57 protein-coding genes, 3 tRNA genes and 1 pseudogene (2 of these 61 only partly in view) are annotated in these 54,459 nt (G+C 61.6%); 24 read left to right on the forward strand and 37 right to left on the reverse strand.

Annotation, left to right across the window (positions count from 1 at the left end; translation table 11 throughout):
* The 6 genes from ACFXS9_RS17490 to ACFXS9_RS17515 all read right to left on the reverse strand — a co-directional run.
* Positions 1-954 carry the 5' portion of an alpha/beta hydrolase family protein gene (locus ACFXS9_RS17490; RefSeq protein ID WP_392690647.1) on the reverse strand. 255 nt of this gene lie to the left of the window's left edge, so only the first 954 of its 1,209 coding nucleotides appear in the window; its start codon is at positions 952-954; its stop codon lies off the left edge, out of view.
* A 279-nt stretch (positions 955-1,233) separates the two neighbouring features.
* The gene (locus ACFXS9_RS17495) at positions 1,234-2,460 is read right to left on the reverse strand and encodes a CaiB/BaiF CoA transferase family protein (protein ID WP_392690649.1); all 1,227 of its coding nucleotides are present in this window, start codon (positions 2,458-2,460) and stop codon (positions 1,234-1,236) included.
* 277 nt (positions 2,461-2,737) lie between these two features.
* Positions 2,738-5,110: an ABC transporter substrate-binding protein gene (locus ACFXS9_RS17500; protein WP_392690651.1), complete on the reverse strand. Its 2,373-nt coding sequence runs from the start codon at positions 5,108-5,110 to the stop codon at positions 2,738-2,740.
* Positions 5,111-5,434: 324 nt separating this feature from the next.
* Positions 5,435-5,809 carry a YbaN family protein gene (locus tag ACFXS9_RS17505; RefSeq protein ID WP_392690653.1) on the reverse strand — a complete coding sequence of 125 codons (375 nt, stop codon included), beginning with the start codon at positions 5,807-5,809 and terminating at the stop codon, positions 5,435-5,437.
* A gap of 149 nt (positions 5,810-5,958) precedes the next feature.
* A tRNA-Gly gene (locus ACFXS9_RS17510) sits at positions 5,959-6,032 on the reverse strand.
* A gap of 316 nt (positions 6,033-6,348) precedes the next feature.
* Positions 6,349-6,546: a hypothetical protein gene (locus ACFXS9_RS17515; protein WP_392690655.1), complete on the reverse strand. Its 198-nt coding sequence runs from the start codon at positions 6,544-6,546 to the stop codon at positions 6,349-6,351.
* A gap of 190 nt (positions 6,547-6,736) precedes the next feature.
* Between ACFXS9_RS17515 and ACFXS9_RS17520 the strand changes: the two genes are divergently transcribed.
* Complete coding sequence (locus ACFXS9_RS17520) at positions 6,737-7,132, forward strand: YciI family protein (RefSeq protein ID WP_392690657.1); 396 nt, start codon at positions 6,737-6,739, stop codon at positions 7,130-7,132.
* Here ACFXS9_RS17520 and ACFXS9_RS17525 read toward each other — a convergent pair.
* Positions 7,129-7,341 (reverse strand): hypothetical protein, encoded by a 213-nt coding sequence (locus ACFXS9_RS17525; protein ID WP_392690659.1) that lies wholly within the window; start codon positions 7,339-7,341, stop codon positions 7,129-7,131. The genes ACFXS9_RS17520 and ACFXS9_RS17525 overlap by 4 nt on opposite strands.
* A 324-nt stretch (positions 7,342-7,665) precedes the next feature.
* Here ACFXS9_RS17525 and ACFXS9_RS17530 point away from each other — a divergent pair, with 324 nt between their 5' ends.
* A complete protein-coding gene (locus tag ACFXS9_RS17530) occupies positions 7,666-8,895 on the forward strand; it encodes an ABC transporter substrate-binding protein (protein ID WP_392690661.1) in 1,230 nt (409 codons plus the stop codon).
* A gap of 277 nt (positions 8,896-9,172) precedes the next feature.
* Positions 9,173-9,907 (forward strand): Crp/Fnr family transcriptional regulator, encoded by a 735-nt coding sequence (locus tag ACFXS9_RS17535; RefSeq protein ID WP_392690663.1) that lies wholly within the window; start codon positions 9,173-9,175, stop codon positions 9,905-9,907.
* A gap of 171 nt (positions 9,908-10,078) precedes the next feature.
* Here ACFXS9_RS17535 and ACFXS9_RS17540 read toward each other — a convergent pair.
* Positions 10,079-10,164: transfer RNA gene (locus tag ACFXS9_RS17540), tRNA-Tyr, on the reverse strand.
* A gap of 206 nt (positions 10,165-10,370) precedes the next feature.
* Here ACFXS9_RS17540 and rlmB point away from each other — a divergent pair.
* Positions 10,371-11,198 carry a 23S rRNA (guanosine(2251)-2'-O)-methyltransferase RlmB gene (gene rlmB / locus ACFXS9_RS17545; protein ID WP_392690665.1) on the forward strand — a complete coding sequence of 276 codons (828 nt, stop codon included), beginning with the start codon at positions 10,371-10,373 and terminating at the stop codon, positions 11,196-11,198.
* Between the two features lie 56 nt (positions 11,199-11,254).
* Here the strand turns inward: rlmB and ACFXS9_RS17550 are convergent, their stop codons facing one another.
* Positions 11,255-11,629, reverse strand: coding sequence for a hypothetical protein (locus ACFXS9_RS17550; RefSeq protein ID WP_392690667.1), 375 nt, complete (start codon positions 11,627-11,629; stop codon positions 11,255-11,257).
* Positions 11,630-11,668: 39 nt separating this feature from the next.
* Complete coding sequence (locus ACFXS9_RS17555; protein ID WP_392690669.1) at positions 11,669-12,115, reverse strand: hypothetical protein; 447 nt, start codon at positions 12,113-12,115, stop codon at positions 11,669-11,671.
* A 232-nt stretch (positions 12,116-12,347) separates the two neighbouring features.
* Between ACFXS9_RS17555 and ACFXS9_RS17560 the strand changes: the two genes are divergently transcribed.
* Positions 12,348-13,985, forward strand: coding sequence for an alkaline phosphatase family protein (locus ACFXS9_RS17560; RefSeq protein ID WP_392690671.1), 1,638 nt, complete (start codon positions 12,348-12,350; stop codon positions 13,983-13,985).
* 492 nt (positions 13,986-14,477) lie between these two features.
* Here ACFXS9_RS17560 and ACFXS9_RS17565 read toward each other — a convergent pair whose 3' ends face one another.
* Entirely contained in the window at positions 14,478-14,702 is a 225-nt protein-coding gene (locus ACFXS9_RS17565; RefSeq protein ID WP_028349101.1) for a hypothetical protein, read from the reverse strand.
* A gap of 139 nt (positions 14,703-14,841) precedes the next feature.
* Here ACFXS9_RS17565 and ACFXS9_RS17570 point away from each other — a divergent pair, with 139 nt between their 5' ends.
* On the forward strand, positions 14,842-15,726 hold the full coding sequence (locus tag ACFXS9_RS17570) for a hypothetical protein (RefSeq protein ID WP_392690673.1): 885 nt from the start codon (positions 14,842-14,844) through the stop codon (positions 15,724-15,726).
* Positions 15,727-15,873: 147 nt separating this feature from the next.
* The gene (locus ACFXS9_RS17575; RefSeq protein WP_392690675.1) at positions 15,874-16,806 is read left to right on the forward strand and encodes a LysM peptidoglycan-binding domain-containing protein; all 933 of its coding nucleotides are present in this window, start codon (positions 15,874-15,876) and stop codon (positions 16,804-16,806) included.
* A gap of 13 nt (positions 16,807-16,819) precedes the next feature.
* On the opposite strand, the gene ACFXS9_RS17580 is transcribed toward ACFXS9_RS17575, so the two are convergent.
* The 5 genes from ACFXS9_RS17580 to ACFXS9_RS17600 form a co-directional block, all read right to left on the reverse strand.
* The gene (locus tag ACFXS9_RS17580; RefSeq protein WP_392690677.1) at positions 16,820-17,446 is read right to left on the reverse strand and encodes a methyltransferase family protein; all 627 of its coding nucleotides are present in this window, start codon (positions 17,444-17,446) and stop codon (positions 16,820-16,822) included.
* 13 nt (positions 17,447-17,459) lie between these two features.
* Entirely contained in the window at positions 17,460-18,512 is a 1,053-nt protein-coding gene (locus ACFXS9_RS17585; protein ID WP_392690679.1) for an NAD-dependent epimerase/dehydratase family protein, read from the reverse strand.
* Between the two features lie 33 nt (positions 18,513-18,545).
* Positions 18,546-19,058 (reverse strand): DUF962 domain-containing protein, encoded by a 513-nt coding sequence (locus tag ACFXS9_RS17590; protein ID WP_392690681.1) that lies wholly within the window; start codon positions 19,056-19,058, stop codon positions 18,546-18,548.
* 335 nt (positions 19,059-19,393) lie between these two features.
* Entirely contained in the window at positions 19,394-20,029 is a 636-nt protein-coding gene (locus ACFXS9_RS17595; RefSeq protein ID WP_392690683.1) for an AraC family transcriptional regulator, read from the reverse strand.
* Positions 20,013-20,372 (reverse strand): cupin domain-containing protein, encoded by a 360-nt coding sequence (locus ACFXS9_RS17600; RefSeq protein WP_392690685.1) that lies wholly within the window; start codon positions 20,370-20,372, stop codon positions 20,013-20,015. Before ACFXS9_RS17600 ends, ACFXS9_RS17595 begins: the two co-directional genes overlap by 17 nt.
* Positions 20,373-20,525: 153 nt before the next feature.
* Here ACFXS9_RS17600 and ACFXS9_RS17605 point away from each other — a divergent pair, with 153 nt between their 5' ends.
* On the forward strand, positions 20,526-21,599 hold the full coding sequence (locus ACFXS9_RS17605) for a class I SAM-dependent methyltransferase (RefSeq protein WP_392690687.1): 1,074 nt from the start codon (positions 20,526-20,528) through the stop codon (positions 21,597-21,599).
* A gap of 251 nt (positions 21,600-21,850) precedes the next feature.
* On the opposite strand, the gene ACFXS9_RS17610 is transcribed toward ACFXS9_RS17605, so the two are convergent.
* The 5 genes from ACFXS9_RS17610 to ACFXS9_RS17630 all read right to left on the reverse strand — a co-directional run bounded on the left by ACFXS9_RS17610 (position 21,851) and on the right by ACFXS9_RS17630 (position 26,363).
* Positions 21,851-22,981: a CapA family protein gene (locus ACFXS9_RS17610; RefSeq protein ID WP_392690688.1), complete on the reverse strand. Its 1,131-nt coding sequence runs from the start codon at positions 22,979-22,981 to the stop codon at positions 21,851-21,853.
* Between the two features lie 10 nt (positions 22,982-22,991).
* Positions 22,992-24,011 (reverse strand): MBL fold metallo-hydrolase, encoded by a 1,020-nt coding sequence (locus tag ACFXS9_RS17615; protein WP_392690690.1) that lies wholly within the window; start codon positions 24,009-24,011, stop codon positions 22,992-22,994.
* A 227-nt stretch (positions 24,012-24,238) separates the two neighbouring features.
* Positions 24,239-25,207, reverse strand: coding sequence for a Bug family tripartite tricarboxylate transporter substrate binding protein (locus ACFXS9_RS17620; protein ID WP_392690692.1), 969 nt, complete (start codon positions 25,205-25,207; stop codon positions 24,239-24,241).
* A gap of 76 nt (positions 25,208-25,283) precedes the next feature.
* Entirely contained in the window at positions 25,284-25,979 is a 696-nt protein-coding gene (locus tag ACFXS9_RS17625) for an urease accessory protein (RefSeq protein ID WP_392690694.1), read from the reverse strand.
* 51 nt (positions 25,980-26,030) lie between these two features.
* Positions 26,031-26,363 carry a hypothetical protein gene (locus ACFXS9_RS17630; RefSeq protein WP_392690695.1) on the reverse strand — a complete coding sequence of 111 codons (333 nt, stop codon included), beginning with the start codon at positions 26,361-26,363 and terminating at the stop codon, positions 26,031-26,033.
* Between the two features lie 73 nt (positions 26,364-26,436).
* Between ACFXS9_RS17630 and ACFXS9_RS17635 the strand changes: the two genes are divergently transcribed.
* A tRNA-Thr gene (locus tag ACFXS9_RS17635) sits at positions 26,437-26,511 on the forward strand.
* Positions 26,512-26,668: 157 nt separating this feature from the next.
* On the opposite strand, the gene ACFXS9_RS17640 is transcribed toward ACFXS9_RS17635, so the two are convergent.
* The 3 genes from ACFXS9_RS17640 to ACFXS9_RS17650 all read right to left on the reverse strand — a co-directional run bounded on the left by ACFXS9_RS17640 (position 26,669) and on the right by ACFXS9_RS17650 (position 29,941).
* Complete coding sequence (locus ACFXS9_RS17640; protein WP_392690697.1) at positions 26,669-27,265, reverse strand: addiction module antidote protein; 597 nt, start codon at positions 27,263-27,265, stop codon at positions 26,669-26,671.
* 277 nt (positions 27,266-27,542) lie between these two features.
* Positions 27,543-28,292: a hypothetical protein gene (locus ACFXS9_RS17645; RefSeq protein WP_392690699.1), complete on the reverse strand. Its 750-nt coding sequence runs from the start codon at positions 28,290-28,292 to the stop codon at positions 27,543-27,545.
* Between the two features lie 116 nt (positions 28,293-28,408).
* Complete coding sequence (locus ACFXS9_RS17650; protein ID WP_392690701.1) at positions 28,409-29,941, reverse strand: porin; 1,533 nt, start codon at positions 29,939-29,941, stop codon at positions 28,409-28,411.
* Between the two features lie 385 nt (positions 29,942-30,326).
* Between ACFXS9_RS17650 and ACFXS9_RS17655 the strand changes: the two genes are divergently transcribed.
* Complete coding sequence (locus ACFXS9_RS17655; protein WP_392690703.1) at positions 30,327-30,857, forward strand: MarR family winged helix-turn-helix transcriptional regulator; 531 nt, start codon at positions 30,327-30,329, stop codon at positions 30,855-30,857.
* 20 nt (positions 30,858-30,877) lie between these two features.
* Here the strand turns inward: ACFXS9_RS17655 and ACFXS9_RS17660 are convergent, their stop codons facing one another.
* Positions 30,878-31,798, reverse strand: a complete 921-nt coding sequence (locus ACFXS9_RS17660; protein WP_392690704.1) for an alpha/beta hydrolase family protein — start codon at positions 31,796-31,798, stop codon at positions 30,878-30,880.
* Positions 31,799-31,800: 2 nt separating this feature from the next.
* On the reverse strand, positions 31,801-31,983 hold the full coding sequence (locus ACFXS9_RS17665; RefSeq protein ID WP_392690705.1) for a hypothetical protein: 183 nt from the start codon (positions 31,981-31,983) through the stop codon (positions 31,801-31,803).
* A gap of 461 nt (positions 31,984-32,444) precedes the next feature.
* On the opposite strand from ACFXS9_RS17665, the gene ACFXS9_RS17670 reads away from it, so the two are divergent.
* The 3 genes from ACFXS9_RS17670 (at position 32,445) to ACFXS9_RS17680 (ending at position 34,090) form a co-directional block, all read left to right on the forward strand.
* Positions 32,445-32,666 (forward strand): hypothetical protein, encoded by a 222-nt coding sequence (locus tag ACFXS9_RS17670; RefSeq protein ID WP_392690707.1) that lies wholly within the window; start codon positions 32,445-32,447, stop codon positions 32,664-32,666.
* Between the two features lie 195 nt (positions 32,667-32,861).
* Positions 32,862-33,290: a hypothetical protein gene (locus ACFXS9_RS17675; protein ID WP_392690708.1), complete on the forward strand. Its 429-nt coding sequence runs from the start codon at positions 32,862-32,864 to the stop codon at positions 33,288-33,290.
* Between the two features lie 545 nt (positions 33,291-33,835).
* On the forward strand, positions 33,836-34,090 hold the full coding sequence (locus ACFXS9_RS17680; RefSeq protein WP_334363432.1) for a hypothetical protein: 255 nt from the start codon (positions 33,836-33,838) through the stop codon (positions 34,088-34,090).
* Positions 34,091-34,176: 86 nt separating this feature from the next.
* Here the strand turns inward: ACFXS9_RS17680 and ACFXS9_RS17685 are convergent, their stop codons facing one another.
* From ACFXS9_RS17685 to ACFXS9_RS17705, 5 genes and pseudogenes are all read right to left on the reverse strand, one after another.
* Positions 34,177-34,416 carry a hypothetical protein gene (locus ACFXS9_RS17685; RefSeq protein ID WP_392690709.1) on the reverse strand — a complete coding sequence of 80 codons (240 nt, stop codon included), beginning with the start codon at positions 34,414-34,416 and terminating at the stop codon, positions 34,177-34,179.
* Positions 34,417-34,594: 178 nt separating this feature from the next.
* Positions 34,595-35,308 carry an outer membrane protein gene (locus tag ACFXS9_RS17690; RefSeq protein WP_392690711.1) on the reverse strand — a complete coding sequence of 238 codons (714 nt, stop codon included), beginning with the start codon at positions 35,306-35,308 and terminating at the stop codon, positions 34,595-34,597.
* A 319-nt stretch (positions 35,309-35,627) separates the two neighbouring features.
* A pseudogene (locus ACFXS9_RS17695) lies at positions 35,628-36,671 on the reverse strand (alpha/beta fold hydrolase).
* A gap of 119 nt (positions 36,672-36,790) precedes the next feature.
* Positions 36,791-37,186, reverse strand: a complete 396-nt coding sequence (locus tag ACFXS9_RS17700; protein WP_392690712.1) for a hypothetical protein — start codon at positions 37,184-37,186, stop codon at positions 36,791-36,793.
* Between the two features lie 230 nt (positions 37,187-37,416).
* Entirely contained in the window at positions 37,417-37,671 is a 255-nt protein-coding gene (locus ACFXS9_RS17705; protein ID WP_392690714.1) for a His-rich protein BRANT, read from the reverse strand.
* A 295-nt stretch (positions 37,672-37,966) separates the two neighbouring features.
* On the opposite strand from ACFXS9_RS17705, the gene ACFXS9_RS17710 reads away from it, so the two are divergent.
* On the forward strand, positions 37,967-38,503 hold the full coding sequence (locus ACFXS9_RS17710; RefSeq protein ID WP_392690715.1) for a tetratricopeptide repeat protein: 537 nt from the start codon (positions 37,967-37,969) through the stop codon (positions 38,501-38,503).
* 156 nt (positions 38,504-38,659) lie between these two features.
* Here ACFXS9_RS17710 and ACFXS9_RS17715 read toward each other — a convergent pair whose 3' ends face one another.
* Positions 38,660-40,210, reverse strand: a complete 1,551-nt coding sequence (locus ACFXS9_RS17715; RefSeq protein ID WP_392690717.1) for a S10 family peptidase — start codon at positions 40,208-40,210, stop codon at positions 38,660-38,662.
* A 292-nt stretch (positions 40,211-40,502) separates the two neighbouring features.
* Here ACFXS9_RS17715 and ACFXS9_RS17720 point away from each other — a divergent pair, with 292 nt between their 5' ends.
* The 6 genes from ACFXS9_RS17720 (at position 40,503) to ACFXS9_RS17745 (ending at position 45,482) form a co-directional block, all read left to right on the forward strand.
* A complete protein-coding gene (locus ACFXS9_RS17720; RefSeq protein ID WP_392690719.1) occupies positions 40,503-41,162 on the forward strand; it encodes a hypothetical protein in 660 nt (219 codons plus the stop codon).
* 52 nt (positions 41,163-41,214) lie between these two features.
* The gene (locus ACFXS9_RS17725; RefSeq protein ID WP_392690721.1) at positions 41,215-41,421 is read left to right on the forward strand and encodes a hypothetical protein; all 207 of its coding nucleotides are present in this window, start codon (positions 41,215-41,217) and stop codon (positions 41,419-41,421) included.
* Position 41,422: 1 nt separating this feature from the next.
* Positions 41,423-43,330, forward strand: a complete 1,908-nt coding sequence (locus tag ACFXS9_RS17730) for an adenylate/guanylate cyclase domain-containing protein (RefSeq protein ID WP_392690723.1) — start codon at positions 41,423-41,425, stop codon at positions 43,328-43,330.
* Between the two features lie 124 nt (positions 43,331-43,454).
* Positions 43,455-44,234 (forward strand): NAD kinase, encoded by a 780-nt coding sequence (locus ACFXS9_RS17735; protein WP_057843854.1) that lies wholly within the window; start codon positions 43,455-43,457, stop codon positions 44,232-44,234.
* Positions 44,235-44,336: 102 nt separating this feature from the next.
* Positions 44,337-44,882 carry a response regulator gene (locus ACFXS9_RS17740; protein WP_028349127.1) on the forward strand — a complete coding sequence of 182 codons (546 nt, stop codon included), beginning with the start codon at positions 44,337-44,339 and terminating at the stop codon, positions 44,880-44,882.
* A gap of 21 nt (positions 44,883-44,903) precedes the next feature.
* The gene (locus tag ACFXS9_RS17745; RefSeq protein ID WP_392690725.1) at positions 44,904-45,482 is read left to right on the forward strand and encodes an Hpt domain-containing protein; all 579 of its coding nucleotides are present in this window, start codon (positions 44,904-44,906) and stop codon (positions 45,480-45,482) included.
* A 162-nt stretch (positions 45,483-45,644) separates the two neighbouring features.
* On the opposite strand, the gene ACFXS9_RS17750 is transcribed toward ACFXS9_RS17745, so the two are convergent.
* On the reverse strand, positions 45,645-46,820 hold the full coding sequence (locus tag ACFXS9_RS17750; protein WP_392690726.1) for a DUF2336 domain-containing protein: 1,176 nt from the start codon (positions 46,818-46,820) through the stop codon (positions 45,645-45,647).
* A gap of 281 nt (positions 46,821-47,101) precedes the next feature.
* On the reverse strand, positions 47,102-48,121 hold the full coding sequence (locus tag ACFXS9_RS17755; RefSeq protein ID WP_392699833.1) for a transglycosylase SLT domain-containing protein: 1,020 nt from the start codon (positions 48,119-48,121) through the stop codon (positions 47,102-47,104).
* A 275-nt stretch (positions 48,122-48,396) separates the two neighbouring features.
* Between ACFXS9_RS17755 and mddA the strand changes: the two genes are divergently transcribed.
* The 3 genes from mddA (at position 48,397) to ACFXS9_RS17770 (ending at position 52,056) form a co-directional block, all read left to right on the forward strand.
* A complete protein-coding gene (gene mddA, locus ACFXS9_RS17760; RefSeq protein WP_392690728.1) occupies positions 48,397-49,182 on the forward strand; it encodes a methanethiol S-methyltransferase in 786 nt (261 codons plus the stop codon).
* 135 nt (positions 49,183-49,317) lie between these two features.
* A complete protein-coding gene (locus tag ACFXS9_RS17765) occupies positions 49,318-49,866 on the forward strand; it encodes a TetR/AcrR family transcriptional regulator (RefSeq protein WP_392690730.1) in 549 nt (182 codons plus the stop codon).
* 72 nt (positions 49,867-49,938) lie between these two features.
* On the forward strand, positions 49,939-52,056 hold the full coding sequence (locus ACFXS9_RS17770; protein ID WP_392690732.1) for an alpha/beta fold hydrolase: 2,118 nt from the start codon (positions 49,939-49,941) through the stop codon (positions 52,054-52,056).
* A gap of 21 nt (positions 52,057-52,077) precedes the next feature.
* Here the strand turns inward: ACFXS9_RS17770 and hisI are convergent, their stop codons facing one another.
* Together hisI and folE are read right to left on the reverse strand one after the other, a co-directional pair.
* Positions 52,078-52,506, reverse strand: coding sequence for a phosphoribosyl-AMP cyclohydrolase (gene hisI, locus ACFXS9_RS17775; RefSeq protein WP_392690734.1), 429 nt, complete (start codon positions 52,504-52,506; stop codon positions 52,078-52,080).
* A 31-nt stretch (positions 52,507-52,537) separates the two neighbouring features.
* The gene (gene folE, locus ACFXS9_RS17780; protein ID WP_334363448.1) at positions 52,538-53,260 is read right to left on the reverse strand and encodes a GTP cyclohydrolase I FolE; all 723 of its coding nucleotides are present in this window, start codon (positions 53,258-53,260) and stop codon (positions 52,538-52,540) included.
* 244 nt (positions 53,261-53,504) lie between these two features.
* Between folE and ACFXS9_RS17785 the strand changes: the two genes are divergently transcribed.
* Positions 53,505-53,954 (forward strand): iron-sulfur cluster assembly scaffold protein, encoded by a 450-nt coding sequence (locus tag ACFXS9_RS17785; RefSeq protein WP_028349133.1) that lies wholly within the window; start codon positions 53,505-53,507, stop codon positions 53,952-53,954.
* Between the two features lie 117 nt (positions 53,955-54,071).
* Here ACFXS9_RS17785 and ACFXS9_RS17790 read toward each other — a convergent pair whose 3' ends face one another.
* On the reverse strand, positions 54,072-54,459 hold the final stretch of the coding sequence (locus tag ACFXS9_RS17790; protein WP_392690736.1) for a hypothetical protein. 536 nt of this gene lie beyond the right edge of the window; only the last 388 of its 924 coding nucleotides appear in the window; its start codon lies off the right edge, out of view — the gene reads right to left on this strand; it ends in the stop codon at positions 54,072-54,074.

Below are 54,459 nucleotides of genomic sequence, written 5' to 3' on the forward strand. Positions count from 1 at the left end.
TGCCCAGCCGCCGACAAAATTGACGACGCCGGCAACTTGCTCTGGATGTAGCCCGGCATAGGCGATCGACAACACGCCGCCGCGCGATTGTCCACCGATCAGAATGGGTGTGGGGGCAACGTCTTGCCGTCGCCGCAGGGCTGATATCGCAGCATTGATATCGGCCAATGCGCGATCCGCGCCACGGAGCGACATGTCGACGTTGCAGGCGTAACCCTCGTCGTAGAGTCCGTCGGATTTGCCGCGGCCGCGACGCTGCGGAAAGGCCACGATCCATCCGCGGTCATTCAAAAAATTCGCCAGATCGCTGGAAAACCAGGTTTCGGTGGGCAGGATAACGCCTCCGCCCGTCGATCCATGATTGATCACGGTCAATGGAAACGGCCCCGCGCCTGTGGGGCGAAAGATCACCGCCTCGAGGCGGATGGGTTTGCCGTCTTCGATCAGATCGGTTTGCAGGAACTCGGACTTGCCGCGCGTCCATGCGACAACGGCATTCTCTCTGGTTAGAGACGCGAAGTCGGCTCTGTTCATGTCAGCACTGCTAATGATGTTGCCGCGCTTGAAGTGGGCCTTCAGACCGCCACTTTCGGCCATCTCGTAGGTTGCTGAGAATCCCTCACCCATTACATTGAGCATACGCGCAGAAACAGTCCCCTCAAAACGCCGCCACCTCCTCTGACGTCCGGCGCGGGAATCGTCGCCCAGCGCATAGACGACTCGTGCCGCGCCATCCTCGCTGACGGATTCAACGAGCAGGATATGCTTGAGCCTATCGCCCCAGAGGCCAGCCCAAACGTGTTTCCATGACTCGAATGCCCCGGCAGGCGTCGCCGCTGCAACAGTTGCGTCGGACGGAAGCGGGACGCCGTCGACGAGGAGATCAGCGGCGCTGACAGACTGCGACAGCGTCAAAAACGCCAGAAGCAGGAAGGACCGAAGCCTGCAGAACATGCCGGATTCTTGCAATCATAGAGCGAATATCCACCGGGGCATGATGGACGCTTGGCACATCGGTAGCAAGTGATCCATTGGCCATGGTCCGAGCTTCCAAGCGGCCTATATCACTGCGACATAGTCAATCCCGATATCGAAGAAGCTGTCATTCCGGGGCTCGCAAAGCGAGAGCCCGGAAATCCATCGCGCCGCTTGCTCGGAAGAGAAATGGATTCGGGTTCGCGCTTCGCGCGCCCCGGAATGACGGGGAAATCAGCCCCCGGATGACCAAGAAGATCAGACGATCTTCTTCTCCTTCAGCGCTTCCACCTTCGCCTCGTCGTAGCCGATCGTCGCCAGCACGTCCTTGGTATCCGCGCCGAGCAGCGGCGGGGCGCGATAGTCCTTCACCGGGGTGCCGGAGAACGTGATCGCGTTGCGGATCAGCGACAGGTCGGACTGCAGCGGATGGCTGACCTTGACCTGCATGCCGCGCGAGCGGACATGCGGATCGGAAAACACCTGCGAGAAATCGTTGATGGGCCCCGAGGGCACGCCGGCCTTCTCCAGCTCTTCCAGCCAGTAGCCGACCGGCTTCTTCAGGAACAGCCCGGCGAAGATCGCCATGATCTCCTTGCCGTGGACGACGCGGTCGTTGTTCTTGACGAAGCGCGGATCGGTGGCGAGTTCGGGCGCGCCGAGCACGGCGCAGGTGCGCTGGAATTGGCCGTCATTGCCGACCACCAGCATCAATTCCCCATCGGTGCATCGGAACACGCCGGCCGGCATGCCGCCATTGCCCCAGGTGCCGCGCCGCGGCGGGGTCTGGCCGTTGACGAGAAAGATCTGCGCGTAATGCGACAGCGCGGCGATCACGGTGTCGAACAGGCAGACGTCGACATGCTGCCCCTCCCCGCCATTGACCTTGCGGTGATAGAGCGCGGCAAGAATGCCGATCGATGAGTTCATGCCGGTCATGTAGTCGACGATCGAGGGGCCGACCTTCATCGGGCCGGCGCCGGGCTCGCCGTCGATATGGCCGGTGACGCTCATCAAGCCGCCCATTGCCTGCAGGATCGCGTCGTAACCGGCGCGCGGCGCGTAAGGGCCGGTCTGGCCGAAACCGGTCACCGAGCAATAGATGATGCCGGGATTGATCGCCTTGATCGATTCGTAATCGAGCCCGTAGCGCTTGAGATCGCCGACCTTGTAATTCTCCATCATCACATCGCAGCTCTTGGCGAGCTCGCGAATGATCTCCTGGCCCTCCGGGGCCGCTATATTGACGGTGAGGGATTTCTTGTTGCGGTTGGCGCAGAGGTAGAACGAGTTGTTGTTGTTCTGCTTGCCCTCGGGATCCCTGAGGTAAGGCGGGCCGAAGGCGCGCGCGTCGTCGCCGCCGCCGGGACGTTCGATCTTGATCACCTCGGCGCCGAGATCGGCGAGCATCTGCGCCGACAAGGGACCAGCGAGCACCCGCGTCAGGTCGAGAATTTTGATGCCCGATAGTGGCAGAGCCGACATGAACTTCCTCCGAAAATCTTGGCGTGGTGGCGCGGGAACAGGGTCCGGCGCTTTGATGCTTGCCGATACACTATTTTGTGCGACTGAGCCCTGCATTGTCGGCATGACACCATCCGTTCACCGCCCGCCGATGCGCAACGCAGCCGGAGCGACGACCCAAGGCTGGAGTTCTCGAAGGGAGCGTACGGCATACCAGGCGGCAACGGCGGGGCCCTGCCAAAAATAGAACGGCCCGCCGAGGCGGGCCGTTCCCATCGTCATACCTTGGTTTCCGCAACTACCTGTTCGCGCCGGCCTTGGCGCGGCTGGCACGCCACTCCAGGAATTCGCGATATAGCGGATCGCGCTCCTGTGGGGAAAATGCGGCGGCGGCTGGCGCGGCGACCGGCGCCGGCACGGCACCCGATGCTGCCGATACGGCCGCGCCCGGAGGCATGTTGCGGTCGAGCCATTCCTGTGCCGCCTTGAAGCGGGTCCAGCCGGACACCGTCGCCCGCGGCGCCATTTCCCTCCACTTCGGATGGAACGGCGGACGCTGCAACTGCGCGACCTTGTCGAACATCGTGTCCACCAGCAGCGACAGGCGGCGGTAGCGATCGCTGTTCGGTGCCCAGTTATACGACGCCAGCACCGCCTCTGCCGCAACCGTCTCGACGTAGCCGCCATCCGGCACAAGGCCCGGGTAGTCCGCCGAAGAAAGCTTGGAAGGCAGATATTCCTCCTGCAGCGTCTTGGCGTAATCGACCGGGACCAGATGCAGGTTGCGATCGTTGACCTGGTTCAGCCATTGCAACGGCTTGCCTTCGATCGCAACGATCGCGTCGACCTCACCCTTGCGCAGCATGTCCACCGCCAGTCGCGGCTCCTGGTAGATCAGGTGCGGCCTGATCCCGAGCCGCTCGAACACGTTGATCGCGGTCACGAAGGTCGAACTGTCGGGCAAATCGACCACCACGGTCTTGCCGTCGAGTTCCCGCATGTTGGTGATCGTCCTCGGCGCGAGGACGTGCATTTCCTCGTTGAACATCTTGGCCACGTAGACGAACTGGTTGCGGATGTCCTTGGCGAAGTCCTTGCGGTCGAGATAGGCGAGCGTGTCCTTGCGCACGATGCCGGCGTCGACGCCCCGCAGCAGCAGAATGTCCGCCACCGCCTGCACCGATCCGCGGCCCATGACCGGCAGGATCCGCAGCGCCGTGCCGTTGTCGAGCACGGAGGCGAGATCGGCGCCCACCTGAGCATAGGTGGAGCCGAACGAGCCCGTCATCAGGCTCACAGTGTTGGCGTTGAGCTGGTTGGCCAGATCGCGCTTGGTGGCGGTGCCGTACTTGAAGATCGTCTTGAACGAATCGCTGACCGCGCCCGGATCGATGCCGCTTCGCACCGGGCCGAAGTGCTGCCAATTGCCATTGGTAAAGCGCATCATCCGCATCTGCTCGATCGGCGCATGATCGGACGGGCTGGTGTTGATCAGGATGCCCTGCACCATCATGGGAAGCTGGACGCCCTTGATCGCGCGAGCCTGCTTCATGATGTTTTCGCGCGAGAGATCGTCGCCGCAGTTCTTGAGCACCTCGACCAGGGTCCTGCTGACCAGATAGCCGAGGACGGCCTGACCGTTGGTCTTGCTCACGCTCGGGACATAACGCTGCATGAAGGCGCTCCACTCGCGGAACGCCACGTCGCCGGCCGCCGCCGCGTCTTCGCCCTCCAGCCTGTATGCCGCCGACAAAAGGCCTTCCGCATTTTGCGGGCCCGCCGGCTGAATCACGGCCGAGTACGAATTGGCGATCGACGCTACGAAATGGGCCGGCCGCCAGCCGAGCTCGACGCTTCGCCGGATCGCCATGATGGCGAATTTCGGCGTGGTGAACTCAATGAAGACGTCGGCATTGGACGCCTTCAGCTTGGCCATCTGCGCATCGATATTGGTGTCGGTGACCTTGTAGGGAGCCTCGGCCACGATCGCGACCTTGCCGCCCAGGCCGTCCTTCAGGCCTTTCAGGTACTCCTTGCCCATGCCATCCTCCTGATAGAGGACGGCGATCCGGCTGCGGGGATGGTTCTCCAGGATATACTGCGCAAAAATTTGCGCTTCAGCCGTGTAGGTCGGCAGGAAGCCCATGGTCCAGGGAAATTCGCGCGGCTGGTCCCAGGCTGCTGCGCCCGACAAGGCAAAAAGCTGCGGGACTTTCTTTGAGTTCAAATAGGGCTGGATCGCCGCGTTGGTGTTCGTACCGATGGTCCCCAAGGTGAAGAGAACCTGGTCGTCCTCGACGAGCTTGCGGGTCATCTCCATGGTTTTGTTGGGGTCATAGGCGTCGTCATAGGTGATCATATTGACCTTGCGGCCATTGATGCCACCCTCGGCGTTGACCTTGTCCAGATAGGCCGAGATGACCTTGGCGATGACGCCGTAGGCGGAAGCCGGACCGGTATAGGGAGCGGTGTTGCCGATCCGGATTTCGTTGCTGCCCGGAGGCGCCGCGTACGTCTGATCGCTCATCATCGAGCCGGCCATCGCCGCCAACACCAGCGCCGCTGCCGCGTTGCGCCGAGGGATGATGTTGAGCCGGCGCATGGCGTCGCGGGCCGACGCCCAGGACAATTGTTCCATTCGCCAGCGAGTGATGCCGATCGTAGCTCCCATTACAGTCCCCCTGTGAGCCCATACTCTGCAAAATAATAAGCGCGTGATGCGAACGGGCACCGTTTCAACCCTACTCGCCGACATTGTGTCTCAATCGGATTGATTTTGTGGCGAGTCCAGGCGTTCCGTAAGGCATGGTTAGCGAGTGCGTATTTTCGCCCAAGAAATGCACGGAATTGCCGCTAACTCGCCACACGCGCAATCAGCGCGTGTCCGTGTAAGCCACAGATCTCTGCGGCGCATCACCTTGCGGACACGCTGTCAGGGACAATTTTGATTAAATTTTGACCGACGGAGGGATGAACGGAATCGAACCAGAACCCGCTAGATGCCGTTCCCATCGGCCATCGCCGGCCGCGAAACGACATAGATGGCACAGGCAAGGAACATGACCGCCACAGCTATGGCAAGCGGCAATGACGGGTTGACGCTGTACCAGAACACGAGAAACCCGATCGTCATTCCCACGCAAGCCATGGCCTTGGCCGACCGCGGGATGGCTCCGGTGGCGCGCCAATCCCGCAGCGGTTTGCCAAATGTCGGATGATCCAGCAACCATGCCTCGAACCGCGGCGACGAGCGCGCAAAACACGCCACTGCAACGATCAGGAAAACCATCCCCGGCATCAGCGGCATCACCAGGCCGATCACGCCGAGCGCAACCATCACCCAACCGAGGCTGAAGTAGATGATGCGCATCAGACCTGCCGCCCGTCTGTCTCTTCAAACAAAGACCGCTCGCTTCCCGTTCATGCCACGGCTTGCCTAGCCGTAGCTCGCGGCCACGAGCCCGCCTTCGCCCGCTGGGCTTCGGCGCGGCAGCCTTCCCTCGCTTTGCGAGCGAAGGCTGGAGCGGGTGAAGGGAATCGAACCCTCGTATTCAGCTTGGAAGGCTGCTGCTCTACCATTGAGCTACACCCGCGCTGGCGTTGACCTAACACGACGCGCAGGCGGCCTCAACCGCCCCGCCGACCCTGTCCGCATGTTCTGTGCGGACCTTCGACCAGGTCCGCACCCCTTAACAGGCGCCGATTCGCCGCTTATATTCGGATTTCCATCAACAACGAAAGGAGGTGATCCAGTGTCTTATACCAAGCGCTGTCACCTCGCTGGGATCGCCCGCTAGGCTTGTCTTTCGGCCTGGCATCGGGGCGCTCTCAGCCCTGGACCAGCGAGCACAACAGTTGGGGCGCGACGGGAGTTCTCCCGCCGCGCCTTTTTAATTGCTTAATTGCCGATCAAAAACCGCAGGGATTGACCAAGCGCGGCCGCCGGCCGCGGCGGTTTTCGACGATGCGCTCGCCGCCGTTGATGGCCGAACTGCCGTAATAGCGGTGATGGCCGGTGACATCGTGCCAGTCGCCGGCCTGCGACGATGATGGCGACCCGCAGCACCTGGCGGCATCGCAAATGATCGTGGCTGGCTTGCTTCGCATGACCGTCTCCGTGAAGGATGCGCGTTGGCTCGCGTTCTGCTCATCAGTCGTGGGCCTTCCACGGCACGTTCAAGAGGCAACGGATATATCGCGTTTCCGGACTGTTTCGTGGACCACCGTTTGTCGGGATCGGCTGCCGCGAAACGTCCTCGAAAGGCGCCCAGTCCGGTCCGCCATAAAGGAGAAAACGATGCTCTATGCCATGCTGGCCTATCACGTCGAAGCCGAGGTCACATCCTGGACCCCGGAGGAAGACGCAGCCCTGATGAGCGAACTGCTGGCGGTGCATGAGCGGCTCAACGCCAAGAAGGTGCTCGGGCCGGCGGCGCGGCTGGGCGGCACGGCGGAAGCCCGCACCTTGCGCGGACCGGGCGCGGGAATGGTCATCGACGGGCCGTTTGCCGAGACCAAGGAGCAGTTGCTCGGTCTATACGTGTTGAATTGCGCCAACGAGGAGGAAGCGATCGCGATTGCCCGCGACCTGCGGCGCGCCAATCCATCCGCCGTCTACGAAATCCGCCCGATCAGACTCTATCTTCCCGGCGAAGCGTTGCCGGAAACCACGCAAGATGGCGATCAAGGCTAAGGCTTCGAGACGACGAGTTTCCGGATCAAAAGCGCGGCGAGTTTCGCCGTGCCCAGGATCAGAAACGCAACGAATTTCAAAGTGTTCACGATCGCGGCGAAGACCAGCCGCACAGCATCGCTCACGGCATACTCAAGCAGATCGAGGAAATCGAGGACCACGATCAGTACGACGATCGCGATCAACAGCACTATCACCCATTCGAGCATGACGTTCTCTCCTGCCCGCTTGGTTGCGGCGGGAGGCCGGAGAGTTCATGGGGTGGATGGCCTCAAGGGAACAAAAGCGGATGCGTTGACACAACCGATCGGGAGCGTACGCTTGTCGCATCGCGTCTTGCGGGAACTTGCGCTAGCCTGCCACCAATTATCGCCGTTTTCGGTATGAGCCGGTCGGGACGTAGGTTCGTCCATTCTTGTCAAAGAAAATGACGATCACGGTGCCGTCAATCTCTCGGCGCTTGATCTAGATCAGGCTACGCGCCTCCCACGGGTCTCGAAATCTGGCTGCGTCTTTGTAACGGAGTTCATCCGATGCAAACCAGGGTCCGAACGCTGATTGCTCTTGTCCTGGTGCTTATCTTGGCGCTTACGTCATTGAGCGCGATCACCCAGCGAGTGCGCGACCCAGGCGTGAGCGACACTGAAATTCGCATCGGGAACGTTATGCCCTATAGCGGGAGCCTGGAGATCTTCGGAGCGATTGGAAGAGCCGAAGCGGCGTATTTTGAGATGATCAACGAACGCGGCGGGATCAACGGCCGCAAGGTGCGCTTTATCTCATATGATGACAAATCCGATCCGTCGACCGCGCTGGACCTTACGCGCAGTCTTATCGAGAAAGACGACGTCCTCTTGATGTTCGGTTCGTTCGGAACGCCGGGGAATTTTGCCGTTCGCACGTACTTGAACGAAAGGCAAGTTCCTCAACTCTTTGTCGCCTCCGGAGACGATCATCTGAGCGATCCATCGTTGTTTCCGTGGACGATGGGCTGGCAGCCTTCCATTCGGGAAGAGGGGCGCATCTACGCCAACTACATACAGGCGTTCTACCCCGGAAAAAGAATCGTTGCTCTCTGGCAGAACGATCATTTCGGTCGAGAACTGTTCAAGGGATTGGAAGACGGGCTCGGTGAAGTCGCCCGGATGATCAGGGTCGATATCGCCTACGATATCGCAGATGAGCATCTGGACACGCACGTATCGATCTTGAAGCGATCAGGAGCTGAAATTTTTGTGTTTGCAGGGGTGCCTGCAAACGCAGCGAAAGTCGTCCGGGTAGCGGCGGATCTCAATTGGCATCCGGTGTTCATCTTGAACCATATGGCTTCATCGATCGCGACGGCGCAGCCCGCCGGCCCGGAAAAAGCCTTGGGTGTCATTACAGCCACCTTCCTGAAGGATGCAAATGATCCGGCCTGGAAGGACGAACAAGCCACCAGGGACTGGCAGGCATTTGTTGAGAAATACAATCGGGCCGGAGGCAAAGACGACAGTGCCGCCGTCTTCGGCTATGCCGCCGCCGAGACATTGGCCCAGGTGCTCAAACAATGCGGCAACGACCTGTCCCGCGAGAACGTCATGAAGCAGGCAGCGGCCCTCCAAGACTACCAGGGCTCCATGTTGCTGCCGGGGATCAAAATCAGCACCGGACCCTGGAACTTTCGGCCGATCAAACACCTGCGACTGATTCAATTCGACGGCCGCACGTGGCAGCCGATTGGCGACGTGCTCGAAACGGCTTTCGCCAACGCCCAAAAGTAGGTGACGCACCTTTGAGCCGGCGGCTGGCTTGCTTCGCATGACCGTCTCCGCGGCTGGGCGGCACGGCGGAAGCCCGCTTGCCGGACACCTCAAGCGAACCCGGTCAGGGCTGACGCTTCACCATACTGCACTGCAGGAGCCCCAAAACAGGAAACAATAAATGACTCGCTATCGGGCCCACCGCCCCCCACATTGAGTGCATCACCGACACAAGCGCCCGTGGGCGTCGGTGACTGAGAGTGTTGTGCTCCCGCCTGCAAAGGATGAGGAGAGCACGATGCCTCACTCAAAAAATCGCATTCTGTCCCGAGCAAGCCCTGTCGATCTTGAAGACCTCCGGCCGCATCTTCGCGTTATCGAAATGCAACCCGGCAAGGTCGTTGCGGAGAGCCGCGCGCGCGTCAATCAGGCGTACTTCCCGCACGGCGGCATACTTTCCTGCGTTGTTGAACTGGAAGATGGCTGGACGATCGAAAGCGGCATGATCGGAAACGATGGTGTTTTCGGGGCTGCACAAGCGCTGGATAGCAAGGCGTCGCTGCATAAAGTGGTCGTCCAGGTATCCGGCCTTGCGAGCGTCATGGACGCCGAGCACCTCAAAGCCGTTGCCCTGTCTTCTCCTGACCTGCTCGCGCTGCTCATCAAGTACGAACAATTCTTCCTCGCCCAGGTGCAGCAGACGACTGCCTGCAACGCAGTTCACAGCGTCGAACAGCGGACGTGTAAATGGCTGGTCAGGATGTCCGATCTGGTGGGCACCGAACTGCCGGTGACACAGGAATTTTTGGCGCAGATGATGGGTGTGAGGCGAACCAGCGTAACCGGCGTTGCCAGCCAACTGCAAAAGGAGGGACTGATCTCGTACAGCAGGGGCAAGATAAGCATCCTGAATATGGATCTCCTGCAACGCCGCGCGTGCGAGTGCCACCGAACTGTTCGGGAGCTGTATGCTACGGAGTTCAATGACACCGAACGGCCAGCGCTTCCGGCCCGACACAGCGCCTGTCCTTGAATTTCGAGTCTTGGCATGCTGGCGGGCGGCTGGCGCGGCAGGGGCCGTAGTCGTCAGGGGTGTGGCTTGCCTAGCCGTAGCTCGCGGCCACAGCCCGCCTACGCCCTTCGGCACGGCGGCCTGCGCTACGATAGGGCTTGCCGAGCCGTAGCTCGCGGAACGAGCGAAGGCTGGTGGGGAAGGAAGGACTCGAACCTTCGAAGCCATACGGCGGCTGATTTACAGTCAGCTCCCTTTGCCACTCGGGACACTTCCCCGTCCGACAGCGTCACCAAACCGACCGCCCGAGTGGCGGAGGACCGGACCCAAGGATGACGCTGAGGCCGAAAGCCCGTTTCGAACCGGCTGCGACCGGCGCGTTTATGGGCGAAGCGGGATGGCAAAGTCAACCAACGCGGACCACCAAAAATAGGTTCGATCAGACCAAATTGCCATATTCGGGCCCCCGTGACACAAGCTCCCCATGAGCGATCGCGACCGAAAGCCGCCGTTCCGCCGCGGCGGCGGCAAACCCTTCGAAAAAGAGCGGAAATTCGCCCGTCCGCCCGGCCGGCGCGACCGGGAAACAAGCTCCGACGGGCCGGCGATTCTCTATGGCTGGCACACGGTCTCGGCTGCGCTAGCCAACCCGGAACGGCGGATCCGCAAGCTGTTCCTGACCGAAAATGCCGCCCGGCGGCTGGCGGACGAGAATATCGATACCCGCGTTGCCCCGGAAATCGTCCGGCCGAACGCGATCGACCAGCGGCTCGGACCGGACGCCGTGCACCAGGGGCTGCTGGCCGAGGTCGATCCCCTGCCCTCGCCCGATATCGACACGCTGCCGCAGAACGGCATCGTGCTGGTGCTCGACCAGATCACCGATCCGCACAATGTCGGCGCCATCATGCGGTCGGCGGCGGCCTTTGCGGTGAAAGCGATCGTCACCACCGCCCGCCACAGCCCGGAAGCAACCGGCGTGCTGGCGAAATCCGCCTCCGGCGCGCTGGAGCTGGTGCCGCTGGTCACCGTGCAAAATCTCGCCCGCGCGCTCACCGAACTAAACGACCGCGGGTTCTTGACGGTCGGGCTGGACAGCGAGGGGACCGAGGATCTCGCCGCCGTGCCCTTGCAGCAACCGCTGGCGCTGGTGCTGGGCGCCGAGGGCAAGGGCCTGCGGCAACTGACCCGCGAAACCTGCCGCGCGGTGGCGCGGCTCGACATGCCCGGCGAGATCAAGAGCCTGAATGTGTCGAACGCCGCGGTGCTGGCGCTCTATATCGGCGCAAGCCGGCTCGGACTGATGAAATGAACAACGCCCGCCCGCGGGAAGCGAACGGGCGCTGAAGCTTTCAAACTCCCGCTGGATCAGTAGTAGCGGCGCAGTACCGGCCGACCGTGGTAGTAACGCCCCGTGTAACGGTAACCGTGCCGCTGATAGCCGTACGAACGGTTGTAGCCATAGCCGTAGCCGGAGATCGTGCCTTCGCGATAGACCGGGTAAGGCGCGAAATTGCCTGGACCGGTATAGGTCGGGCCCTGGTTGACATAATAATACTGTTGCTGCGGATCGGGCAGACGCTCGCGGACCCAGCCGCCACAGGGGCTGCAGCCAGCATAGCCGTAGGTCACGGCCGGGGCGACGTAGACCGGTGCTGCGCACGGGGCGTAACCGCAGGCCATCGCTGGTGCGGCGGCCATGACGGCGACTGCCGCGATCAATCCTTTAAGTATCTGACGCATTACTCTCTCCTGTCGAAGTTTTTCGTTGTCGTATTTTTCTCAGCGCGGAAGGTGGGGCGGCCATCGCCTGTCATCGCGCGGCGCGTAGATGATTTCGGGTGGATCGACGGGCACGTTGGACTGCGCCGGCAGCGGCGCCGACTGCGCCGACCAGGACTGATGGTAGCTCTCGGCCGGTTGCGGCAACCTTCGATCTGCCGGAGGCTCGATTTCCAGGCGCCCGTAACCGGGCATGCGGCCGGCGCTCGGATAATAATGACCGACGCGCGGGACCGGATCGACATAGCGGCCGCCGTAGACAGTCGGCTCGACATGGGTGCCCTTGCCGAGGCCCCAGTCACCCTCGACCACCGCATAGGATGCATCGACGCCGTTAATGATGACGGGAACGCCGGGACGGCCCGGAATCACGATCTCGAAGCCGCCGCCGGCAAAGGCGGTCGAATTCGTCGCGATGAAAAGTGCCAGTGTGACGCCGATGCGCATCGCTTGGGATCCGGTTTTTCTAACGTCCCAATTTAATCCAACATGCCGGTTCAGGGGTTAAGGCCATCGGCCAAATTGCCAGTAAGGCTAACGCGCAACCGTGGATCGCCATTCAATTGCGAGAAATGGCGCTATCGAAACGTTAACGCCTCGGGGGCCGCCCGCTCGATTGTCATTTGCGCTGACATATCGCACCATCCAGCCCCTCCCAACGCCAGCCGAAATGCCTGAGATGACAGCCAAAACGCCTGCAAAGAACGTGCTCTGGATCATGTGCGACCAGCTTCGCTACGATTATCTCGGCTGTACCGGGCACCCTGTGCTGAAGACGCCGAACATCGACGCGATGGCCAAACGCGGCGTGTTGTTCTCGAACGCCTATGTGCAGTCGCCGATCTGCGGCCCGTCGCGGATGTCATTCTATACCGGCCGCTACATGCGCTCGCACGGCTCGCACTGGAACGGCTGGCCGCTGCGCGTCGGCGAACCGACGCTCGGCGATCACTTAAAGAAGATCGGCGTCCGCAACGTGCTGGTCGGCAAGACGCACATGGCGCCGGACCTTGAAGGGCTGAAGAGCCTCGGCATCCCCGCCGACTCGATCATCGGCGTGCATGTATCCGAATGCGGGTTCGAGCCTTATGAGCGCGACGACGGCCTGCATCCGACGGGACGGCCGCGTCCGGCCTACGACAATTATCTGCGCCAGCATGGCTACGACGCGCCCAATCCGTGGGAGCACTGGGCCAATTCCGGTGCGGCCGAGGACGGTAGCCTGCAGAACGGCTGGCTATTGGTTCACGCCGACAAGGCTGCCCGCGTGCCCGACGAGCACTCCGAGACGCCCTACATGACGCGGCGCGCGATGGAGTTCATCGCGGAAGCCGAGGACGACGGAAGGCCCTGGTGCCTGCATCTGTCCTACATCAAGCCGCACTGGCCCTACATCGCGCCGGAGCCCTACGCCAGCATGTATGGGCCGCAGCACGTGCAGCCGGTGATCCGTTCGCAGGAAGAGCGCGCCAACGCGCATCCGGTGTTCGCCGCCTATATGGACATGCGCTATTCGCGCAACATGTCGCGCAACGAGGCGCGCGAGAAGGTCATCCCGACCTATATGGGGCTGATCAAGCAGATCGACGACCAGATGGGCGTGTTGATGCAATTCCTTGAGAGCCGCGGCCTGCTCGACAACACCATGATCGTTTTCACGTCGGACCATGGCGACTATCTCGGCGATCACTGGATGGGCGAGAAGGACCTGTTCCACGAACAATCGGCGAAAATCCCGCTGATCGTGATCGACCCCTCGCCTGCCGCCGATGCCACGCGCGGCACGGTTAGCGATGCGCTGGTCGAGGCGATCGACCTGGCGCCGACCTTCATCGACTATTTCGGCGCCACGCCGCCGGATCATATCCTGGAAGGACGCTCGCTGGTGCCGCTGCTGCACGGCGCGCCGCCTGCCGATTGGCGCAAGGTGGTGTTCTCCGAATACGACTACGCCATGCAGGACGTCCGCGTGATGCTGAACCAGCCGATCGAGCGCTGCCGGCTGTTCATGGTGTTCGACGGCCGCTGGAAATACATTCACGCCTCCGGCTTCCGCCCGATGCTCTACGACCTCGAAACCGATCCGCAGGAATTTTGCGATCGTGGCGCCGACCCGGCCTGCGCCGACATCGTCGCGCGACTGCAAGCCGAGCTGTTCGATTGGGCGCTACACCCGAAGATGCACATCACCACGCCGAATGCGAAAATCGCCGCCTATGCAGCCCAGCAACTGCAGGTCAAGAACGGCGTTTTAATCGGCATCTGGGACGAGGCCGAGCTTGGCGCGATCAGAGAGAAGATCGGGATCAAGCCGTAAGACCGGTGATGCGCATTGCACGACGGATCAGTCCAAGCAAAAGACGTCCGGCGTTCTGTCTCGGCATCAAGTGAGCGTGAGGCGTGAGGCAGCTCACATTCGAGAACCGCGAGTTGATTTAAGGCCGTCGCAAACCCGGGTTCGGGAGACGAGCCATGCCATTGTTCAGTAGCCAAGTCGATTGGCGGGGAATGGGCACCATAGTGGTGGTCGGGCTTTTCACCCTGTTCGCCCTTACGTTCGCCGTTGTTAGTTACATGGAATGGTCATCGAACGCAGCCGTGACCGAGTTTATGCGCACGACCGAGTCATCGGCATCTGATCCGAGCCATTCCAACGAATCTGCAGCGCAGAACCCGTCCGCCAAGGACCGAACGAGCTGCCCCCTCGGTGAGAAATCGCCCCCAACTCAACTACTGCCCTTGCAGTAGTCTACACTTCAGACCAATTCGACCTCGTGCGCTTACGACGCATCGTGCGCGACGGACGATTTCATCCGCGGCCGATAAGGTCGACCGGAGTACGGTAGAGCTCGTTACAGTCTCCATCGGTGACACGCACGGCACATCCGGTGGAACGCAGCTCGGGGCGAACGATGCAAAGCTCGCTCGCGAGGCTTTCGGCCTTATCGATCGCGTTTTCTGTGTTTTCGAGATACATGCCGCCCTGGTTTTTGAACTCCGCGCCGATGACGAGATCAAAGTTGAAGTATGGCATCAGTGCCCCCTGCCAAATTCAAGCTGCACGGAATCTAACTGAGTCTGGTGGGTTCCCTCATTTCAATTTCTGCTTTTGACATCTGATTGTAGTCGTCTGTTGCGCTTTGGTACCGGGCGGCTGGCAAACCACTGAGGAGTTGGAAACCAGTGTTGCGGCGGAGACACGTCGGGTTGGTAAATTGCAACCGCTCACGCCACGTTTATTGCAGTTCCGAGCGCGCGGGCGCTACGGTCGCGCTTGCGAAACACTCCGCAGCCCTTCGAGGAGCGCAATGAAGCCATATCGCGGCGATATCGGAACTATCGGCTGGTTATCCTTTCTCAGCCTGGCATCGTTGCGTCGACTGCATGCAGTAGCTATCGCGGTCTTGCTGCTCCTGGCGATCGGCGCAAGCCCGGCACAGGCAAGGAGTTCCGCATCCGCAGCCTCGACTGCTCATGTCTATCTGCTCCGCGGCGTGCTCAATATCTTTTCTCTGGGGCTCGATGACATTGCGGTAAAGCTGCGGGCGCAGGGCATCCCGGTCACTGTCGCGAACTTTGCCTCCTGGTCGTCGCTCGCCGACGAAGCCGCTGCCGGATACAAAAGTGGCAGGATCAAGACGATCATTCTGGTCGGGCATTCCTCGGGCGCGACCGCGCTTCCCGACATGGTCGCCAAGCTGGATCAGCTTGGCACTCCCGTTAAGCTCGCCATCGGCCTGGATTCGGTCTTCCGCACCAGCCTCTCGGGACGCGTGGGACGCTATATAAACTTCTACATCGCCAACGGCGCCGGCACGCCGGTTCAGAAAACCGGACAATTCCAGGGCAAGCTCGAGAATGTGAACGTGCAGAACGTGCCTGGCGTCGGGCACATGTCCATCGAAAAGAACCTGATCATGCAGCAGAAGGTGATAAGCGAGATCGACGCTGTCGTCTTCGGCCGATCCGTACCAGCTTCAGGGGCCCAGAGGCCGCGGCAACCTGGAGAAGCAAGCGCGGCGAGGTCCGGCACGGCAAGCGCCGCGGCGGTACGTTAGTAGTTCGAACGCCGTCGCCGCAGCGCCGAGCGCCGCAAATTCTGCCAATTCCTCGACGATAGATCACCCGCTAGAAGCGCCGGGTGGTGTGGCCCGCCGGCATTCAAGGTTCGGCATTTCTACGCCTAAATCGCGAGCGGAATGTACATGAAAAGTCCGACGCTGGTTGCAGCCGTGGTAATCCGTGCAGCCCTTTCCGTCAGCATCTTGTCGGCCGTTTGCAATCTGGCGGTCGCCGATCCGGTCGCGCGCACGGCCAATGCTGTCGCAACCGTCGCTCCCGACACGCCGCCAGCCGCGGCGCAGCCGCAGGCGCGCGTCTACCTGTTCCGCGGCGCGCTCGGCCCGATCTTTTCGCGCGGGATGGACCGCCTGACCAATCGTCTCCAGGAAGCCGGTATCCGGGCTGACGTCTACGAATTCACGATTTGCCGGCTGATTGCGGATCAGGCGATCCGCGATTTCCGGAACGATCCTGCGCCGATTGTGCTGATCGGTCATTCGATGGGCGGACTGTGCGCCTTGACGTTCGCCGGGATACTCAAGTCCGAAAACATACAGGTAAGCCTGGTGGTCACCATTGATCCGGCTCAGGCAAGCCCGAAAGTGCCGCTGAACGTCGAGCGTTTCATCAACATTTTCCTGTCCGACAGCATACTGGGCGGCGGCGATGTGGTGGCGGAGCAGGGTTACCAGGGTCACTACGCGAGCTTCGATTTGAAGCAGCACGGGGAAGTCACCCACATCAACATCGACAAGATGGATTCCATCCACGAGCAAGTGGTGACAGCAGTTGCGCAACTTGCGACGACGCCGGCCAAGGGAGAGGCGGTGCCGCTGCGCTACGTCGTTCCTCCTGATGCCCCGCTGGAGCTGTGGGACAGCGGCACGCAGCAACTCGCCCGTTCGGGCGATACCTTGCAGAGGCTTGCGGCACTGAACCAGGTACCGCTGTGGTCACTTACTCAGGCCAATCAGCATTCCGACAGTGCACCGCTGTCAGTTGGCCAACGCGTTCTGGTTCCGCGCCGTCTTGCTCCACCTGTCGCGACATCAGCGGTGTCGCGACGGAAACGGTAGTGGCAGAGCGACGTCAGGTGCGCGGCAGGAACGGGATCAGCATCGGAACGCGACGGCAATACGATCCATAGGCATCCGCACCGAGTTCCGCCGTGAGGAAGCCCTCCTCCATGCGGGCCTTCAACCCCATCCCGAGCGAGATCAGCGCCGCCCCCAGCATCGCGGTCACTGTTCCGACCGCTATACCCGTCACCAGCATCCCGGCGATAAGCCCCGTATAGATCGGGTGGCGCACCAGCCCGTAGGGGCCGGTGTCGATGACCTGATGGCCTTCCTTGTGCGTGATCGCGTTCGACCAGAATCGTCCAAGATGAATTCTCCCCCACCATGTGAATGAGATTCCCGCAAGGACAAGGCACGCGAGCACGTAGATGCCAAGGTTGCCAAACTGCCAGAGCGGCTTTTCCCCCAGGACCTTGCCGGTCAATGGCAAGAAAAGAATGGCACCTACCAGAATGGGGGAGCGGTATTTGAGCGACTCCCAGGTCATCACGTGTTTCTTCGTTTGACCGGACCAGAACGACGCCAAAACCCAGCTCATGACCCACAAAATCCAGATGATGGCGAGCAACTGTGTGGGCCAGGTAGTGGTCCAGCCACTCAAGGCGAAAGCCAACCATTGACCAGGATCGTTCAGCATGTCGCGGACCATCTTAAGCGATTGGATCAACCGCCGAACAGGCGCTCGACGTGAAACGAGTGCTCGGCATTGAGTCCCATTCAGGTTGGTTGTGGCCGGCATCAAGCAGATGCGCAATGGTTTCACGCAATACGGGTTCGACGGGACCCGGCGCATAGCCCAGCTCTCGTTGCGCTTTTTCGATCGACAATGCCCCCGCCCGCAATGCGATACGAACGCCTTCGGCCGTACCGGACGGAGGCCGGCGCGTCACGTGATCGGCGATGAACTCCAGCGTTGCAGTGACCATTTCGGCGACCTTGCCGTTCACTTGAATGCACCGGATGCGACGGCCGCTGATATCAGCAATGAGTTCGAGAATCCGTCTTAGCGGCATGCTTTCGCCACCGAGAACATAGCGATGTCCAGCGTGTCCGCGCTCCATGGCAAAGATCAGCCCTTCGGCGGCGTCGCGCACATCGACAAGATTCACGACAAAATCGAGGTGCAATTGAAGACGTCGGTTGAGAAAATACCGGAGCATCGCCGTCGGCGGGGTAACGTTATGGTCATAAGGCCCGACGGGCATGGTGGGACAGCCGATAACCACCGGGTATCCGGATGCGGCTGCCTGCATAGCGAACCGGTCGGCGAGCATTTTCGAGCGCGTATATGGACCCGGCATGTCGTCCGGCAGGAGCGCATCGTCGGCGACAGGAACCGCCGATGGCGAGGCACGGAACAGAATGGATTCCGTCGAGCAGTGCAGGAAGCGCTTTACGCCGCGCTTGCGCGCCGTCTCAATGACGATCTCGGTGCCGCCGAAGTTGACGGTGTGAAAATCGGCCTTCCGCGGCAGCCACATCCCCGGCAAGCCGGCCAGGTGGTAAACCTCGTCGACCCCGTCCATCGCGCGGTCAACCAGGTCCCGATCAAGCACCGATCCCCTGACATACTGAACCTGCGGCAACGCGCGAGGGGGTGGCTGAAGATCGAGCACCCTCACCTGCCGACCTCGCGCTATCAGCGCAGAGACGAGGTGCTTTCCGATGAATCCGCTGCCGCCCGTGACCAGGATGTGCGTCATGCTGCCGATGAACTCAAGCTGAACTATTTGAGATCAGGATGCAACGCCTTGCGGATGCACCTGGATGATGGTGGCGAGATCGCGCCGAAAGCCCAGCGCGATAAACAGTTTTGCCATGACAAACATTGGGCCCAGCAACAGGTGAGTCGGATTGTCGACCAGCGCCGGCTGCCGCCGCTCGAACACGCGGTGCCCAATAATCTGCGATGCGACGCCGACGACAATCAAGATGGCCGTAAGTGACCACATGCCGGCAGTCGTCGTCTGATCAACGATCACGGCAGCGGCTGAGAGCAACACAACCGCGGCCCCAAGTATTCCGGCGCCAAGCGCGAAATCGAGCAGGAACCAGTAGACGAGCACCGGTATGATAGCGATGGTCGCCGCGCTGGTTTGGAATCCGAATATGGTGATGGACCACAGACTGAGCGGAAGGATAGCGGCCAGGAACAGGAACACGATGCCGAACACATGCATTGCGCAGTTCCAGGGGTCGCGATGATACTCAACGTAATCTGCAAGCTGCCGCCGAAAATACGAACTCATGCGGTGCTTATCCCCCTGCTATCGGCAAACGCGGCCAGACGGGTCAACCAAACCCGGCGCACCGCTTCGATGCCCCAACTTCCCAGAGACAGAATGGTAGTTAAACTCGGGAATCATGATCAAGTCAAAACGCGGACGCAGCACGTTTGGCAGCCCTCGAGCGCGCGAAGGCGCTGCCAACGTTGACAAATCATGCAGTAATTCAGGCGATTAGTGTCGTGCAGTCTCGGGAACCGCCACTTTGCGATAATTTTCCCACAGGTGTTGCCGTTCAGCCAACCAGTCACGATCGTTTCGCGAGCCCTTTTACCCCGTGAACCAGCGCAATCGCGCGCCTACTGCGGCGACATCTGCGTCTGCCGCCATGCGGCCGGCGGCGTCCCTACCGTTCTGCGAAACGCACGATTGAAGGCGGCTTCGGAATCGTAGCCAACCGCCTCCGCCACGCGGGCGATCGGGTCGCTTCCAGACGCCAGCAGACCGGCAGCGAGTTGCATGCGCCAGCGCGTCAGATACTGCATCGGCGGTTGCCCGATCAGGTGGGTGAACCGCTGCGCGAACGTCGATCGCGACAGCCCCACGGCCTTCGCGAGATCATCCAATGTCCAATCCGCCGCTGGCTTGCCATGCAGGAGATTCAGCGCTTGACCGACGTGTCGATCGGCCAAGCCGGCAAACCAGCCGGTCTGTTCGGGGCCAAGCGCTTCGATATGGCATCTGATCGCCTCGACAAAGAGCAGTTCGCCCAGCCGGGCCAGCACGCCCTCCCCGCCGGTCCGGCGCCCCTCCGATTCAACCCGTGCGGCATTGATCAGGTAACCAAGTCCCGAATTCTCCCGATATGAACTTCCCTGCAGATGCAGGACCGGAGGCAGCGCCTCCACCAGCGGATTGAAGGGGCGCGTGTCGCAGCCGAGAAATCCGCACAGGATGCGCGCATCGGCGGGTCCGTTGTCACCGAGGCGCATCATGAGCGGAAGCTGACCAGCCCCTCGCCTGACCATAGACGCTCAGATCAGGAATCGACCGCATGCCTGGAGCGCTGGAAAGCACATGTGCTGAGCCCTGCGGAAAAGCGATGATATCGCCCGCCTCGAGCCGCACGGATGGCGCATCGATCAACCCGCCCCAGCAGCGACCATCGACCACCACGTGATACTCGATGACGTGCTGTGCCCCAGGCAAGACGGCTGAAGCGCAGGCGGCCGATGCCGGCGCCTCGGCCACCCACGGTGCGCGGACGTCAAGATGGAAGAACATCGCGCTACTGAGTCGTACCGCGCGCAACACCTCGGACAGCGCATCCGCCCCCATAGTCGCAGCTCCAATCGGACGCTCGGTCACGCTTCTCGGACGAACTGCAAAAAATAGAAAGAATTCAGACGCCTAGTCAAGCCATCCGGCAGTCTGGTCATTTGCGGCACCCTCGCGAGGACCTATGTCGCAATCGCGCCAAAGGAGGCAGCAATGAACATTTTGGTCAGAGAATTAAACGAGCAGAAGCTGGAAGTATTTGTTACGCGGATATTGGGCGACCTCGGCGCCGCCATGATTGCACCGCTGGTACGCATTGGTGACGAACTCGGACTGTACAGCGCGCTCGCCGCGTCGGGACCGGTGACGCCGGAAGAACTGGCGCGCCAGACCAGAACAGTCGAGCGCCTTGTGCGCGAATGGCTCAGCGCCCACGCCGCCGCCGGCTATCTGGACTACGACGCTACGACCAAGCGCTTCTCCATGAATCCCGAGCAGGCCATGGTGTTCGGCAATCCTGACAGCCCGGTCTACATGCTGGGCTCGTTCGAGGTTTGCCAGGCCGTGATGGTTGACCAGCCCAAGGTGAGCAAGGCTTTCCGAAACGGCGGCGGCTCCGGCTATCACGAGCGATGCAATTGCCTGTTCAGCGGAATGTCACGCTTCTTCGGCGTGAGCTACAAGGCCCATCTGGTGCAGGAATGGCTTCCCGCATTGGACGGCGTGGTCGAAAAGCTCGGCCGCGGTGCGCGGGTCGCCGATATCGGCTGCGGCCATGGCATCTCAACCATCCTGATGGCGAAAGCATTCGAACGGTCCAGATTTTTCGGGATCGACAACCACGAAGACTCAATCGCCTGCGCCCGCGACGCCGCGAAACGCGACGGCGTAGCAGCCAGGACGGAATTTGATGTCGCCACGGCCAAGAATTTTGTTGGCAGCAATTTCGATCTGATCTGTTGCTTCGATGCGCTGCACGACCTTGGTGATCCCGTCGGCGCGGCGAGCCGCATTCTGCAGGCTCTCGCCCCTGACGGCACATTCATGGCCGTGGAGCCGCTTGCAGGAGACCGGCTGGAGGACAATATCAATCCGGTCGGCCGCCTCTATTATGCCGGCTCCACCATGATCTGCACGCCGGTTTCCCTGGCGCAGGAGGTCGGGCTCGCGCTCGGTGGGCAGGCAGGACCAAAACGGTTGGAAGCGGTTCTGCGCGAAGCCGGGTTTAGCCGTGTCCGGATCGCAGCCGAGACACCCTTCAACATCGTGCTCGAAGCGCGGCGATAAGACTGACCGCGTGTCGTTTCTTGGGCCACCGGGGAGCACTGCTCTCCGGTGGCAAAGGTGACTAATCATGACGCAGACATTACAAGCAAAACAAGGCAATCGAGGACTTGGCCAGCAAGGACTTGGCCAAGCCGGCTGGATCCTCGATCATTGGATCGCCTCTTTCCTCGCGGCGGTAGAGCGCGCTATCCGTCATCGACGCACGAAGCATCGGGCCAGGACGCAGCCCGCGATATCTGCTGCATCCAGCGTTAGGTCCCGGCCCGCGGTCCGATAACGACAAGCTGCCCTTCGGATTCAGGAATGAGCCTTGTTCCGAACTGCTGACATCTCTCATCCAGTGTCTGCTGGATCCATTCGATGTCCTGCCGCGCTGGAGTGGAGAGACGAAAGTTCTTGATCTGCAGGGGGACCAGTTTGAGCGCATGGAGGCTTCCGCTGGTCGGATCCAGGTCGGCGAAATACATCAAGGCAAGGTCGTCACGGTAGCGCTCGTAACCACTGATGCCTTCATAGTCGTTCAGGAAATCACCGCAGCCATAGAGAATGAGGCGGTCTCGATAAATTTCGATCGCTCGCGGATGATGCGAGGAATGTCCGTGAACGATCGACACGCCTGCCTTGTCGATGAGGGACCGGGCCAGAATTCTCTGCTCCTGCGGAATGTGATATCCCCAATTGGATCCCCAATGGATTGAAACGACGACGAGATCGCCCGGCCTCCTGTGCGCCATGACCTGGTCGGCGACCTCCCACGCACTCGCCTCGGAGAGGTCCGGCAGCAAGTTGACGCCTGGCGTTTCTGACGTCGCAGCCCATTCGAGCGGGATGCCGCTCGATGTCGATCCAAACGAAAAGATCAAGAGCCGCGCTTTGCCAAGGTTCAGCACCGTGGGTGCGCGCGCTTCATGATCGTTGCGTCCCGCGCCCGTTGCCTTGACGTTGAGTTTTTGCAGTGTCGTCAGCGTCTCCAGCAGGCCGGCGCGACCCCAATCGAGCACGTGATTGTTGGCCAATACGCAGCAGTCAATCTCGGCCGCGACGAGACATTCTGCATTCTCGGGGCTCATGCGGTAGTTGATGCCCTTGTTCATGCGGTCGTTGCTGCGGGTCACTGCCGTTTCGAGGTTGATGATCCGCGCATCCGGCTGCATGCGCTCCAACTGGCTTAGCGCAGCGCCCCAAACGTAGGACGGCCCGTTGCGCCGCGGAATGGGCCCGTTCGCCTGCTCGGCGAGCTGCACGTACCCCTCCGCCGATCGCACGTAATGTTCGTAAATCTCGGGGCTGCAGGGGTGCGCCAATACCTGGTCGATGCCGCGGCCGCACATGACATCTCCGCAGAGAAAGAGCCGTACCAATTTCCGATGCCCAGCCGGCAAACGTCTTTCCTCAGGTTTTTGCGTCAGATGTGGGCCCCCTGAACGCCGTCATCACCTCGGCCAGCATCTGCCCCTCCTCTCCCGCATAGCGCGGAGAGAAGTGAAACGGCTCGACACGGCGCACATTGGCTTCCCGCGCAATTTCTCCGGCAGCCGTCGTTGTGAGATGGCCCCGGTCCCTCGCCAATGCAGCATCTGTGCCTGCGAATGCCGCCTCAATGAAGAGAATGTCGGCATTCTGAACGAGCGCCACGATGGCGGCGCGATTGGCCGGCGTATCGACAACATCGGTAACATAGGCAATTTTCTGGCCGGCAGTGACCGTTAGGAGCTCACGCAGGCTGCCGAGCGGCTCGAGGCGACCGTCCGAAGCCGCCGCTCCATCGATCCGTATCAAATGATCGTCCGGCCGGCCTTCCACAACCGCCTGCATGAGCCACTGCAACCACGGACCGACCGGGAGCCCGCGCTCGGATAGTCGATTCTTCCAAATGTTGACATGGGCCGCTTCCTGCAGGGCAAAGCCGAGGCAGGGCGTGCCATGCTCAAGGATGGCGGCTGAAACCCGGCAGGTCCGCTCGTCATGCAGGACGCCGTCAAGAACTGTCTTCGACACCGGCGGTTCCGCGGCAAAGGCGTTCTTCAACCGGAACTGCCTGGTCGCGATGGAGTTCGGCGTCTCAAATTCGCTGACAACGAAGATCAGATCGGCGCCGTAGCTCTCGACCAGATTCCATCGATAGGCCTGAAGCTTGTGAAAGACGCGCTCGGCAAAACCGGCCGGGCCGTAAAGATGTACAGTTTTTTCCAGTCCTACGTGCAAACGGAGCAGATGATCGAAACCCACGAAATGATCGATATGCGCGTGCGAAACGAAGATCTGATCTACGCGTCGTATCTTCCGCGGTGACAGTGAAGCGATTTCCCCGAGATCGAACAGCACGCTGTGCGTCTTGAACAGCGTCTCCACATAGACCGTCGGGTCGCCGTAGCGACCGTTGACCAGGCTCGGATGGAAGATCGGTCGCATGACAACTATGCGGCAGGTTTTTCACGCGACGCGTGCGTCACTCTACCTTCATTGCCCAAGGAACCCTCCTTTGTGTGCCAGCTTGATTTTGGTCAATGCTCCATGAGCTTCCAGATTTAAGCAGACTTTCGGCCTTCGCACCGGCTACTGGGACTACTACTACTAAGACATCGACAAGTGAAAATGGCCCCTTCAAGGGGCCATTTTTCGTCGGTGCGAGCCGGGTACTAGTTCGTGATCTTGTAGCCCGTGGCCTTCACGATCGGCTGCCAGAATGCGCGATCGGCCGCGAGCCTTTGCGTCAACTGCTCCGGCGTGGAGCCGACCGGAATCAACATGACCGCGAGCAGCTTTTCCTTCACCTCGGATTTCGCAAGCACCTCGGCAACGGCCGTGCTCAGCTTTTTCGCAAACTCTGGCGAGCTGCCGGCCGGCAGCCACATGCCGTACCAGCCATCCGCCACCAGATTGACGCCGCTCTCTTTCAGAGTCGGGGTGTCTGGCAAGAACGAAGAACGGGTCTCGCTGGCGACGGCGACGATCCGCAAACCGCCAGCGCGGTGCTGTGTGATCGTGTCGGAAACCGTCGTGATGCCAAACGGGATGTGACCCGCAATCAGATCGTTCACCATCAGCGCCGATCCGCGATACGGGACCTTGGTCATCGACAGGCCCAGCGCCTGTTCGAGCTGCCATCCAGTGAAATGCGGGATGTTGCCGCTGCCCGGAGTGCCATACGTCGCCTTGGAGGGATTCGCCTTCAGCCAGGCTGCCAATTCCTTGAAGTCCTTGACTCCGATCGCAGGGCTCGCGACGACGGCGAATTCGAAGCGGGTAAGCTGCGAGACCGGCACAAAATCCTTGGCGGCGTCGAAGCTCGGCTCGTTCTCCACCATGGGCAGCAGGTACATGGTCGGGCCCGTCGTCATCAGGATCGTGGCGCCGTCAGGGTTTGCGCCCTTCACCGCCCGAATGCCGATCAGTCCGTCGCCGCCGGTGCGGTTCTCGACGATGAAACTGCGGTCAAGGAGCGCGGGCAGGTATTGCGCCAGTTGGCGGCACAGCAGGTCGCCACTGCCGCCGGCCGCAAACGGGAAGATAATTTTGGTCAGCGGCCCGGCCTGCGCGAATGCCTTGCCCGTTATCGCCGCCAGCGAACACGCGGCGCTTCCGGCCAGAAAATCTCGGCGCTTCATTCAATTTCCTCCAAACACCTTATAATTGTTCACCGGATAATTGTTCACTGGCCTCTAACGCTGAGACGATGCCGCGTCAGGCCAGCACCGTCTCGACCACCGTCATAATTCCGATCGCGACGGTGGCAAGGCCGACCGCCCCTTGCAAGCTGCGATTGGCCCAGGTGAGCCAGCGCGCGGAGACCGCAAGCGGCACCGCGATCGCCGTCGACAGCGCGCCCATGCCGATCATCGAGCCGACGCCGAACAATGCGATATAGCCGAGCCCGACGGCGGGGCTGGAGGCCTGCGTGACCGCGAGCACCACAAGTGCGGCCGAGCCCGCCATGCCGTGCATCAGGCCGACCAGCAGGGTCCGCCAGCGGAAACCGTGTTCGTGGATGTGAGCGGCGCGGGCGTGCGGCGTGATTTCGCCGGCATGGCTATGGGCGTGGAAATGCACCGTGCCGTCGCCATGACCGTGTTGATGAAAATGCACCCGGTCGCGCCACAGCCGCCACAGCACATGCGCCCCGAGGCCGATCAGCATGAGGCCGACGGCGGTCTCGAGCGGCCGGGCAACGCCGTCCGGGATCGCGCGGCCAAGCAGAATGGCGGCGCCGGCAAAGACGAACAAGGTAAGCGTATGGCCGAGCCCCCAGGTCAGCCCGTGCTTGACGATATCGGCCACATGGCTTCGGCGCGCGGCGATGCTGGAGACGGCGGCGATATGGTCGGCCTCGAGCGCATGCTGCATGCCCAGCAAAAACCCCAGCCCCAGAATTCCGAACATACGCCCCCTGCTCTCTGTATTAGTTCATCAAATACCAGTTGGAAGACTTTGTCAGGTCAAGACTTCATCGAACAGACTGATCATCGAGGCCCAGGAGCGGCGGTCGGCCTGCTCGTTGTATAACGCGGCGCGCATCATCGAACCATCGGTAGCGGGATTGGTGAAGCCGTGCAGCGTGCTGCCGTAGGATCGGCCGGCGAAGCCTATGCCCGCCGCAAGAGTTTTGTCCGTATCCCCGGCACTTGGTTCCGCGGCGAGGACAGCCGCAGGCATCTCTGCCAGTGAGCAAGCGGAACTGAGCGCGAAAGGGCGGCCGAAAGGCCCGCCTTTTTCATATTCCGGGTGCGCTGAGCGGTTCTTGAGGTTCTGGCCCTTTGCGACCAAGTCTGCTATTCGAGCCGCCGAAGATCGGCCCTCTGCGGCGGGTATTTTCGCCGCGCACCGATCGCTTCGATCTGCCGGTTTAGCTCAGCGGTAGAGCAGCGGTTTTGTAAACCGAAGGTCGGGAGTTCAATCCTCTCAACCGGCACCACTTAAGAGCGTCAGGCGGACGAAACCGTTCGACCGAGCCAAGACCCGTTCAGGCCTCGACCATTGCTGGGAATTCCACGGGAAGCTGTTGGGGGAACACCATTTCTGCCGATTTCCCAAACTCTGCCGATTTCCCAAGGCTCCGCGTTGAATAGGGATCAAGCGACGCTTTCCGTTTGCTTACCCGCTCTACGCGTAGCTGCAATCCGAACGCCCCGGAGAATCGTCAGGACAGTCGTAAATTCGGGAGAACGATCGCCCATGAACGAGCGGTAGAGACGTGTTCGGCCAATCTGTATTCGCCGCGCGAACTCAGCAACATTCTCCTGGGCTCGGATGATCTCCCCAAAGGTAGAACAAATGGCACGAAGATTGGATGTTGCAAGGGCAGGATTCAACAGCTCGGCAACTCCCGCCGGAGTGCTGTAACGTAGATGGCCATGCACTGGCTGTTGAGAACCATATCTTTCGAGCGTGGATGCGGACGGCTGCACTGTAACCAGCCTCAGGCGTAGTGCCGTAATCACCTTCGTCACTGTGGAAAGTCGCGGCCCCCTCTCCGATGCAAAAGCCCCGTAGAGGTGCGCCCGCTCTATTCCTGATGCGATAGCGATTGCCGCGACATTTTGGGCCCGGACTGCTTCACCGAGAGCCAGGCAAACCTGACGGCTATCGGTGGTTTGAAACGCCTGATTCAAGAATTTTTCAAGCTGAGCCGTGCTGGCGTATTGAGAGCGACGCGCCGTCTTGGCCATTGGTGCCATCCGAATCTGCATGCACCGGGCGCAATCAGAAACAGCCCTCAAGAGGCCGAAAAACCTCTGGCCGGGCATGGCCAGAGGTTTCGGAGGTATTTCTGAAGATGCTGGTGCGCTTCTCCATGAGACGCCGCCAACCTATTCGGCGGCTACGCCTGATGAGAATACATGATTAAATCATATAATTACAATAGTTATTTTTACAACATAAGTCGGTGCGCGTTCGGCGGAGGGCCTTCGCTTAATTTTCGATGGTGTGCGAGGCATCAAGGCTTCACAGCGAAGCCTTGATGCCCGATGTGCCCTTCAAGCGGTGCGACAGGCGTCTGTTGGAGCGTTGTCGCTCGGATGCAATGAGAACGTTTGTGTGTGCCAATCGCTGGCGCTGAGAAATTGGCGCGCGATCGACAGCAGTTTCGGCATGGTTCGCACTGTCGTCACCAAACAGGGTTGAAGGCTTAGGGTGACGCTCGTAGCGGGGTACCCTGCATATAGTAAAAGTGAATCCCAGTGCATCCAAGAGAGTCAGGGCGGTGCTGAACCGAGGCACGCGGGGATAAACAAAGGCTCTATAAAATGTTTCGCGGCACCTGATTGTCTTTTTCGATAAGCCGGCGATGTTGTCTTGCTTCCGCAACACCTCAGCGAACACTCGGATGACGGGACGTACTTTCGCGCTGTTGAGCGCCTCGGTAAGCTTGCGGGCTACTTCAGGGTCAGGACAAGCCCTCTCAAGAGCGTCTCCTTTGGGTGCCGAAACGTCAGCTATTGGCTTCCCATGGACTTGCCCCTTAGCTGTCACAGCAAGGCGAAATCCCAACACTTCGAGCACTCTTATCATCGTCTCCAGCCCTGTTCCCTGCCGGCGACGAAAGGCGCGAAAAAGCGTGGTCCGGTTCACCTTCGCGAGTTGACAAAATTCCGTGATGCTCGACTGCCTCGATATTTCGTCATCGATCGCCTTGCAAATCGTACGCAAGTTGTTTGTGGCGAATGCGTTCTGTAACAGACCTAGGTTGCTCAACGCCTGACCTTTTTAGAATCGGGTGGAGTTTGAGAACGGTGTCCTGGCCGAGCTTTCCAAAAAGAGACCCCCGGCAGTGAAACTGCCGGGGGTTATTGCGATAGTTCAGCTCAGGATCAGAAGTTGCGCTGAACGCGAACGTTGAGCGAAACGGCGTCCTGATCCTTGTACTCGTACCGAGTAATCGGCTTCGGAGCCACCACGCCCACGGGGTTATTAATAGTGCCGGTCATGTTCTGGTCGAGGTGGAACCACATTGCTTCCATCGAGAACGTCAGGTTCGCAACGGGGGTCCAACGGGTGATCAAACCGAGCTGCGAGACGTTGAAGTCGGGGTTGCAGGAGAAGTCTGCGCTCGGCGCCGTCTTGTTAGCGACGTAGTTGGCACACCACTGACCCTTCGCCGTGGTCAGGTCGGTGTTGCTGCCACCATAACGAATCGCAGAGTAGGAGCCGAACAGGCTGGTCGACCAGTACGGATCCCAGTTGTGGTTGAATGCACCACGAATACCGAACGCTTCAACCAGCTTGATGTCGCCGGTGCCGCCAAACGCAACGGGCAGGAAGACACCGTCGGCAGTCTGGCCGAAGCCGACGCTCTGGTAAGCGTCCGCACGGCTTGCGCCGCCAAACATCGCGAAGCTCGGCGCGGTGTTGAGCACGTTCTTCGTGTTACCCTTGGCATAGGAGACGTCAACCTTGATGTCGTCGCCGGGGCCGGTGGGCAGGTTCTTGAGCTGCAACGCAGCCATCACCGAACCGCCCCACTTGGAATCGGGGTGGCCGAAGATTTCCGAGTTGTTGTTCGCAGCACCGGCGGTCAGGAGGTTGTAGGAACCAGTGACTTCATGCGCCGCGGCCGAAATCTGGAACAGACCCCATGCCTGGTCGACGCGGATATTGCCGACGATGTCCGGAGCACGCGCACCGCTGTAAGCGTTCGAACCTGCCGTGATGAGGGTGGCCGGATTGTTCGTAGTGCCAGCGCCCACAAAACCCAAGTTCAGGAGCTGAGTGCGGCCGTAGTACGGGTCGTCCAGACCGATGGTGCCGGACACGCCGTTACCGAACTGCGCGGTGTACTGGATGTTGTTCGTGCCGACGACGTCGTCATGGCCGCCAAGCAGGAACGAGGAGTTGTTGCCCGGATAACCGTGCCAAGGCGTCGCGTAGGCCGAAGCAGACTTACCGAAGGTGAATCCAGCGAACTGGATGAACACCAAGTCCACGCCAAGGGTCTGCGTGCCAGCCACACCCGGACCTTCGCCGGTAGACGAGTTCAGATTAAAGTTGGCCTGACCGAAGGTACGAACGACGCCGTACTGAGTGGCAGTGCGCGTATCTACGCTGAGCGCCAAACGCGAACGGGCAGCATAGTAATCGCGCAAGCGATTCTGCTGACCAAGATTGCCGTTCCACGCCGGCTGATCGAAGATGCCGCCGTTGAACGTGGTGTCGACGCGCAGGTAACCACCAATCTTCATGCAGGTGTCGGTGCCGGGGATGTAGTAGAAGCCAGCGCCGTACAGGGAGCAGATCTTCACGTACTCGACCGCTTTGGCCTTGACGGGAAGATCGGCGGCCTGTGCTCCACTAACGGCGATGAGACCCGCCGCTGAGCCGAGAACAAGGCTCTTGATCATAGTCATGTTAAACCTCCAAGTTGCTCTGCCAGGACGAGGACGGACCTGTGGCTGTTCCCCCAGGAAAGATCCGCCCTCGCCTTTGAAAAACCGCTCAGTCGTTTCGCGTCTTCGGACACACCCGCATGAACGCGAGGGACTTAAGCGAACCACCTGCAACGGGACGACCCAGGACCCCCCTCGGCCGTCCTCAGAACTATGCATGTGCAACTTACGTAATCAAAATAGTTTATGAACTCAGCTATCTCTATCCTGTTCGACTGTGTCGCCATAGCAACACCGACTGCTCGCAAAATCGTGTTCAGGGAACCGCCAGAAAGGCGTCCACTCGGATGATTTTGTTAGGTAAATCAGTTAAGTTAGTGAACGCTGACTCGGGATGAGAGAAGCCATGGCACAGGAACTCCGGAAGGGATCGGACTCGTCGAGCCGCGGTGGGCCAAGTGATCTCGGCGGCACGAATCAGGACATCGCCCGGCAACTCGCCTGGGAGATCGCCGCCATCAACGTGCACCTCCAGGAGATCCGTTACTTCTGGGCAAAAGCCCTCGGCATCAGCGGCCCGCAGTGGATGATCCTGATGGCTTTGGCCGATCTGGATCAAGGTGAGGGCGTCCCAGTGAAGGTCGTCTCAAAGATGCTTCACGTGGACCCGTCGTTCGTCACGACTCAGTCGAAAATGCTGGAGAAAAAGGGTTTCATGCGTCGCAAGACGTCGGCAGACGATGCAAGAGTCGTGCAGATGTCCTTGACGGACAAGACTTATAAGCAGATTGCAAACCTGGCCTCCGAGCAGGAGGCGCTCAACAATTTCGTCTTCGCGGAATTCAGCGACCGTGAACTCAGGGAGCTCACCGGCAAACTCGCGACCCTGAAGGGCCGTCTTGAGAAGGCGAGCCTGAAGATAGCGATGGGCATATGAACGTGCCTCACGGTAACGAGCTAGGCCGGTACCGACTCAAGGCGATCGGCCATCCAATCAAAAATGAACTCGTTGGCGAGCGTGGGATTATCGCGATGCCCATGCGCGGCAGCAGTTTCAGAGCTATCGAAAATTCTTAGTGAAATGTCGGGCTGGCTGGCCTTGAGTCGTTCGAACAGACCGGTCACATGATTGCTTTCGAGCCAGCCCTGCTCACCCATGGTGATCAGGACCGGGCAGCGAAATTTTCGGCGCGGCCAGCCGCCTTCGCTTCCTTTGCACCCGGAACCCAGCGAGAGGCGGTCCATCAAGAAGGCGCGCTCGTGCATATCCCAGATTCCGCCGTCACAAACCGCGGCGGCGAAGCGATTGTCGAGAGCGACGCCACGCGCCACAAACGACGATCCCGGACCGTCGCCGAGAATCGCTACCCTGTTTTCGTCGATATCGCCCCTCGTCGTGAGGTAATCCATCACGCAGCTTACCGACATTTCGAGATCGGGACGGCCCACCACCTCATCGAATTTGGCACCGGTGCCGGATCCAAGGAGATCCACGGCCAGCAGCGACAGCCCCCTGTCGCGGGCGTAGCGCGCCACCTTGAAGAGATATTCTTCCTTTCGATGCCCGGGATCGCCCATGCACACCACGACAGGCGCTCGATGCGAAGCGGCCGGGGCAGGCAAAAAATAGCCTTCCAGCGGATAATCTTCCTGCCAGGGAATCTCGACGACCTCGCCGGCGGGAGTGAGATGCGCAATGTAGCGGCGGGCGCAGGCCCGCATGGTTCTGAGCACGCCTTGCTGTTTCGCGTCGGCAGCGTCGAAATCGAACGCTGATGCCTGATAGTAATTGATGGCGCGGAGCCAGTTGCTTTGTGCGGTCAGCACATGACCGCGCTCGAAGGCAGCGTTGGCGCGCTCGTTGCTGATATCAGCCATCCTCAGCCATTCCCGATACCGGAATCGCCGCCGTCCTTCGGGTCAATCCGACTTGCGACGAGGAAGCATTCAGAGATCAGCGAGCCCCCTTCCTGAGCCAGGCCGAGCAGCCTCATGAACTCGATGGAGAACTCTTCGCTGTCTGGCCATTGAACCCAACCCGCCGGACCAAAATGAATCTTCATGCCGGAAGCAAACCTGTGAACCTCAACTGATTAAATTAGTTATAGATTGTAACTTAAATCGTGAGGTCGACATCCTGCAAGCCCTCCAAACGTCCCATGCCGCGGATATGGTTAGCCCACCGAACGGCTCCCAGCCTCAATTGCCGGGCTGTAGGGCCATCGCCTGAGAGGCATCTCGGAAAATGTATTGCACCGGGCGGGAACTAGGGGAAAGTGCTTGTTGGCCCCTCTATGGGGCAACGTGCTGTTTTTTCAGGCGATTCCCGTAGTTCTACGGTGCTGAAAACCACTTGGCCCATTATCGGCGCGGCTTCTGGCCCGGACGAGATGGTAGTTCAACGTCCTGGCCGATGCGCCACCCGCGGTTGTGGGATCGGAAACTCACTCTCAGGCTGATCGGGGAAACCAACCCCCACCTCTCGCGTTCTCCCGGCATGAGAATTCGCGAAGAAAACTGCAACATGGTGCTGCTCGCGATCGTCGCGTGTTTCAGCGTGGCGATTGCAGGTGGCGCTACGCTGCTTGGCTTCGACGACAAGCCGGTCCGGTTCGCCCACCGGACAACCGCTGGCGTCGAGCGTTCGCCGGCAGCCGACCAGCGGATCATCTATGTCGGCGACCAGCCGCCAGTGCGCATGATCGGCGCGCCCTTTGTCCCGAACACCAATCCCCGCGAACGATAGGCGCTCCGCTTCGCGCGACCACGGTTGCGAATACCATCACCCGATGCGCCCCGCGCCATGTGCGCGCTGGCATTCACGAACTGTCACCGTTTTGTCACCTCGCGCGCAAAAGAGCGGCAGTTATCCCCAGCGACCTCCCCGCCCGCTTGATTCCACAAAAGCCGTTTGGTGGAATGACTTGGCCCGAGGTGTTTCATGAAATGGATGAGGGAACGCGATCTCCTGATCGCGCAGACGATGGCGTTTGTTCAATCGGTGACCGGCAAGCCGCCGGAGGCCGAGAAGACGGTCACGACGTCGGTCACCGTCCTCTCCGTCCAGGCATCCGAGCCCACCCGTGCGGCCGCGCCGCTTTCTGACATCCAGGCTTCTGACATCCAGGCCCTGCTGGCGGAGACGATGCCTATTGCCCAGGCGCCAAAGGAAGCGTCGAGGGAAATAGCGAGGCTGGCCCCTCTCGCGCGTCCTGACCTGCGGGACGAGATCCAGTCCGAGATCAAAGCGCGGGTCGCGAATTTCCGTGCCCATCAGGAGCGGTTCAACCGCGAGCGCGAGGCCTATTGCACCGCGACCATGGCAAAGGTGCACGCTGCGCTCCGCGAAGGCGAGCCGCCGGCGAAGTAGCCCGCGCCCGCCCGGTCCCCGGATACTGCGCACGCGCCGCACTTGCACTCGGGTCCGCGCTCCGCGCGGCCCGAGCACAGGCGCTGTGGTGCGTTGCTGATCCGTTGCTGATCCGGCTCCAGTCTGCGATGGGTCCCGGCTCTGCGAAGCGTCACCTCGTGACGCATCGCGTCCGCGACACGAACCCCTATGTTGTCATCCTGTGTGGGAATCGGCCGATCGTCTCGATCTCAGAGCCAGGCATAGACCAGCGCCATGTTGGCGGCGCAGGCAGCCAGCAGGCAAACGGTCAGCGTGAGTTGGACACGCTCGCAGGAGGTCTGGAGGCTCTTTCTCATGGCCGGAAACATCCGGCGATTCTGGCGACCGAGTCTCGGGGATTCTTTTTTCGGGAATTTACGGCTCGTTAAAGACTCAGAGACTCCACGAAAATGGGCCGAAGCGAGCCAATTTGCTCCCGAAACAGCCTGTGGAATGGCCGCATGGCAGCCAAGCCTGAAACCCGGCCCCCGCTTCCGCGTTGACCGTTTTTACCGGAGCTAACAATGCCCTACGCGCTGTTCTCAAACGATGCCAAGCTCAGCAAGGCCTATCCAACCGCCGCCGACGTCTGGAAGATCGCCCAGAAGAGTGGTCTCGTCGTCGACGTCATCGCCGGGCGAGACAACACGGGTCCCCGTCCGGTGCTGGACCATGACTACGAGATCAAGCCCTGCCAGCTTGAGCCGCACGAAGACCCCGCCCGCAACAAGGCCGACGCCGAGCGCGACGCGCAGACGGAATTGCAGCTCGCGTCGTAGGTCGGCCGGCAAGCGGCCGACACACGACAGGCCTCGGCGAATGGGTCCCATTCGCCGGGACGATATCCGGGACGGAAAGTCGGATCCTACGGCGTCGCCGAGACCAGCGATGCCTGTTCCGAAGCAAGGGTGACACAGGCCTTGCGCCGCTGCAGTCCCCTGATCGCACCGGTTACCTTGCGCACCTTGCCGGCCCCGCACGAGGGATCCTGCACGAAGGCGACTTCATAGGGAGCAAGGATAAACGGTTCGGATTTCAGGACAGTTTGAGCAAGGCACGGATACGCCGCTGCGGAAAAGATCAGCCCTAACGCAAAAGCACGCATGTTCGTCGTCCCACCAGCCGGCCGGGACCATAATATCGGATCGTGACGAAAAGTTGCATGCAGCGCGAAATTTTTTCGCGCCTGCCAAAAAATTACCGGCGCGCGCTAGCCTCGACATCGCCAAGCAAAAAGGCCGGCGTGAAGCCGGCCCTTGCGCGTCTCGATACCAAAGTCGGTATCAATATTTGGGAGCAGCGGGACCACCCCAGCCGAACCGGTAGTTCACGCCCACCTTGGCCGTATGCTCGTCGTTGCGGAAGGTGCGGCCGCTGATATCGGCAGGACCTGACGTGAAGGTCGTGTCGCCGAAATTGTAATACTGGTACTCGGCCTTGGCCGACCAGTTCGGGGCGAACATGTATTCGAGGCCGCCGCCCACGGTGTAACCGTCCTGGTGGTTGCCGTTGGTGGTGAAGCCAGTGGGCACCCCGGCCACCGATACGCCGAGATTATTGCCGTCACGCCAGGCGTAACCGCCCTTGGCGTAGAGCAGCGCCGGACCCCAGGTGTAGCCGAGCCGGCCGGTCACCGAGCCGATCTGATCGGTATTGGAGGTCACGAGCGTCCCGCCCGGAAACAGCACGCCGTTATTATTGTTGCTGGGCAGCCAGCTATACTGGGCTTCAGCGCCCAGCACCCAGTTCGGCGCGAACTGGTAGTCGAAGCCACCCTGCACGCCGCCGAGGAAGCGGACGTCGCTGCCCTGCAGGGAGTTGTCACCCGCGAAGGCGCCACCGGCATGGCCGCCGATATAGAACCCGGTCCAGTTATAGACGACTTGAGGCGCCGTATAGGCAGGCGCCTTGGTGTACGGCCGGGGCGGCATGTCGGCCGCAAAGGCTGGAGCCGCCATGACGGCCAGCGCGGCAGCCCCGAGCAGTATCTTCTTCATTCCATTTCCCCGTTACGAACGTCGCGGATACCAATCCAAACAACGTGACTTCATTTAGGTTGCTTTGCGGCAAACGCCCGCGACCGGATGGCGCGCCACTGTGACAGCACAGCAACAAAGCGTTCTAGTTCCCTCGCACGTCCGGCTTTTTCTGAGGTTAAGGAAGTGATTCCCCCGCTTAGCTGGTGTCTGGCATGACTAAAGCAAGGTTCAACCCTCGCCGAAAAGTGATCCGATTTCGTTCATGGTTCCTTCCCTGGGACATCAGATGACGGCCCGCGCCGGCAGTCGCGACTGCCGGCGGCAAGACCGTCCGTCTTCAAGAGCGAGCCACTTCGACGACGGCGTCGGCAAAGGCCTGCGGTGCCTCCTGCGGCAGATTGTGGCCAATCCCGCCGGTGATGAGACGATGGGCGTATCTGCCGGAAAACTTCTTGGCGTAAACCTTCGGGTCCGGATGCGGCGCCCCGTTGGCGTCGCCTTCGAGGGTGATGGTGGGCACGGTAATGACCGGAAATTCGCCAGTCGCCTTTCCAGCGCGTCGAATTTGGTCTCGCCCGGGGCGAGACCAAGTCGCCAGCGATAATTGTGAATCACGATGGCGACGTGATCCGGGTTGTCGAAGGACGCCGCGCTGCGTTCGAAGGTCGCGTCGTCGAAATTCCATTTCGGCGAGGCAAGCTGCCAGATCAGCTTGGAAAATTCGCGCCGGTGTTTTTCGTAGCCCAACCGGCCGCGGTCGGTCACAAAATAATACTGGTACCACCACTGCAGTTCGGCCGATGGCGGCAGCGGTTTTGCGTTGGCTTCCTGGCTGCCGATCAGGTAGCCGCTGACCGAAACCAGCGCCTTGACGCGTTCCGGCCAGATCGCCGCGACGATGCCGGCGGTTCGGGCGCCCCAGTCGAAGCCAGCCACCACCGCTTTTTTCGATCTTCAGCGCATCCATCAGCGCGATGACGTCGGTGGCAAGTGCGCCCTGCTGGCCGTTTCGCGGCGTATCGCCCGAGAGGAAGCGCGTCGTGCCGTAGCCGCGCAGATACGGCACGATGACCCGGAAGCCTGCCGATGCCAGCACGGGAGCCACGTCGACGAAGGCGTAGATGTCGTACGGCCAGCCGTGCAGAAGGATGGCGACGGGACCATTGGCGGGCCCCGCTTCGGCGTAACCGATACTGAGAACGCCGGCTTCGATCTGTTTCAGCGCGGCAAACGAGGCGTGGGCGCCCGGCCTGCCCGCGCCTGCCCCGGCGTCGCCGGACTGTGCGAACAGAGGCCCGCTCATGGCAAACGGTGCGGCCGCAAGGGTAGCTGCCGCGGTGCCGAGGAAGCGGCGGCGGTCAGGCGAGATGGGATGGGACATGTCTTTCTCCGCTGTATATCTCATACGATTAAATCGCATGCGAGTTAAATGATCGAACACGATATGTATAGGCGCGAAGCATCACACTCTCGTGTGGGGCTCACAGCACGCGCGCGAAACTAGCGCGTCAGTTTCTCCAGTTCCGCAAATGGCGCGTAGGCCAGCCCCGCACAGGGCTCCGCGGCGTTTTCGATGATGCGGTCGAGCCGGCCGTCGACAAAAAGGATGGCGCGTTCGCGCGGCTCGCGGTAGCCGCCGTCGGATCTGCGCGGGCTGAACCGGAGACAGACGACATAGCGCAGCCGCCCGCCGACCACGCGCTCGATCGGCTCGGCCATCACGGCGCCGCGTACGCCGACGGGATCGTTGAGATAAGTCTTCAGGAACGCCAGCACTTCCGTGCGGTAATTTTTCGGAAAAGGCTGGCTGGAGACGCCGCGATCGTCGGTAAACGTGATCGGCTTGCTCTCGTCGCTGGCGGCGCAGGCCGACAGCGCGAGCAGCAACAGTACCATCGCCGCAATTTTGACTGAACTTCGCAAGCGAAATGCTTCCCCCGCCCCGTTGGCCGTCTCTTAGACTGCCCGGCGGCGAAATGGAATTCGCATCTCGGTTACTGGTCTCGAACAGATCGAAGCAGCACCAGCCCACGGCCATCGGGGAAGCAATGGCACGTGGGCTGGTCCGATATCCGCCGACGCGGGGAAGCGAAACGCGCCGGCGGATCAGATTCGATCGCGCTGGTTCAACTGCGCTTGGCAGCCGGCGCGGCGGGTTTGGCCACGGCAGGCGTCTTTGAGAGGCCGACCTGCTTCTTGTGGCTATGATGTCGATTGTGTTTGGCGTTCAGCGCCTTCGATTTTTCCTGCTCGGCCTTGGTGACCGGGGCCTGCGTACTCTTGTTCACAGGAGCTTGCGCGGTCTTGCCCGCAGTGCCGGCAAACACGGGCGCGGCTAGAACGGACACGGCAACGAGCGCTGCAGAAAAGGTCTTGAGCATGGCTGTCTCCTCTTCCATGGGGACCTGCGGGTTCTCCGGTCCGAATGGCCGGGCTCGCCGATCGTGCGTGCGACGTTAGGCACGGCGCAGTGAACCCGTCCTGAATCGAACGTGCGGACTTCGTTCATCTCCATGGCAGGTTCGCCATCTTTTGAACGCGAACTGCGGCCGCCAAATCAGCAGAATCCACAATCGGAAGAATCGAAGGCGGATGGCGGGAATGTTCTCAACTGCCGGGTGTTCACTTCAACGGCCTTCGGTGTAGGATTGTGGAACCCGCCATCAGGAGAGATGCATGAACAAACTAGCGATCAAGCTTTTGACGCTCGCAATGTTGTCGCTTACGCTCGCGGCAGCTCCTGTCGTCACCGCCGTCTACGCAAATCCCGACAGCGAGCCGCCTCCGCCGCCGAAGAAGAAAAAGAAATCCAGCGAAGCCCGCCCGGCCATTGAACAAACCGCATTCGTCGACGGCTATCGCGCTGCTTACGCCGCGATCTACGAGCGCCACGACTATGCGTCGGCGATCGAGCAGTTGAAGGCGCTCGGCCGTGACGACACCGCCGCCGTCGCCAATCTGATCGGCTATTCCTATCGCAAGCTCGGCGACTACAAGGTCTCGCAGATCTGGTACGAGCGCGCGCTGAAGGCCGATCCGAACCACGTCAAGACCTGGCAGTATTACGGCCTGTGGCAGGTCGAACAGGGCAACCGCGATCAGGCGCAATATCACCTGAACCGGATCGCGCAGCTCACCGGCACCTCAAGCGAGGAATATCGCTCGCTCGCCACCGCGCTCGAAAAGCCGCCGGGCACGGGATTGGTGTACTGAGGCATCGCTCTCTCCCCGTCATTGCGAGGAGCGTAGCGACGAAGCAATCCATCTATCCGTTATGCCGCGATATGGATTGCTTCGCTTCGCTCGCAATGACGAAGAAGAAGCCGGAGCAGTTGCAAAGACTGCGCCGGCTTTTTGTTGTTTCCGAATTTACTTCATCACCTTCTCAACTTCCGCGCGGAATGCCTGGCGCGCGGCGTCGCGCGAATAGAACATGTGGCCGCCGGGATAGACGACGAGTTTGACCCGGTCCGATCGCGCATAGGCCGGCAACTGATCGAGAATTACCTTCGAGGCAAAATAGGGTGTGGCGAGATCGAACAGCCCGTGACCGACCAGCAATTTCATTTTCGGGTCGAGCGCGAGAATCTGGCGAAGCTCCGAAACCGACTCGGCCGGACCGCGACCGAAATCCCAGGCCCTGTACACGGCTGAGTTAAGCAGGTGATACGAGCCATCGGGACGCCAGTTGAGTTTACGCGTGGTGAGGTCGACGGCCGCGCTCGTCAACGGCGCCGTCAGGGAATCGCCGGAAGGATCGCCGAAATGCGCGTGGTTCGAATCCGGATAGGGATCGAAGCCTGAGACCGAGCCGTCGTAACGTCCCGTCACACGGCCGTTGCGGCGGTCGAATTCCCTGCGGAACTCGCCGACCTCGAAACGCCCTCCGAGCCTGCGGCTCACCGCTTGATCGATGCCGGTCAGCGCGGCCACTTTGTCAGCAAGCCGCGTCGCTGCCTCCTTATCTGCCTGTCCCTTGACGAGATCGGTCACAAACTCGCCTTGCGCGTAGCGCTCGACGTCAGCGAGATCGGCGCGCGTCACCGGTCCCTTGGCTTCGCGCGCCACCGCCGCCATGCTTGGCAGTGTGTTCATATACTGCAACAGGCTCGAGCCGGAAAAATCGCGATAGTCGAACAAGGGTGAGACCAGGATCAGCCCGCGGACGCCGACGCCCTGCTGGGTCTGCAGGTTGCGAACGATTTTTGGTCCACGGATGCCGCCATAACTTTCGCCGGTCACGAATTTCGGCGAGAGCAGACGATCATTCTTTTCCAGCCAGCGCCGGATCACGAGTGCGATGGCGCTGACGTCGCCGTCGATGGAGTAGAATCGCTTGCGCGTGTCCTCGCCGGTCGCGACGAAACGGCTATATCCGGTGCCGACGGGATCGATGAATACGAGATCGGTAAAGTCGAGCCAGGTCTCGGCGTTGGGCAGCAAATCGGGTGTCGCCGACGACACTGCGCCCTCCCCCGTGATCGATATGCGCCAGGGTCCGGCGTCGCCGAACTGCAGCCAGGCGGAGGACGCGCCCGGGCCGCCGTTGAACAGAAACGTCACCGGCCGGCCTGCGCGATCGGAGCCGTCGAACTGGTAGGAGGTATAGGCGATATCGGCCTGCGGCTCGCGCTTGTCGTCGAACAGCCGGATCGAGCCGGCGGTGGCGGTGAAGTTGAGCGTGCGGCCGGGCAGCGTCAGCGTCTGCCGGGTGGTGGAATCCGGCGGCAGGCGATGTTGTTCGGCTGGCGTCGCGGCGGGACCCCGCCCTGCTTCGCCCTTCTGGCCCGACGGAGACGGCGACGGCGTCGCTGCGGCGGGCTGCTGCGAAGTCGGCGAACTCGCCTCCTCGGCGCGTACGCCCGTCGCGCAACACAGGACCAGAATAGCGGCGGCCAGACGCATGGGACGCGTTGCCATCAAACGAGAATCCATGCCGTTCACTCCCAATCTGCGCCCCGAGACTGCGACAGCGCTGTTGGTACACAAGGGCAGGAAACCCGCGGAAATCACAATCCCGACAGCATCACGTGAGAGGGTTGGAATGCCCTGCACTGCGCCCCGATGGCTGTCCTCGGCGGCCGTTAGGTGATATCGGTCGGTTCCGCTGGCCTACCTGCCAGATATTTTGATCTATCCATGAAACCATTCGGGCGCTGGCGCGACTAACGAACCTGCGCTTTTTTATGGGGTCTTAGAATGAAACGTTCGATTGCTGTTTGTCTCGGCCTGCTGGCGCTGGCTTCTCCGGCGGCCGCAGATTCTGCCGGCCGCGGTGGTCGAGGACGTTCAGGGCAAGGTCACCGGTGCGGAATTCATGGACTATGTGACGCCCAAGGCTGTGATCAAGATCGGTGACGGCGGCTCTGTCATTCTGAGCTACCTGAAGTCGTGCCGGCGCGAGACGATCAGCGGCACCGGCACCGTTGTCGTCGGCACCGAGGAGAGCGCCGTTCACCTCGCCGAGGTCAAAGCCGAGAAAACGAATTGCGATGCCAACCAGGCCAACGTGACCACGCGCGAAACCAGTGGCGTCGCCGCCACAGTGCTGCGAAGCGTCGACAGCAACAAGGCGGCTTCCCTGCCGCAGCCGCAGCTCACGCTTTACGGCGCCTCGCCGCTGGTGGAAGCCAAGGGGCGCGGCAAGCTTATCATCCGGCGCCTCGACGCGGCGGGCGAGCGTCAGGAGATTAGTCTCGGCGGCACCCAGCTCAAGGGACGGTTCGTCGATTTCGCCAGCGAGAATGTCGCGCTGGCTCCCGGCGGCCTCTACGCCGCTTCGTTCAAGTCATCGCAGATCGTGTTCCGGGTTGATGAGCAAGCCAAGCCCGGCGCAACACCGATCGTTGGCCGGCTGCTGCGGCTGCAATAGGCGTGCCGGACTATCCAGCTTGAGAATAAGACGCAGCACGCGCGACAGGCTTGTGATCGCCGCCATCGCGCTGGTTTGCGCGGCCGCCTCGGTTTCGCCTGCGGCCCGGCCGATCCGCGGGCTCTCGCTCGATATCCTCACCGCTCTGCGCTGGGAGGTGTTCGGCCGTAAGCAGGATCCGGTCGCTTCGCCCGCAGTCGTCGTTGCGATGGACGAAGAGAGCCTGCGCACCCCCCGTTCAAGGGCGCGCCGATGCTGACATGGACCGGCGAGATCGGCCGCGTGCTTTCAGCGACGCTCGAAGGCGGCGCGAAGGTCGCCGGCTTCGACGTGGTGATCCCGAACTCGCTCGAACAGTCCGAGATACCGCTTGGGGATGGCATGTTGGGCGAAAAAGTTCGCGGTTTCGATCGCGACTTCCTGCGTGCGCTGGCCGGGGGGCCGCCAAAGGCAAGGTCGTGCTGGGCGAAGTTCTGGGCGACCGCCCTATCCTGCCGTCGCCAGGACAGCGCATCGCGGTACGCCAGAACATCCGTCCGCTTAACGACCATGCCGACAGCGACGACATTGTGCGCCGACTGCCGCTAAGCTTTACCATCAACGGCGCGAAAGTGCCTACCATGGCGGTCGAGCTGGCCTCGCGGGCGCTCGGCGCCGCGCCCGAATTCGACGAGCGCGGCAGGCTGACGCTCGCCGGCTACCGGGTTCCTGGCCGAGTGCCGAATACGATGACGCTGAATTTCGAAGGTGGCGCGGACGACATCCCCACCTTCTCGTTTGCCGACCTGCGTGCCTGTGCGGTCAAGAACGACAAGGAGTATTTCCGGCGCTGGTTCGACGGAAAGGTCGTGATCTTCGGTACCGTTCTCGATATCGAAGATCGGCGAATGACATCCAAGCGCTTTGCGACCGGCATCGAAGGGGCACGTTCGCCACGTTGCACGGCCGAGAGCGTGCCGGTCACCGCGAGATCCAGGACCAGCACGATTGCCGGCGTCTATATCCATGCCACCGCGGTCAATAACCTGATCACGCGCAATGGCGTGATCGAACCTGGGCCGCTTCCCCGCTTGCTTATCGCGGCACTAATTGCTGCGCTCGCCGCGGCCGCCGCCTGGCTGTTCCGGCCCGTCATCGCGTTCGCTGCCTGGACAGGAATGATCGTGCTCGGCGTGGCCGGCGCGACGGTCGCCTTCAACCACGCGCTGGCGCTCCCAATCGTCGAGCCGTTCCTAGCCAGCCTGACCGCGCTGGCCGCAACCATTGGCTACCGCTTCGTCATCGCCGACAAGGATCGCCGCCTGCTGCAGAAGAGCTTTGCGCTCTACCTCGCCCCGCACGTCATCAACCGCATGCTGTCGTCGAGCAAATTGCCGGAGCTCGGCGGCGAAACCCGCAACGTGACAGTGTTCTTCTCCGACATCGAAGGATTTTCGCTGATCGCGGAAAAGATGTCGCCCGACGGCCTGATGGAGTTGATGAACGAATATCTTTCGGCGATGACCGACGTCATCGAGCGCCATGGCGGATATGTCGACAAATATATCGGCGACTCAATCGTGGCGGTGTTCGGCGCCCCGGCCGACGATCCCGACCATGCCGCGAACGCAGCACGCGCCGCGCTGGACTGCTGCACGCAACTGGCGGAACTCAACGCCTCCTCCGCCGTATTTCGCGACTGCAAGCTGGCGCAGCGGATCGGCATCAATTCCGGCGAGGCGCTGGTCGGAAATTTCGGATCGCGGCGGCGCTTCAACTACTCCGTGATGAGCGACGCAGTGAACCTGGCCTCGCGGCTGGAGGGCGCCAATAAATTCTACGGCACCACCGTGATCGCGTCCGAGACGACGGTTGCGCTTGCCGGCCAAGCCTTCGCCTGGCGCGAACTGGACGCCATCAGGGTCAAGGGGCGAACCCAGGCGCTCAAAATCTACCAATTGCTGGCGCTATCGGCGGGGCTGACGCCCTCGCAGCAGACGGTGATCGCCCACTACGCCGACGGGCTGGTGCACTGGCGGGCCCGCGAGTTCGCGCGCGCTGCAGAGTGTTTCGGCCGTTCGGCCGATATCGACCGGCCGGCATCGCTGTTTGCCGCGCGGGCCCGGGAATTGGCCCAAAACCCGCCGGGCGACGACTGGGACCCGATCCGGACGTTGCAGGAAAAATGACGGCCCGATGACCGCCGGTTTAGGTTACCGGCGCGAAAGTGCCCGACGGCCATCTCGACAAGCCTGTCCAAGGTGTATAGACGAGCGCGGCGCAATCCGGCGCCAGGTATGAGTTCGTCGTCCGATGGCCACCCCCAAGCGATACGACCGGATCGCCTTCGTCGCGAGCGCAGGCGCCGAAGCGCAGACTGCGCTGGCGCAGCTCGTCAAGCTCTACGGCAATCATGACGCCGATGATGCCGACGTCGTGGTGGCGCTCGGCGGCGACGGACTGATGCTGCAGACGCTGCACGCCCACATGCGCTCGGGCAAGCCGATCTACGGCATGCATCGCGGCACCGTCGGCTTCCTGATGAACGAATTCACGACGCACGATTTGCATACGCGGCTGGCGGCGGCGCGGGAATCCCTGATCAATCCGCTCTTGATGCGCGCGACCGACGTGAATGGCGTAGTGCATCTGCATCACGCCATCAATGAAGTCGCGCTGTTTCGCCAGACCAACCAGGCCGCGCACCTGCGCATCCTGATCGACGAGCACGAGCGGATGGCGGAATTGATCGCCGACGGCATCCTGGTGGCGACGCCGGCCGGCTCCACCGCCTATAATCTGTCGGCGCAGGGACCGATTTTGCCGATCAACGCCGCGCTTCTGGCGTTGACCCCGATCAGCGCGTTCCGCCCGCGCCGCTGGCGCGGCGCCCTCCTCCCGAACTCCGCTTTTGTGGTGATCGAGGTGCTCGAGGGTGAGAAGCGTCCGGTCGCGGCCGCCGCCGACCATGACGACGTGCGCGACGTCCGCCGCGTCGAGGTGCTGTCCGACAAGACGATTTCGATGCGGATGCTGTTCGATCCCGGCCACAGCCTCGAGGAACGCATCCTGCGCGAGCAGTTCGGGTATTAACTCGGGTTCGCCGAGCTCTCACGCCGGTTTTGCAACCATTCCTTAACCGGCCCCGCGATATGGTTAACGCCAGTATACCGTTTTGCTGGGCCGGGCCGGACCATGTATCGCATTGACTTCAACAAGCTGCGGTTTCTGATTTGCGACGACAATCCGCATATGCGCCGCATCCTGCGGACGCTGCTGCATTCGTTCGGCGCGCGCGAAGCCTATGAAGCCGAGGACGGCGCCACAGCGCTCGAAATGTACAGCCACTACGTGCCCGACATCGTCATCACCGACTGGGCGATGCCGATCTTCGACGGCCTCGAACTGGCGCAGATGATCCGGCAGCCGGAATCGAAGGGTAACCCCTACGCGCCGATCATCATGCTGACCGGACATTCGGAGAAGCGGCGCGTCACGGTCGCGCGCGACGCCGGCGTCACCGAGTTCCTGGCCAAGCCGATCTCGGCCAAGGGACTCTATCAGCGCATCCTCAACGTCGTTGCCAATCCGCGCCCCTTCATCAAGACCAAGACCTATTTCGGCCCCGACCGGCGGCGCAACACCAACAACGCCTATATCGGCCCCGAGCGGCGGGTCGGTGGCGAGATGGAAGTGATGCAGCAGCCGTCGTTGCTCGACAAGGCGCGGTCGAACGTTTAGCGCGAGCCTGGAGAGACCATCATGGCGAAAGAAAAGCCGGGGACGATACAGGTCAAATCGTTTGCCGATCATCACGTGATCACGCAGCCTAATCCGTTGCGCAAGGTATTGCTGCGCGTTCCCGAATCCGATCTCGACGATCCTGTCGGGCGCGCGGAAAAGGCGCTTGCAGGACTATCCGGTGAATTCAAGAACTGGATGACGATCGAGGCGGACCGGCTCTCCGCCTCGCACGAGGCCATTCTCCGCGACGGCTTCACCATCGACAACCGCGAAGAGCTGTTTCGCGCCGCCCATGACATCAAGGGCGATGCCGCCACGTTCGGCTTCCCTTCCGCCGGCGCTGCCGCCGAAAGCCTGTGCCGCATCATCGAACATGCCCCCGACCTCGATCAGGTCCCATCCGAGCTGATCACCCATCACATCAACGCCATTCAGGCGATCGTGCGCGAACGCACCAAGCTCGACACCGCCACGATGGCGAGCGCGCTCAGCAAGCAACTCCGCGGTGTGGCGGATGAATTCCTGCTGAAGGTCAACCGCGACCGCCCCGAACATCTCGAAGCGATCCTGGCGCCGAGCATCGTGCCGGCGGAGTAAGTCGGCCAAGCTATCTCCGCCGTCGTCCCTGCGAACGCAGGGACCCATACGCCGCGGCTTATCCGCAGGGCGATGTGGCAGTTACCTGTAAATAATCAGCGCTGGTGGTTATGGGTCCCTGCGTTCGCAGGGACGACATAGAATACGCGGTGGCAGTGCTGCTCACGCCGCGATCAGATCGCGCACGGCTGGTACGAACGCTTCGTCGGCGACCAGCTCCTCGCAGAACAGGCGGGCTTCCTCGCGCGCGGACTCGGTTGCGAAGCGCCGCAGCAGGATCAAGAGCGGCTCGGCGGCTTTGCGGTCGGTCTCGCAATGGGTCAGCACACGCTCGACCATGCGGCGGCGCAGCCTCGCGGCGCCGCCGATCGTGTCGACAAAGCCGGTCTCACGGCTGACCTCGAGCGCGATACGGAAAGCTCCGAACGTCGATTCGGGAAGGCCTGCGCGGATCAGGAGCGCCTGCAGGCTGGCGCCGCCGCGGTCGTGCAGCAGCGCGGTGACGCGGGCCAGCGGCAGGTCGGCCAGTTCGGCAAGCGCGGCATCGAACAGTTCGAGATTGCCCGACAATAGCGCGCGCAGGATCAGGCCGGCGGTCAGTTGCCCGGTGGCGCGCAGGTGCCGCACCAGGCCCAGCATGTCATCGCCGCGCGAACGCGCCGCAATGTTCACGGCCGAGCGCTCGCGCGCGTCGCTCGCCAGCCGCCCTGCCCGGTCGGCGCTCAGCCAGTTCCGCGCGACGACGAATTGCGCCAGCGTCTCGGAGAGTTTCGCGACCAGCGCCGCGCGGGTGGCGGCCGGCAGGCCTTCCAGCACCAGCATGGCTTCCCTGATCGCGGCGAGATGGCCGTGACGTTCGACGATACGGTCCCAGGAAAACGGCGCGAGCTCCGCGTAGGCATTCTCGATCAGTTCGAGCGCCGCGGCCGCCGAGCCGACTTCGGCAATCGCGGCGGAAACCGAGGGCGGCAGGTTGATGCGGCGGGCGATGGCGCATTGCGTGTCGCTGTTGCCGGTGGCGACGATGTCGACCAGGTCGGCGTCGATCAGAAGCGGCGAATGTTCGAGCACGGGAAGCGCGATCGAGGGCTGGTCGAGCGAGAGCGCCTGCACGATCGCGGCCGGCGCGTCCGAGCTGCGCGCGAAGACTTCCGACATCGCCTGGCGCACCAGCGGCGACGGATCATCGAGCAGCATCAACAGCGCGCCTTCGGCGGCGATGCGATCGTCCTCGGAAAGATCTGAAATCAACCAGGCCCGCGCCAATGCCCGCGTCGCCTCTGCCCGCTCGCCTGCCGGAGCGGTGCGAATCCAACTGATGAACTGCCGAACGATCATGGTCCTGGCTTTACGCAACCTGAAACGACACCGTGACGCGGTGCCACTATTAGAAAAAATAAACCATGACGCTTAACAAAGGGTTCACCATAAACGGCTGGTTTTATTGACGTTTTGTTAAGGGTGCGACGACCGTTGCGATGTCTCGTTCCCCGGATGCCGCGCAAACGCGCAGTGTTGCGCTGCCGATCCGGGGTCCATCCGAGCTCGCCCACCGCGATGGGTCCCGGTTCTGCGACGCATCGCTACGCGCTGCATCGCGCCCGGGACACGGGGCAGCGTCAGCTACTGAACGTGCCGTTGCGGTCGCTGAAGAGATCGAGTCTTCCGGGTGCGCGGACTTCGGGCTTATGTCCCGACAATGCGGTGCTCGCGGAGGCAACTGGCGACGAATTGCTGCCCCACAATTCCTGCACCGTCGGCGAGATCGGCTGCGCGCGTTCGCCGGGCTGGAACAGCGAGCGGAAGATCGGCTCCGACGACGACGAGGCAGTGTGCGACGTTGCCGCAACCGGCGTCACCGCGCGCTGATCCGGAAAGCTCGAAAGATAGGCGGCGTTGTCGATCGCCATCGCTGCCGGCGCGGCGCTCGCGACCGTGACGCGCCGGGGCAGGTCGCCGCCGGCAGCCGCCATCGCCGTGCGCGTCACCGGCGAAATGGCGGCAGCCGCATAGCGCGTGCTCAGCACCGAATAGACCTGTGAGACGCTGCGCGGCTGCCCCGAACGGTCGTAGAAGATCGATTGATTGGCCGCCGCAGCGTTCGGAAACATCTGCACGGCCGACGCGTTCGGATTGCCCTCGGCGTTCTGGATCAGCTTGCCGGCGCCGCCGACGCCCATGAAATGCGCCATATAGAGTTCGGCGTCAGTCGGCCGGCGGCCGATCTTGCCGGTCAGCTTGAAACTGTTGGATTGCGTCAGCACCGCCGCCATCGATGAGGCAGCGTCGGGATCGTCCCGCAGCCGCATGATCGCGGCGCGTGCCGCGGGATCGTCGACCGAATAGCTGCCCGACGGATTTTTGGTGATGGCGTCGGCATATTTGCCGTAGCCGAGATGGGCACCCGCCTCCTTCACCGTGCCGAGCCAGGTCTGGTCGATGAATTGAAACAGCCCGCGCGCCGACGAGGTAGTTGCGGCGGCCTTCGGGTTGAAATTGGATTCCATCTTCGCGGTGGCGAGCAAATATTCGAAGCTGGCGCCGGTCGTGGATGCGGCCTGCTTGATCGAGCCCGCGATCCTCGCGCGCGCGGGATCGACACCTGCCGCAGCCGTGGCGCTTGACGTGTCGACCGCCATATCTGTGGTGCCCCGCTCCTCGCGAAACCTCGCGGGCTCGTGAACGCCGCCAATCCGGCGCTTCACCGACCCAGCCTGCGACATTTATGGTTAATGCCGGGTTAAAATGCCGCATTTTCAACATAAAGCAGGAATGAACTTTTCGGTCGTTCGACCGACTGAATATTTGACGTTGGATCTGACCGGCTCGCAAACGAGGAGAAATTCCGGGCAATCACGACCGTCTGCACTGAAAGCAAAGGCCTTCCGCAGTCTTCCCAGAGAGGATCAAGATCATGACAGACCATGCGCTCCACTCCCCTCCCGCAAAGACCATAACCGGCGGCTTGACGGCTATGCTGTATGGCACGCTCACGTACCTGCTGTTTCTCGGTACATTTCTTTATGCGATTGCCTTTGTAGGCAACTTGCCGGTACCAAAGACCATCGATAGCGGCACCGCCGGCCCGCTCGTTCCTTCGCTGCTCATCAACGTCGTCCTGCTTGGCGTGTTTGCAATCCAGCACAGCGTGATGGCGCGTCCCGCCTTCAAGCGCTGGTGGACAAGAATAGTGCCGCCATCGGTCGAGCGTACGACCTACGTGCTGTTGGCCAGCCTTGCGTTGCTGCTGCTCTACTGGCAATGGCGGCCGATGACGGGCGTCATCTGGTCGGTGACCGATCCAGTTGCGGCAATTGTCCTTCAGACGGTTTCCTGGATCGGCTGGGCGGTGGTGCTCGCCAGCACCTTCATGATCAACCATTTCGAGTTGTTCGGCCTGCGCCAGGTGCTGGCGCGGCTTCTCGGGCGCGAGTTGCCCCCGGCCGAGTTCAAAACGCCGATGTTCTACAAGCTGGTCCGGCATCCGATCTATCTCGGCTTCTTGCTTGCGTTCTGGGCGACGCCGACGATGTCGGTCGGTCATCTGGTGTTCGCCATCGCCACCACCGGCTACATCCTGATCGGCATATGGCTGGAGGAGCGCGACCTGATAGCGCTGTTCGGCGACCAGTACCGCCGCTACCGGCAGCAGGTCTCGATGCTGATCCCGCTGCCGCGAAACAAGGCGAAGGTCGGGTGACATTTGTTTCACGGTGCCCGGTATGGCTCCGGGCATCGGTTTTCCGGCCGGTAGAGGGTTGAAGCGGCAAGGCTGGCCTTCTCAGCCGGAATGCTTGTAGCGTCTTTGACGCTTTCCATCGCATCACGAGGCACCATGGCGCGCGCGGCAGTGAAGAAGATTGAGACCAGCACCAGCTTGCTCGAAGCTGCCAAGAAGGTGTTGCGTCGTGCCGGCTATGCCGGACTGTCGACCCGTGAAGTCGCCGCAGAGGCGGCCGTGCCCTTAAGCCAGATCCACTACCATTTTGGCTCCAAGCAGAACATGGTTCTGGAGCTATTCGAATATCTCAATGCTCAACTGCTCGACCGGCAGAACAGGCTGTTCGAAGATCCATCACTAAAACTGTCGGAGCAGTGGTCCCGCGCCTGTGACTACCTCGATGAGGATATCGCTTCGGGCTACGTGCGGGTGCTGCAGGAGCTGATCGCGGTGAGCTGGCATGACGCGGAAGTAGCAAAGGTGATCCGAGCCGGCCTCATGGGCTGGATCGACCTGATCGTAGGCGTGGCACGGAGGACCGAACAGATGATCGGGCCGCTCGGCCCGTTCTCGGCCGAAGAAGTCGGCGCGATCGCCGCCTCCAGTTTCATCGGCGGCGAAAGCCTGTTCCTGCTGGGACTGGAGAAAAAGGCTCGCCGATAAGGGCGTCGCTGCGGCGCGTCGGCGACCTCATTCGGATTGCAGAAGGATCTTCACCAGAAAAAGGGTGACAGCATGCGAGCAAAGCTGGCGGACAGCGAGGGTTTCATCACCCGCGACGGCGTGAAACTCGCTTACGAAAGCTACGGCGCCGGCGCGGAAACCATTCTGTTTATCCCGCCATGGAGCATCGTCCACTCGCGAATCTACAAGGCGCAGCTTCCCTACTTCAGCGAACGTTTCCGCTGCATCGCCTATGATGGCCGCGGCAACGGCAAATCCGATCGACCGGAAGACGTCACTGCCTACACGCTCGACAACTACCTTGCCGACGCGCTTGCCATGATGGACGGCCTCGAGGTGGAACAAGCTGTCCTGGTCGGACTTTCGTTTGGCGGGTTGCTCGCTTCCATTCTCGCCGCCTATCACCCGACGCGCGTGCGGGCAGCCATCCTCGCCGGCACGGTCTCGACCATCGGACCTGCGCACCAGGAAAGATTTGCGGCCTCGCATTTTCTCGCCGAGAGAGACAGTTACGACGGCTGGAACAAATTCAACCGTGACTATTGGCTGAAGAGTTACCCTGATTTCGCGGAGTTCTTCGTTCGCAACATCTGCAGCGAGCCGCATTCGACCAAACAGATCGAGGACGGGGTCGGCTGGGCTGCCGAGACGGATGGACCAACCCTGATCAAAACAGTCGAAGCGCGAAACATTCCTCCCCAGTTCGATGTCAGCGCGGAAATGTATCGCAGCATCCGCTGCCCGGTTCTGTTCATCCACGGCGACAACGACCAAATTCAGCCCTGCGAGCGCGCCAGGGCGGCCCACGCTGCCGTGAGCGGCTCGGAGTTCGTAACGATCAGAGGCGGCGGTCATAACCCTCTCGGCCGGTATCCGGCCAAGGCGAACGCGCTGATCAACGACTTCATCGATCGCCGGCTCGCCATCCGCCCGCCTGCACGTGAGGTCTTGCCGCACAGCGCACGCCAGAAGCGCGCCCTCTATCTTTCCTCGCCGATCGGCCTTGGCCATGGCCGCCGCGACATCGCCATCGCGCGCGAGCTGCGCAAGCTTCATCCTGACCTCACGGTGGACTGGCTGGCGCAAGATCCGGTCACGCGTCTGCTGGAGGCCGGCAACGAACATGTACATCCGCTAAGTGCAAGGTTGGCGAGCGAAACGCGGCATATCGAGCTCGAAAGCGGCGAACACGAATTGCACTGTTTTCAGGCGCTCCGCCGCATGGACGAGGTGCTGATCAAGAACTTCATGATCTTCCAGGATGCCGTCGAGCAAGGCGCTTACGACATCGTGATTGCGGACGAGGCCTGGGATATCGATCACTACTGGCACGAGCATCCCGAGCTGAAAAAGGCAAAACTCGTCTGGTTGACCGACTTCGTCGGCTACGTGCCGATGCCGTCCGGCGGCAAACATGAGGCGCTGCTGACGACCGACTACAATGCCGAGATGATCGAGCATATCGAGCAGCATCCTGGCGTGCGCGATCGAGCGATTTTCGTGGGCCACCCTGAAGACGTGGTGCCGCTATCGTTCGGTGCGGATCTGCCCCTGATGCGCGATTGGGTACCGAGGCACTTCGATTTCGCCGGCTACGTCATCGGCGAGCACCCCCAAACCTTCGGTAGCCGCCAGTTTCTTCGCGAAGCGCTCGGCTACCGGAACGGCGAACAGATTTGCATCGTCACCGTCGGCGGATCGGGGATCGGGGCTCACCTGATCAAGCGCGTCCTGCAGGCCTATCCCATCGTGAAAGCCAGGCTGCCGGCGTTGCGCATGGTGGTGGTCGCCGGTCCCCGCATTGATCCGGCGTCCCTGCGCGCGCCGGAGGGCGTCGAGATACGGTCGTTCGTCGCCGATCTCGACCGGCATCTTGCTGCATGTGACCTGGCGCTGGTTCAGGGCGGGCTCACGACTTGCATGGAACTCGCGGCTGCCGGGACGCCGTTTGTCTATTTTCCGCTGCGAAACCATTTCGAGCAGAACTTTCACGTCGCCCACCGGCTCCGCCGCTATGGCGCAGGCATCCAAATGGACTTCGCTTCGTCAACCCCCGATATGATTGCCGACGCCATGATGTTGGCCATGTCGAGGCCGGATAGACCGAAACCGGTCGAAGCCGATGGTGCGAGACGCGCAGCCGCCATGATCGGTGAACTGTTGGCATAACCAGCCCGGAACCGACGCCAGTTATTTCCGGTAAACATTGTTCGGATCGAACTGCCGGTCGGCATCGACGAACGTCAGCAGCGCACCGCCCCCGGCGGCGTCGATCTTGCGATAGAAGCAGGAATGCCGCCCGGTGTGACACGCCGCGCCCTTCTGCTCGACGCGAATCCAGATGGCATCCTGATCGCAATCAACGCGCATCTCGACCACGCGCTGGGTCTGACCTGACGTCTCACCTTTTCGCCACAACGCATTGCGGGACCGGCTGAAGTACCAGGCGTCACCGCTTTCGATCGTCTTGCGCAGGGCTTCCTCGTTCATGTGCGCGACCATCAGCACGTCGCCAGTCGCAGCATCCGTCGCCACGCAGGTCACGAGACCGGACGCGTCGAACTTGGGCTGGAAGGTCAGCCCCTCTTCGCGTTCATTGGTCGTTGCAGATGTGGACACGACAGGGCCTCGCGGAGAAATTTCGGCGAGGCTACCGGTTGGACCCTCGCACCAGGGACAGGAAACGCTGCTGCTCCGCCGGGTTGTCGCGGAACATGCCGGTGAAGCGGCTGGTGAACGTCATCGCGCCATGCTTTGCGACGCCGCGCACCGACATGCAGGTATGCTCCGCCTCGATCAGCACGGCAACGCCGCGGGGTTTCAGCACCTCGTCGATCGCGGCCGCGATCTGGGCCGTCAGGTGCTCCTGGGTCTGCAGGCGGCGGGCGAAGATATCGGTGAGCCGCGCCAGCTTCGACAATCCGACCACCCGCTCCACCGGCGTATAGGCGATATGCGCCTTGCCGTAGAACGGCATCATGTGATGCTCGCATTGCGAGGTGAACTCGATGTCGCGGACCAGGACAAAGTCGTCATAGCCGGCGGTTTCGCCAAAGGTGCGGTCCAACACCTCGGCCGGGCACTGATGATAGCCCTGATAGAGCTCGTCGAAGGCTTCGACCACGCGGCGAGGCGTATCCAGCAAACCCTCGCGATCGGGGTTTTCGCCGATATAGCTGAGCAGCGTGTGCACGGCGTGCTCGGCCTCGGCGCGCGACGGGCGCGGCAGGTCGGCGCGGACGGCGGCGGCCAGGAACTCGGCCGGATCGAGCTCGGCCGGGCGGGTTTCGGGGGCCACATCGGGCGATTTCACTTCGGAAGGCTTCAAATCGGAAGGCTTGCCAGGGCGGAGGGATTTGATCAATGCGTCCATGTCTTCTCCGTTCGACCGGCCTGCAGAGACCGGAGTGTCACCGGGCAGACGGGGCGGTTTTGCCGCCGGGCGCCTGAGTCCCATCCACAACACATGGACGGCCGAACTGGTTTCCATGTCTGGTCCATGTCCGTCCGCCTACGGCAAACGGCCGGGCTGTTTTTCCGCCGTTCCTGTCCATATATAGGACGATGAAACCCAGCCGCCAAGGGCGCTCGGATCGCCGCCCGGGACACCGATTCTCATGCTAAACGACATCTACAACAAGCGGATCATTGAATTGGCGGGCAATATCCCCCGCCTCGGTCGCCTTCCCGACCCCCACGCCAGCGCCACCGCCCACTCCAAGCTGTGCGGCTCGACCGTCAAGGTCGACCTCAAGATGGACGGGCCCGTGGTCAGCGATTTCGCCCATGACGTGAAGGCCTGCGCGCTCGGACAAGCCTCCTCCTCGATCATGGCAAGCCATGTGGTGGGCTCGACGGCTAGCGAGTTACGTGAATTGCGAGAAACCGTGCGCAAGATGTTGAAGGAAAACGGCGGTCCCCCGCAGGGCAAATGGGCCGACATCGCCCTGCTCGAGCCGGTGCGCGACTACAAGGCCCGCCACGCCTCGACCATGCTGACATTCGACGCCGTGGTCGACGCCATCGGCCAGATCGAAGCCAAGGCAAAGCAGCCAGCGCAGGCGTGAGCCCAGTATACCGCCGTCGTACCCCGCGAATGCGGGGTATCCAGTCTATCACCACCGTCACGGCGTACTGGATCATTCGCTTTCGCGGATGATGACCACCGTGGGTTGGGATGCAGCCTATTTCTGTTGCGGCTGAGCTGGCTGCGCCGGCGCAGAGCCGCCGGTCGGAACCGCGGCTTCGGCGGTCTTGGTCGACTTGCCCGGCTGCGACTGCGCATCGCCTTCCGTCACGGAACTAACGAAGCGATCCTGCGGCTTGGAAGGCTTCGCCTCGGCCATCGGCACCGACGCATTGTCCCGCGGGAACACATCGGCGACCGCATCGGTCGTGACGAGATTGGCCAGGCGCAATTCGCTGCGTGACAATTCGTGCAGATCTTCCCACGGCGGCACGCTGAGCGCGAGCGACAGCAGATCGCCGGTGCCACCCATGTCGAAAGTGTATTTCGTGAGGCGGCCGATGTCGCGTTGCACGATCATCAGATCCTGCGCGCTGTAGCTGGCG

This window comes from Bradyrhizobium sp. RDI18 (assembly GCF_043203335.1).
Classification (GTDB): Bacteria; Pseudomonadota; Alphaproteobacteria; order Rhizobiales; family Xanthobacteraceae; genus Bradyrhizobium; species Bradyrhizobium retamae.

Excerpts from the sequence above, each read along its gene's own strand:
- ACFXS9_RS17520 (WP_392690657.1), top strand. The coding sequence starts at position 6,737 with ATGCTCTATGCCATGCTGGCCTATCACGTCGAAGCCGAGGTCACATCC.
- ACFXS9_RS17705 (WP_392690714.1), bottom strand. The coding sequence starts at position 37,671 with ATGCTCAAGACCTTTTCTGCAGCGCTCGTTGCCGTGTCCGTTCTAGCC.
- ACFXS9_RS17700 (WP_392690712.1), bottom strand. The coding sequence starts at position 37,186 with ATGGTACTGTTGCTGCTCGCGCTGTCGGCCTGCGCCGCCAGCGACGAG.
- ACFXS9_RS17595 (WP_392690683.1), bottom strand. The coding sequence starts at position 20,029 with ATGATGCGCCTCGGTGACAACGGACCCGCCGATGCGCGCATCCTGTGC.
- ACFXS9_RS17710 (WP_392690715.1), top strand. The coding sequence starts at position 37,967 with ATGAACAAACTAGCGATCAAGCTTTTGACGCTCGCAATGTTGTCGCTT.
- ACFXS9_RS17625 (WP_392690694.1), bottom strand. The coding sequence starts at position 25,979 with ATGTTCGGAATTCTGGGGCTGGGGTTTTTGCTGGGCATGCAGCATGCG.
- ACFXS9_RS17590 (WP_392690681.1), bottom strand. The coding sequence starts at position 19,058 with ATGAGTTCGTATTTTCGGCGGCAGCTTGCAGATTACGTTGAGTATCAT.
- ACFXS9_RS17660 (WP_392690704.1), bottom strand. The coding sequence starts at position 31,798 with ATGGCTGATATCAGCAACGAGCGCGCCAACGCTGCCTTCGAGCGCGGT.
- ACFXS9_RS17745 (WP_392690725.1), top strand. The coding sequence starts at position 44,904 with ATGGCGAAAGAAAAGCCGGGGACGATACAGGTCAAATCGTTTGCCGAT.
- ACFXS9_RS17535 (WP_392690663.1), top strand. The coding sequence starts at position 9,173 with ATGCCTCACTCAAAAAATCGCATTCTGTCCCGAGCAAGCCCTGTCGAT.
- ACFXS9_RS17605 (WP_392690687.1), top strand. The coding sequence starts at position 20,526 with ATGAACATTTTGGTCAGAGAATTAAACGAGCAGAAGCTGGAAGTATTT.
- folE (WP_334363448.1), bottom strand. The coding sequence starts at position 53,260 with ATGGACGCATTGATCAAATCCCTCCGCCCTGGCAAGCCTTCCGATTTG.
- rlmB (WP_392690665.1), top strand. The coding sequence starts at position 10,371 with ATGAGCGATCGCGACCGAAAGCCGCCGTTCCGCCGCGGCGGCGGCAAA.
- ACFXS9_RS17665 (WP_392690705.1), bottom strand. The coding sequence starts at position 31,983 with ATGAAGATTCATTTTGGTCCGGCGGGTTGGGTTCAATGGCCAGACAGC.
- ACFXS9_RS17560 (WP_392690671.1), top strand. The coding sequence starts at position 12,348 with ATGACAGCCAAAACGCCTGCAAAGAACGTGCTCTGGATCATGTGCGAC.
- ACFXS9_RS17770 (WP_392690732.1), top strand. The coding sequence starts at position 49,939 with ATGCGAGCAAAGCTGGCGGACAGCGAGGGTTTCATCACCCGCGACGGC.
- ACFXS9_RS17640 (WP_392690697.1), bottom strand. The coding sequence starts at position 27,265 with ATGGCCAAGACGGCGCGTCGCTCTCAATACGCCAGCACGGCTCAGCTT.
- ACFXS9_RS17680 (WP_334363432.1), top strand. The coding sequence starts at position 33,836 with ATGCCCTACGCGCTGTTCTCAAACGATGCCAAGCTCAGCAAGGCCTAT.
- ACFXS9_RS17600 (WP_392690685.1), bottom strand. The coding sequence starts at position 20,372 with ATGGGGGCGGATGCGCTGTCCGAGGTGTTGCGCGCGGTACGACTCAGT.
- ACFXS9_RS17555 (WP_392690669.1), bottom strand. The coding sequence starts at position 12,115 with ATGCGCATCGGCGTCACACTGGCACTTTTCATCGCGACGAATTCGACC.
- ACFXS9_RS17615 (WP_392690690.1), bottom strand. The coding sequence starts at position 24,011 with ATGCGACCGATCTTCCATCCGAGCCTGGTCAACGGTCGCTACGGCGAC.
- ACFXS9_RS17565 (WP_028349101.1), bottom strand. The coding sequence starts at position 14,702 with ATGCCATACTTCAACTTTGATCTCGTCATCGGCGCGGAGTTCAAAAAC.
- ACFXS9_RS17685 (WP_392690709.1), bottom strand. The coding sequence starts at position 34,416 with ATGCGTGCTTTTGCGTTAGGGCTGATCTTTTCCGCAGCGGCGTATCCG.
- ACFXS9_RS17550 (WP_392690667.1), bottom strand. The coding sequence starts at position 11,629 with ATGCGTCAGATACTTAAAGGATTGATCGCGGCAGTCGCCGTCATGGCC.
- ACFXS9_RS17495 (WP_392690649.1), bottom strand. The coding sequence starts at position 2,460 with ATGTCGGCTCTGCCACTATCGGGCATCAAAATTCTCGACCTGACGCGG.
- ACFXS9_RS17505 (WP_392690653.1), bottom strand. The coding sequence starts at position 5,809 with ATGCGCATCATCTACTTCAGCCTCGGTTGGGTGATGGTTGCGCTCGGC.
- ACFXS9_RS17670 (WP_392690707.1), top strand. The coding sequence starts at position 32,445 with ATGGTGCTGCTCGCGATCGTCGCGTGTTTCAGCGTGGCGATTGCAGGT.
- ACFXS9_RS17525 (WP_392690659.1), bottom strand. The coding sequence starts at position 7,341 with ATGCTCGAATGGGTGATAGTGCTGTTGATCGCGATCGTCGTACTGATC.
- ACFXS9_RS17750 (WP_392690726.1), bottom strand. The coding sequence starts at position 46,820 with ATGATCGTTCGGCAGTTCATCAGTTGGATTCGCACCGCTCCGGCAGGC.
- ACFXS9_RS17735 (WP_057843854.1), top strand. The coding sequence starts at position 43,455 with ATGGCCACCCCCAAGCGATACGACCGGATCGCCTTCGTCGCGAGCGCA.
- ACFXS9_RS17530 (WP_392690661.1), top strand. The coding sequence starts at position 7,666 with ATGCAAACCAGGGTCCGAACGCTGATTGCTCTTGTCCTGGTGCTTATC.
- ACFXS9_RS17585 (WP_392690679.1), bottom strand. The coding sequence starts at position 18,512 with ATGACGCACATCCTGGTCACGGGCGGCAGCGGATTCATCGGAAAGCAC.
- ACFXS9_RS17650 (WP_392690701.1), bottom strand. The coding sequence starts at position 29,941 with ATGACTATGATCAAGAGCCTTGTTCTCGGCTCAGCGGCGGGTCTCATC.
- ACFXS9_RS17785 (WP_028349133.1), top strand. The coding sequence starts at position 53,505 with ATGCTAAACGACATCTACAACAAGCGGATCATTGAATTGGCGGGCAAT.
- ACFXS9_RS17715 (WP_392690717.1), bottom strand. The coding sequence starts at position 40,210 with ATGGCAACGCGTCCCATGCGTCTGGCCGCCGCTATTCTGGTCCTGTGT.
- mddA (WP_392690728.1), top strand. The coding sequence starts at position 48,397 with ATGACAGACCATGCGCTCCACTCCCCTCCCGCAAAGACCATAACCGGC.
- ACFXS9_RS17765 (WP_392690730.1), top strand. The coding sequence starts at position 49,318 with ATGGCGCGCGCGGCAGTGAAGAAGATTGAGACCAGCACCAGCTTGCTC.
- ACFXS9_RS17620 (WP_392690692.1), bottom strand. The coding sequence starts at position 25,207 with ATGAAGCGCCGAGATTTTCTGGCCGGAAGCGCCGCGTGTTCGCTGGCG.
- ACFXS9_RS17655 (WP_392690703.1), top strand. The coding sequence starts at position 30,327 with ATGGCACAGGAACTCCGGAAGGGATCGGACTCGTCGAGCCGCGGTGGG.
- ACFXS9_RS17740 (WP_028349127.1), top strand. The coding sequence starts at position 44,337 with ATGTATCGCATTGACTTCAACAAGCTGCGGTTTCTGATTTGCGACGAC.
- ACFXS9_RS17675 (WP_392690708.1), top strand. The coding sequence starts at position 32,862 with ATGAAATGGATGAGGGAACGCGATCTCCTGATCGCGCAGACGATGGCG.
- ACFXS9_RS17730 (WP_392690723.1), top strand. The coding sequence starts at position 41,423 with ATGGACCGGCGAGATCGGCCGCGTGCTTTCAGCGACGCTCGAAGGCGG.
- ACFXS9_RS17755 (WP_392699833.1), bottom strand. The coding sequence starts at position 48,121 with ATGGCGGTCGACACGTCAAGCGCCACGGCTGCGGCAGGTGTCGATCCC.
- ACFXS9_RS17500 (WP_392690651.1), bottom strand. The coding sequence starts at position 5,110 with ATGGGAGCTACGATCGGCATCACTCGCTGGCGAATGGAACAATTGTCC.
- ACFXS9_RS17690 (WP_392690711.1), bottom strand. The coding sequence starts at position 35,308 with ATGAAGAAGATACTGCTCGGGGCTGCCGCGCTGGCCGTCATGGCGGCT.
- ACFXS9_RS17580 (WP_392690677.1), bottom strand. The coding sequence starts at position 17,446 with ATGCTGAACGATCCTGGTCAATGGTTGGCTTTCGCCTTGAGTGGCTGG.
- ACFXS9_RS17575 (WP_392690675.1), top strand. The coding sequence starts at position 15,874 with ATGAAAAGTCCGACGCTGGTTGCAGCCGTGGTAATCCGTGCAGCCCTT.
- ACFXS9_RS17515 (WP_392690655.1), bottom strand. The coding sequence starts at position 6,546 with ATGCGAAGCAAGCCAGCCACGATCATTTGCGATGCCGCCAGGTGCTGC.